38 protein-coding genes and 1 pseudogene are annotated in these 57,671 nt (G+C 62.0%); 10 read left to right on the top strand and 29 right to left on the bottom strand.

Going from position 1 to position 57,671, the window contains the following annotated elements; all coding sequences use genetic code 11:
• Nucleotides 1-89 precede the first annotated feature (89 nt).
• Both J6497_RS14765 and glk read right to left on the bottom strand, forming a co-directional pair.
• On the bottom strand, nucleotides 90-3,374 hold the full coding sequence (locus tag J6497_RS14765; protein ID WP_225704993.1) for a beta-phosphoglucomutase family hydrolase: 3,285 nt from the start codon (nucleotides 3,372-3,374) through the stop codon (nucleotides 90-92).
• A 543-nt stretch (nucleotides 3,375-3,917) separates the two neighbouring features.
• Nucleotides 3,918-4,862 (bottom strand): glucokinase, encoded by a 945-nt coding sequence (gene glk / locus J6497_RS14760; RefSeq protein WP_225704992.1) that lies wholly within the window; start codon nucleotides 4,860-4,862, stop codon nucleotides 3,918-3,920.
• A gap of 63 nt (nucleotides 4,863-4,925) precedes the next feature.
• On the opposite strand from glk, the gene J6497_RS14755 reads away from it, so the two are divergent.
• Entirely contained in the window at nucleotides 4,926-5,900 is a 975-nt protein-coding gene (locus tag J6497_RS14755) for a 1-phosphofructokinase family hexose kinase (RefSeq protein WP_225704991.1), read from the top strand.
• Between the two features lie 143 nt (nucleotides 5,901-6,043).
• Complete coding sequence (locus tag J6497_RS14750; protein WP_249793565.1) at nucleotides 6,044-8,764, top strand: HAD-IC family P-type ATPase; 2,721 nt, start codon at nucleotides 6,044-6,046, stop codon at nucleotides 8,762-8,764.
• A gap of 234 nt (nucleotides 8,765-8,998) precedes the next feature.
• Here the strand turns inward: J6497_RS14750 and J6497_RS14745 are convergent, their stop codons facing one another.
• Entirely contained in the window at nucleotides 8,999-9,841 is an 843-nt protein-coding gene (locus tag J6497_RS14745; protein ID WP_225704989.1) for a universal stress protein, read from the bottom strand.
• Between the two features lie 313 nt (nucleotides 9,842-10,154).
• On the opposite strand from J6497_RS14745, the gene J6497_RS14740 reads away from it, so the two are divergent.
• From J6497_RS14740 to J6497_RS14730, 3 genes are all read left to right on the top strand, one after another.
• Nucleotides 10,155-10,535 (top strand): SHOCT domain-containing protein, encoded by a 381-nt coding sequence (locus J6497_RS14740; RefSeq protein WP_225704988.1) that lies wholly within the window; start codon nucleotides 10,155-10,157, stop codon nucleotides 10,533-10,535.
• 102 nt (nucleotides 10,536-10,637) lie between these two features.
• Nucleotides 10,638-12,050, top strand: coding sequence for a pyruvate kinase (pyk, locus tag J6497_RS14735; protein WP_376708206.1), 1,413 nt, complete (start codon nucleotides 10,638-10,640; stop codon nucleotides 12,048-12,050).
• 190 nt (nucleotides 12,051-12,240) lie between these two features.
• Nucleotides 12,241-13,302, top strand: coding sequence for a Gfo/Idh/MocA family protein (locus J6497_RS14730; protein WP_225704986.1), 1,062 nt, complete (start codon nucleotides 12,241-12,243; stop codon nucleotides 13,300-13,302).
• A gap of 276 nt (nucleotides 13,303-13,578) precedes the next feature.
• Here the strand turns inward: J6497_RS14730 and J6497_RS14725 are convergent, their stop codons facing one another.
• The 11 genes from J6497_RS14725 to J6497_RS14675 form a co-directional block, all read right to left on the bottom strand.
• Nucleotides 13,579-25,341, bottom strand: a complete 11,763-nt coding sequence (locus J6497_RS14725) for a filamentous hemagglutinin family protein (protein ID WP_225704985.1) — start codon at nucleotides 25,339-25,341, stop codon at nucleotides 13,579-13,581.
• 205 nt (nucleotides 25,342-25,546) lie between these two features.
• On the bottom strand, nucleotides 25,547-26,542 hold the full coding sequence (locus J6497_RS14720; protein WP_225704984.1) for a FecR family protein: 996 nt from the start codon (nucleotides 26,540-26,542) through the stop codon (nucleotides 25,547-25,549).
• Nucleotides 26,535-27,128 carry an RNA polymerase sigma factor gene (locus J6497_RS14715; RefSeq protein WP_225704983.1) on the bottom strand — a complete coding sequence of 198 codons (594 nt, stop codon included), beginning with the start codon at nucleotides 27,126-27,128 and terminating at the stop codon, nucleotides 26,535-26,537. The genes J6497_RS14720 and J6497_RS14715 overlap by 8 nt, the downstream gene beginning before the upstream one ends.
• 40 nt (nucleotides 27,129-27,168) lie before the next feature.
• Nucleotides 27,169-27,873, bottom strand: coding sequence for an STN domain-containing protein (locus tag J6497_RS14710; RefSeq protein WP_225704982.1), 705 nt, complete (start codon nucleotides 27,871-27,873; stop codon nucleotides 27,169-27,171).
• 566 nt (nucleotides 27,874-28,439) lie between these two features.
• Nucleotides 28,440-28,886 carry a Zn-ribbon domain-containing OB-fold protein gene (locus J6497_RS14705; RefSeq protein WP_225704981.1) on the bottom strand — a complete coding sequence of 149 codons (447 nt, stop codon included), beginning with the start codon at nucleotides 28,884-28,886 and terminating at the stop codon, nucleotides 28,440-28,442.
• Nucleotides 28,883-30,070 carry a thiolase C-terminal domain-containing protein gene (locus tag J6497_RS14700; RefSeq protein WP_225704980.1) on the bottom strand — a complete coding sequence of 396 codons (1,188 nt, stop codon included), beginning with the start codon at nucleotides 30,068-30,070 and terminating at the stop codon, nucleotides 28,883-28,885. The genes J6497_RS14705 and J6497_RS14700 overlap by 4 nt, the downstream gene beginning before the upstream one ends.
• Nucleotides 30,070-31,359, bottom strand: a complete 1,290-nt coding sequence (locus J6497_RS14695; RefSeq protein WP_225704979.1) for a CaiB/BaiF CoA transferase family protein — start codon at nucleotides 31,357-31,359, stop codon at nucleotides 30,070-30,072. Before J6497_RS14695 ends, J6497_RS14700 begins: the two co-directional genes overlap by 1 nt.
• A gap of 80 nt (nucleotides 31,360-31,439) precedes the next feature.
• Complete coding sequence (locus tag J6497_RS14690) at nucleotides 31,440-32,663, bottom strand: ABC transporter substrate-binding protein (RefSeq protein ID WP_225704978.1); 1,224 nt, start codon at nucleotides 32,661-32,663, stop codon at nucleotides 31,440-31,442.
• 35 nt (nucleotides 32,664-32,698) lie between these two features.
• Entirely contained in the window at nucleotides 32,699-33,661 is a 963-nt protein-coding gene (locus J6497_RS14685) for a PDR/VanB family oxidoreductase (RefSeq protein ID WP_225704977.1), read from the bottom strand.
• 60 nt (nucleotides 33,662-33,721) lie between these two features.
• The gene (locus tag J6497_RS14680; protein WP_225704976.1) at nucleotides 33,722-35,041 is read right to left on the bottom strand and encodes a Rieske 2Fe-2S domain-containing protein; all 1,320 of its coding nucleotides are present in this window, start codon (nucleotides 35,039-35,041) and stop codon (nucleotides 33,722-33,724) included.
• Between the two features lie 39 nt (nucleotides 35,042-35,080).
• Nucleotides 35,081-35,398, bottom strand: a complete 318-nt coding sequence (locus J6497_RS14675) for a hypothetical protein (protein WP_225704975.1) — start codon at nucleotides 35,396-35,398, stop codon at nucleotides 35,081-35,083.
• A 236-nt stretch (nucleotides 35,399-35,634) separates the two neighbouring features.
• Here J6497_RS14675 and J6497_RS14670 point away from each other — a divergent pair, with 236 nt between their 5' ends.
• A complete protein-coding gene (locus tag J6497_RS14670) occupies nucleotides 35,635-36,117 on the top strand; it encodes a MarR family winged helix-turn-helix transcriptional regulator (RefSeq protein WP_225704974.1) in 483 nt (160 codons plus the stop codon).
• A gap of 12 nt (nucleotides 36,118-36,129) precedes the next feature.
• On the opposite strand, the gene J6497_RS14665 is transcribed toward J6497_RS14670, so the two are convergent.
• From J6497_RS14665 to J6497_RS14650, 4 genes are read right to left on the bottom strand one after another with little or no spacing between them, the layout of a single operon-like run.
• Nucleotides 36,130-37,317 carry a CaiB/BaiF CoA transferase family protein gene (locus J6497_RS14665; RefSeq protein WP_225704973.1) on the bottom strand — a complete coding sequence of 396 codons (1,188 nt, stop codon included), beginning with the start codon at nucleotides 37,315-37,317 and terminating at the stop codon, nucleotides 36,130-36,132.
• A gap of 15 nt (nucleotides 37,318-37,332) precedes the next feature.
• Nucleotides 37,333-39,573, bottom strand: coding sequence for an acyl-CoA dehydrogenase family protein (locus J6497_RS14660; RefSeq protein WP_225704972.1), 2,241 nt, complete (start codon nucleotides 39,571-39,573; stop codon nucleotides 37,333-37,335).
• A 7-nt stretch (nucleotides 39,574-39,580) separates the two neighbouring features.
• Nucleotides 39,581-40,390 carry an enoyl-CoA hydratase/isomerase family protein gene (locus J6497_RS14655; RefSeq protein ID WP_225704971.1) on the bottom strand — a complete coding sequence of 270 codons (810 nt, stop codon included), beginning with the start codon at nucleotides 40,388-40,390 and terminating at the stop codon, nucleotides 39,581-39,583.
• A gap of 60 nt (nucleotides 40,391-40,450) precedes the next feature.
• Entirely contained in the window at nucleotides 40,451-41,317 is an 867-nt protein-coding gene (locus J6497_RS14650) for a FadR/GntR family transcriptional regulator (RefSeq protein WP_225704970.1), read from the bottom strand.
• An 80-nt stretch (nucleotides 41,318-41,397) separates the two neighbouring features.
• On the opposite strand from J6497_RS14650, the gene J6497_RS14645 reads away from it, so the two are divergent.
• Together J6497_RS14645 and J6497_RS14640 are read left to right on the top strand one after the other, a co-directional pair.
• Complete coding sequence (locus J6497_RS14645; protein WP_225704969.1) at nucleotides 41,398-42,537, top strand: acyl-CoA dehydrogenase family protein; 1,140 nt, start codon at nucleotides 41,398-41,400, stop codon at nucleotides 42,535-42,537.
• Nucleotides 42,538-42,561: 24 nt separating this feature from the next.
• Nucleotides 42,562-43,791 carry an ABC transporter substrate-binding protein gene (locus J6497_RS14640; protein WP_376708205.1) on the top strand — a complete coding sequence of 410 codons (1,230 nt, stop codon included), beginning with the start codon at nucleotides 42,562-42,564 and terminating at the stop codon, nucleotides 43,789-43,791.
• Nucleotides 43,792-43,897: 106 nt separating this feature from the next.
• Here the strand turns inward: J6497_RS14640 and J6497_RS14635 are convergent, their stop codons facing one another.
• The 9 genes from J6497_RS14635 to J6497_RS14595 all read right to left on the bottom strand — a co-directional run bounded on the left by J6497_RS14635 (nucleotide 43,898) and on the right by J6497_RS14595 (nucleotide 53,361).
• The gene (locus J6497_RS14635; protein ID WP_249793564.1) at nucleotides 43,898-44,416 is read right to left on the bottom strand and encodes an ABC transporter substrate-binding protein; all 519 of its coding nucleotides are present in this window, start codon (nucleotides 44,414-44,416) and stop codon (nucleotides 43,898-43,900) included.
• A 34-nt stretch (nucleotides 44,417-44,450) separates the two neighbouring features.
• Nucleotides 44,451-45,167 (bottom strand): methyl-accepting chemotaxis protein, encoded by a 717-nt coding sequence (locus J6497_RS14630; RefSeq protein WP_225704967.1) that lies wholly within the window; start codon nucleotides 45,165-45,167, stop codon nucleotides 44,451-44,453.
• On the bottom strand, nucleotides 45,167-45,334 hold the full coding sequence (locus tag J6497_RS14625) for a hypothetical protein (protein WP_225704966.1): 168 nt from the start codon (nucleotides 45,332-45,334) through the stop codon (nucleotides 45,167-45,169). The genes J6497_RS14630 and J6497_RS14625 overlap by 1 nt, the downstream gene beginning before the upstream one ends.
• A gap of 401 nt (nucleotides 45,335-45,735) precedes the next feature.
• On the bottom strand, nucleotides 45,736-46,797 hold the full coding sequence (locus J6497_RS14620; RefSeq protein WP_225704965.1) for an NAD(P)-dependent oxidoreductase: 1,062 nt from the start codon (nucleotides 46,795-46,797) through the stop codon (nucleotides 45,736-45,738).
• 13 nt (nucleotides 46,798-46,810) lie between these two features.
• Entirely contained in the window at nucleotides 46,811-47,686 is an 876-nt protein-coding gene (locus J6497_RS14615) for an amidohydrolase family protein (protein ID WP_225704964.1), read from the bottom strand.
• Between the two features lie 52 nt (nucleotides 47,687-47,738).
• Nucleotides 47,739-49,658 (bottom strand): TRAP transporter large permease, encoded by a 1,920-nt coding sequence (locus J6497_RS14610; RefSeq protein ID WP_225704963.1) that lies wholly within the window; start codon nucleotides 49,656-49,658, stop codon nucleotides 47,739-47,741.
• 1 nt (nucleotide 49,659) lies between these two features.
• Complete coding sequence (locus J6497_RS14605) at nucleotides 49,660-50,667, bottom strand: TRAP transporter substrate-binding protein (protein ID WP_225704962.1); 1,008 nt, start codon at nucleotides 50,665-50,667, stop codon at nucleotides 49,660-49,662.
• Nucleotides 50,668-50,755: 88 nt separating this feature from the next.
• Entirely contained in the window at nucleotides 50,756-52,252 is a 1,497-nt protein-coding gene (locus J6497_RS14600) for an aldehyde dehydrogenase (protein ID WP_225704961.1), read from the bottom strand.
• A gap of 59 nt (nucleotides 52,253-52,311) precedes the next feature.
• Nucleotides 52,312-53,361, bottom strand: coding sequence for a thiamine pyrophosphate-binding protein (locus J6497_RS14595; RefSeq protein WP_225704960.1), 1,050 nt, complete (start codon nucleotides 53,359-53,361; stop codon nucleotides 52,312-52,314).
• A 17-nt stretch (nucleotides 53,362-53,378) separates the two neighbouring features.
• On the opposite strand from J6497_RS14595, the gene gspD reads away from it, so the two are divergent.
• Nucleotides 53,379-55,598 carry a type II secretion system secretin GspD gene (gene gspD, locus J6497_RS14590; protein WP_225704959.1) on the top strand — a complete coding sequence of 740 codons (2,220 nt, stop codon included), beginning with the start codon at nucleotides 53,379-53,381 and terminating at the stop codon, nucleotides 55,596-55,598.
• A gap of 20 nt (nucleotides 55,599-55,618) precedes the next feature.
• Nucleotides 55,619-56,350, top strand: a complete 732-nt coding sequence (locus J6497_RS14585; RefSeq protein WP_225704958.1) for a COG3904 family protein — start codon at nucleotides 55,619-55,621, stop codon at nucleotides 56,348-56,350.
• Between the two features lie 116 nt (nucleotides 56,351-56,466).
• Here J6497_RS14585 and gspG read toward each other — a convergent pair whose 3' ends face one another.
• Nucleotides 56,467-56,955 carry a type II secretion system major pseudopilin GspG gene (gspG, locus tag J6497_RS14580; protein WP_225704957.1) on the bottom strand — a complete coding sequence of 163 codons (489 nt, stop codon included), beginning with the start codon at nucleotides 56,953-56,955 and terminating at the stop codon, nucleotides 56,467-56,469.
• Nucleotides 56,956-57,221: 266 nt separating this feature from the next.
• Nucleotides 57,222-57,335, bottom strand: a pseudogene (locus tag J6497_RS14575) (transposase); the annotation flags it as partial.
• Between the last annotated feature and the right edge of the window lie 336 nt (nucleotides 57,336-57,671).

Genomic DNA, 57,671 nt, shown 5'->3' with positions numbered 1-57,671 from the left:
TCGCGCTGGAGGTGACTTCACCCTTCAACTTTCGAGACCATCGTTGCTTGCGGCGCGCAAGACCTGCTGCGCAGCGAGTCCTCGTGTGATTACGACGCACGGTCAAGCGGCACGCTGGTTCTGTCGCCCGGGTGTAGAACGATATGCCGTTCGTCGACCGCGATGGAGATTGCGTCCGCCCCACTTGGATCGCTTGCCAGCGTCAGCGCATCATGAGTTATGTCCACGCTAAGCGAGTGCCGGCGATAGCGGAGCCGAAATGCAAGGCGGCGCAGTTCGTTCGGCAGTGCCGGATGAAAATGTAGTTCTTCGCCGCGCAGCTCCAGCCCGGTGAAGCAGCGTTGCAACAGGTCGATCGTGCCGGCCATGGCGCCGAGATGGATGCCTTCGCGCGTGGTCCCCCCTTGAACATCGCTGATGTCGCTTTGCAGAGCCTCCGTGAAGAGCGACCAGGAGCGCTGCCGGCAGGAGCGCGCCAATACCCAGGCATGCGCGAGAGCGCTCAAGGTGGAGCCATGCGAGCTGCGCCGCAGATAGTAGTCGATGGTTTTTGGGATCGCGCCAGGATCGAAAGTGTAGCCAATGCGGTTGAAGAGTTCCGCCAGTTCTTCTGCGGAAAACAGATAGAACAGCATCAGGACGTCGGCCTGCTTGGAGAGTTTGTAGCGATTGGGGGTGTCGCCCTCCGCATCAAGAATGAGATCCAGGCGCATGATGTTTGGGTATTTGCGTCGATAGGCGCCCCAGTCAAACTCCTGCAGCGCCTCGTAACCCTCAAACTGGCTGAGAATGCCGTCGTCATGGAAGGGCAGGTAAAGCTTGCGGCTGACATGTTCCCAAACTGCGAGTTCCTCCTGCTCGATCCGCAAGTGCTGACACAGTTCGTGACAGCGCTCCTTCGGCAAGAGTTCAAAGAGGTTGAGCGCGCGAGCGATGCACCAGACGGCCATGACGTTGGTGTACGCGTTATTGTCCAGGCCTGGCGTTTCCCGATCCGGATAGCCGTCATGAAATTCGTCCGGACCCATCACCCCGCGAATGTCATAGCGGCCGCGTGCTTCGTTCCAATGCGCAATACTGGCCCAGAAGCGGGCAATCTCGAACATCAGCTCGGCGCCGAAGGAGTAAAGGAACTCGGCATCGCCGGTGGCTTGATAGTACTGCCAAACATTATAGGCGACGGCCGCGCCGATGTGGCGCTGAAGATGCGTGTCGTCCTTGATCCAGCTGCAGGAGCGCGGGTTGAAGTACATGACGTCGGTTTCTTCGCGCCCGTCGCTGCCGCTCTGCCACGGGTACATCGCGCCGCGGAAGCCGGCTTGCCGGGCCGCCCAGCGCGCCTCATCGAGACGCCGGTAGCGGTAGAGAAGCAAGGCGCGGGCGAGGATTGGCAGGTGCAGGTTCAGCAATGGGAAGATGAACAGTTCGTCCCAGAAGATGTGGCCGCGATACCCCTCGCCATGCCAGCCACGCGCCGGGATGCCGGCGTCCAGCTCCATGCTGTGGCTTGAAGCTGTCTGGAGCAGATGGAAGAGGTGCAGGCGCACCGCCAGATGCGTCTCATCCGCTTCGTCGCTCGCGATATCGAGCAGATCAAGGTCACAGCGCTCCCACAAGTATCCCCAGACACGTTCATGGGTTTGCAGAAGTGCATCAAAGCTGTCGGCCCGTGCGATGGCGGTGCGCGCGGCGGTTTCCGGATCGGCAATGGCGCGGTCCCTGGAGGCATAAAGCGCGACGATCTTCTCGATCTCGATGCTGGCGCCCGGCACGACATCAAGGACGATGTCATAGCCGACACGCGCCGCTTCCTCAATCGGGCGTTTGTCCACCGCGGCATCAAGTCCGCGCGCGCTTACGTCCAGCCGCGCAGCCTGTGCGATCCGCAGTTGCGACTGCGTCGTCTCCACTTGAAGCAGCATGGAGCAAGGTGCGATGGCGGCAGCTTCGCAGACGCGCAGATTCTTGCTTTCAAATGCTTTGTATCTCGGCACGCCGGTATTGGCGACGTCGCCGTCCAGCATGGCGCGTATCGTGAGCCGACCGGACCAATTCTGCGAGGTGACGGTGACATGTTGGCCTGCGAGGTGCTTGCTATCCATGTGCACGAAGCGGCGCTCGGCGAGGCTGGTTTCCCGCCCCCGCGGGTCGCGTATCCGCAAAGTCCGCAAGTACAGACCGCGGCGCATATCGAGCGTTTGCTGATACTCAAGGATTTCGACGCGGCGCAGGTCAAGCCATTCTCCGTCGTCGATCCGGAAGGTCAGTGGCAGCCAGTTGGGGAGGTTGACCAGGTCCTCGTTCTCGATCGGACGGCCATCGATCAGCGTCGTGAGCCGATTGTAGCCGCCGGCAAGATACGTGCCGGGATAATACAAGTCATCAGCGCGCGCCTCAGCGGCGGCTCCGCGAGTCACGAAGTACCCGTTGCCCACAGCGAACAGAGTTTCGCGACGGCCCTCCAGATCAGGATCGAAACCCTCATGGGCAAACAGCCAAGGGTCGGGCCTAACACGGGCCGCGGGATGGCGGGTCTCGGTCCCTGGTTGCGCGATGAATGGATCGAGCCGATGCACGTCGGGCTTGGCGGTGGCGGTGAATCGTCCCGGCGTCAGCCCATCCTCCAATTCCAAATCGATCTGGTTGAGGTCGGCGACGACGATATCGGCACCGGCGTTCTCCAACTCCGCCCCATGGCCGGTCCGGTCGATGCCGATGACGAGGCCGAAACCACCGGCTCGTCCCGCCGTCACACCGGCAATCGCGTCCTCAATCACGACGGTGCGCTCGGGCGACGTCCCGAGGCGCTGCGCCGCCGCAAGAAAGGTGTCCGGCGCCGGCTTACCTGGCAGCCCCAAGGTCGCGGCATCACGTCCATCGATGCGGGCGTCGAACAGATGATCGAGCCGCGCAGTTTGCAGGATCTCCTGGCAATTGCGGCTCGCCGAAACCACCGCTGTCTTCAGGCCGAGCGCGCGCAGACGCCGGATCAGGGCCACCGTGGACGGATAAACGTCTACCCCTTTGCCGCGCATCTTCTCTAGAAACAGTCCGTCCTTTCGCCCGGCGAGGCCCTGGATGGTTTCGACCTCTGGACCATCGCGCTCGTCACCTTCCGCTACGTCCACGCCGCGCGCGGCCATAAAGGCGCGAATAGCTTCTTCGCGCGGACGCCCGTCGATGTACCTGCGATAGTCCTCGAGCGTAAATGGCGCAAAGGCAAGGCCCGTGCGGCGGGTGCACCCTTCGAAAAAGACATCGAAGGTTTGCTTCCAAGCCTGGAAATGGATGCCCGCGGTATCTGTAACCACGCCATCGAGATCGAACGCAACGGCATCAAATTGGGACGGAACAAGACCGGCTTTGCGAGACATGGCTCGGCTCACGGAGCGGTCGTCATCACAGCTACGAAAGCACAATGCGACCCTCGAGCTGACCTACCCCTCTCTCCGCGAAGAACGACGGTCGCCTTCATTGTTCCTGCCATGACCGTTCTCCTGCTTCCGAACGAAACAAGGCACATCTGACGCACGGCCAGCCCACGGACGAGCGTGCGCGACCATGAAACAAGACGCGTCCGCGCCGCGAATAGATTCAAAGAAAGACCTCGCCTTCAAGGCACCCGGATGACGCGCCTGAGGGCGGCCTTCACCAACGGAGCGCAGCCGTGTCCGTTGCGTTCGGTTGGCGCAAGGTATCACACGCTCGCTCAAGTTGCGACTCGAACATCTTCCGACCATCACTTCCAGTCTGGCCGTTCTTCGCGAGTCCGTTTCCGAGGCACGCGGCATCAATTGCGTGACCAGATGGGCCACGACGGACTCCCCGAAGCTGAGCGAGCGGGAGTGGCCGGCATTTAGCCGTGGCGCGGGGGCCGAAGCGCGCGACGATCGCCGACCGGCGCTTTCGGGCTTTGCTCAAGAGGATCTGCCCGGTTCCACATACATCGCCGCGCCCAGGAGAGCTGCGTGAGGACGCAAAATCTGGTCGATCGGGATGTCCTCCAAATATGATTGGAGTCGTCCCTTTGCGACGAATGCCTGGATCAGATTCGTCACATCCAACAGCGGCCGCAGCCCGCGGCACAGTCCGCCGGTGATGAAGACCCCGCCGCCGGTCAGAAGTGTGAGAGCCAGATTGCCGGCCGTAGAGCCGAGGATGGATGAAAAGATCCCTATCGCCTCGCTGCAGATGGGGCAGGAGCCCGCCGCCGCGCGCGCTGATACGTCTCTTGGATCGTGCACGTCGATGGTCTGCCCGTTCAACTTGGCTAAAGTTGTCGCAATCGCCAACAGCCCTGGTCCGGACAGCAACCGTTCAACCGGCACGTGCCCATACTGGCTCTGCAGGTGCGTCAGGATCTCCGCTTGAACGCGATCAATCGGGGCAAATGCGGCATGTCCTGCCTCACTGGGGATTCCGACAAGCTTACCTGCATTGTTCAGAAGAAAGGCGACACCCAGGCCGGTTCCGGGGCCGATCACGAGGGCAGGTCGTCCTGCGTCGCGAGTTCCCGATTTCAGCGAGCCGATCTCAGCGGGCTGTAGTGCAGCAACAGATAATGCGTGCGCAACGAGATCATTGATGACGATCAGCCTGCTCAAGCCGAGCCGCTGGCGAACATCGTCAATCGAGAATCGCCAAGGGCTGTTACTAAATGCCACCTGATCGCCCAGGATGGGGCCCGCCACAGCGAGCACCGCCTCCTCCAGCGTCGGGACGCCAGACACATAGTCCTCCACTGCCTCGACAAGGCCGGGATAGTGGGCGACTGGCAGCTTGCGCGCATTGAATGGCTGCGCACCAGGCTCCGCAATCGCAAACCTTGCATTGGTGCCGCCAATGTCTCCGACCAGCCGCATGGCGTTCATCCTCTAAGGATGATAATATCCAAATTTCTATTTCCAGGCGAGAAGGCTTGCAACATGATACAGCAGCCGGAGATAGCTTCAAAGCCGATCGTTACACTGACGCTCAGCCCAACCATTGATCTCGCGTTCCAGTCGAACGAGATCAGACCGATCCGTAAGAACCGTGCAGTACAACAGCGCACCGACGCAGGGGGTGGCGGCATAAATGTCGCGCGCGTGCTGAAGGAACTGGGCGCTGAAGCCTACGCCATTTACCTGGCTGGCGGCGCGACTGGACGCGTCCTAAATGAACTTGTCGCGAAATTGGACGTGCCGGCAAAATGCATCGATATAGCTGGCGGCACACGCATCAGCTTCACGGTCTTCGAAGAGATTTCGGGACTGGAATATCGTTTCGTAAGCGAGGGCTGTGCACTTGTCGAAGCAGAATGGCAATCGGCCCTATCGCACCTTAAGGAATGCGACGCAGACTACATCGTCGCGAGCGGTAGCCTGCCGCCCGGCGTTCCCATCGATTTTTACGCCCGCCTGGCCGGCATTGTGCGGAGCAATGGCGCACGCTTGATTCTTGATACCTCCGGGCCTGCGCTCCAAGCGGCGATATCGGCAGGAGGCATTTATCTCGCCAAGCCCAGTGTTGGTGAGTTCGAGACGTTGACGCACCGAAAGTTCGAATCCGCCGGGGAACTTGTCGATGCCGCGACGTCTTTGGTTGCCGCTGGCTCCGTCGAAAACCTTGCTGTGACCATGGGACGTGACGGCGCATTGCTCGCAACGCGCTCAGGTACGTTGCGGCTACGAGGCCCTAAGGTGAAGCCTGTGAGCGCAGTGGGGGCGGGCGATAGTTTTGTAGCGGGCATGACCTTCGCGCTCGCACGCCGAGAAAGTGCCGAGGATGCATTCATGCTTGGCATGGCCGCCGGTGCCGCTGCCGTCCTGACTCATGGCAACCAATTGTGCCGTCGAGAAGATGTCGAGCGTCTCCATGCGGAAGTCATGGCCGAGCGTGCGTCCATACAGCCGACCTAGCGCGCTGGCGACGTAGCCTCGACCTCGCAGTCGCTCCGCACTGAGCTTCCCGGATATCCGGGATGAACACAGACCAATCGGAGACAACAATGGGCGCAGCGGTAGAACCGACTCGGACTAGTGGCGTCACAGCTTGGCATGCGATGTCCGCCAACGACGTTGTGAAGTCGCTTGCCACCGACTGCGAGAAAGGGCTTGATCCGGCCGAAGCAGCGAGGCGGCTGCAGGCGCATGGACCGAACCGGCTGCCGAAGGGCAAGAAGCGTGGGCCGCTCATGCGGTTCTTGTCCCAGTTCAATAACGTCTTGATCTACGTTCTGTTGGGTGCCGGCTTCACGAAGCTTATGCTCAATCTCTGGGTCGACGCGTCGATCATCTTCGGCGTCGTCATCCTCAATGCGCTGCTCGGGTTCATACAAGAGGGCAAAGCCGAAAAAGCGCTGGACGCTATCCGGAACATGTTGTCCGCCGAAGCGCGAACTTTGCGCGGCGGAGAGACGCGCATGATTCCCGCGGAACAGTTGGTTCCCGGAGATATGGTGCTGCTCGAATCTGGCGACAAGATCCCTGCGGACGTACGGCTTGCCGAGGCGAAGAATCTGCGGACCGAGGAGGCAGCCCTAACCGGCGAGTCCGTGCCAGCTGATAAGAGCACAGACGCGGCTCCCGCTAATTCCACAGTCGGCGATCGGGAATGCATGGCGTTCTCTGGAACTATGGTCGTGTCCGGGCGTGCGGCCGGCGTCGTCGTCGCGACGGGCAGCGAGACCGAGCTTGGGCGCATCAACGCCCTACTCACGAACGTCAGCGCGCTCGAGACGCCACTGCTGCGCCAGATCAAGAAGTTCGGCTATGTCATCACCGCGGTCGTCGGAGCCGTTGGCGTGGTGGTGTTCGCCTACGGCAAGTGGGTGACGCACATGGATTTCGTCGAGCTATTCCAGGCCGTGGTCGGCATCGCCGTCTCCGTGATTCCAGAGGGCCTGCCGGCAATCATCACAATCACGCTCGCGATCGGCGTTCAACGCATGGCCGAGCGCAATGCCATCATCCGGCGGCTGCCGGCGGTGGAGACACTGGGGTCGGTATCGCGCATCTGCTCGGACAAGACCGGCACCCTGACGCGCATGGAAATGATGGTGATGTCCGCCGTCACCGCTGACGCGATGTATCAGGTCACCGGTAACGGTTATGCCCCGGAGGGCGAAGTCAACAGGGACGGAAAGCCCGCGGGCAAAGAACCGGTGCTCACGCTCATGGGGCGTGCCTCCATGCTGTGCAACGATGCAGAGCTGCGTCAGAAGGAAGGCAGTTGGAAGGTGGAGGGTGACCCGACCGAGGGGGCGCTCTATCCGTTCGCAATCAAGCTCGGCTTGGACCGGCGGGCCGAGCAGACCGCGTCTCCGCGGATCGACGCCATCCCGTTCGAATCCGAGCATAAGTTCATGGCGACGCTTCACAGGTCTGCCGACGGAAGGGAGTGCCTGTTTGTCAAAGGCGCGCCCGAAGTCATCCTCGAGCACTGCGATCGACATCAGACCGTCAGCGGTCAGCCGGCGCCGCTCGATCCCGCGCCCTTCTTGAAGGCTGCCGACATGCTTGCGGGTCAGGGCGAGCGTGTGCTGGCGCTCGCTTGGCTGGAGAACCCAGGCCTGCGGACGGGAAGCCTCGTTCCCACCGACCTGCCGAAGGACCTTGTGCTGCTCGGCTTGATCGGTCTTCTGGATCCGCCACGCAAAGAGGCGATCGAGGCTGTCAAGGAATGCCACGGCGGTGGCGTTCGCGTCACCATGATCACGGGCGATCACAAGATCACCGCCGCTGCGATTGCCAAAATGCTCGGCATTGGCGACGGCAAGACCGCGATCAGCGGCGCGGAGATCGAGGAGATGAACGAGGCCGCATTGCGGGAAAAGGTGCGCAATGTCGACGTGTTCGCGCGCGCGAGCCCCGAACACAAGCTCCGCCTCGTGAAGGCAATACAGGCCAACAAACAGATCGTCGCCATGACAGGCGACGGTGTGAACGATGCACCCGCGCTGAAGAAGGCCGATATCGGCGTTGCGATGGGGATCAAGGGCACCGAAGTCACCAAAGAGGCGGCGGGAATGATCCTGGCCGACGACAACTTTGCCTCGATTACCGCGGCTGTAAAGGAGGGCCGTACTGTCTACAATAATATCGAAAAGGCCATCCTGTTCATGCTGCCGACCAACGTGGCCCAAGGACTTGTCATCATGGTCGCAATCTTTTTTCACTTCACAATGCCTATCACCGCCCCGCAGGTCCTCTGGGTCAACATGGTAACGTCGGTCGCGCTAGGATTGGTGATCTCGTTCGAGCCACACGAGCTCGACGTCATGAACCGGCCGCCACGCACGGTGGATCGTCCGATCTTGACCGGCTTTGGATTCTGGCGCGTGTTGTTCGTCGGCGTGGCATTGGTTGCGACGACCCTGTGGGCGTTTTTCTGGATGAAAGCGCAAGGGGCCTCGGACGAACTCGCCCGGACGGTCGCGGTCAACATGATCACGATCGGCCAGGTGTTCTATCTCCTGAACAGCCGCTACCTGCTGGACAGTTCGTTGTCCCTCACCGCGCATCTCGGCAATAAATACCTGCCGCTCGGAATTGCCGCAGTCGTGATCCTCCAGTTGATTTTCACCTATGCGCCGCCATTGCAAGCCATGTTCGGCAACGAAGCCATTCCGATCTCGGTTTGGCCCTGGCTCCTGGTGGCCGGACTAGCATTCTTTCTCGTTGTGGAGGCCGAGAAGCTCATCATCCGTTCGTCGGCCTGGTTGCGCAGGGCGGTGACTGCGGTGGAAGCTGGGGCACAGCTTCGCCAGGTGACTTCCGCGTGAGGAAAGCACCGCCACGCACGCACCGTCGCGTGGATCTGTTCGTCGGCTGACGTCTGTTGCCATGAAGGGTCATCGCGGCGACGGTGACTCAAGAATCTCGATCTGCCTTTCTCATCGTGGGAGTCAGCCAAAACTAGAGCATGATCCGGAAAAGTGGAGGCCGGTTTTCCGAAAAGATTATGCTCAAACAAAGAGGTGAGATCATGATCCGATTCTGTCCAATCGGATCATGATCTAGTGCGACAGGAGTACAGGAATTTCGATTCTCGCCTCAAAGATATCTCGTGTTGCACTACCGAGCATTAGCGCGCGCTCGAATCCATGTGCGAATGCGCCCATCACGATTAGATCCGCGCCAGCGTGCCGTGCGCAGGCCAGAAGGGTCGTTCCGATGTTCAGAGTCTCACGGCGGATCGCGCTGAATTTCGCATCAACCTCCCACCGTGTGAGATAGCGGCAGAGTGCGTGTCCAGAATGAGGTGTCGAAAACAGCTTGTCGTCAATTACCGATACGACGAGTACCTCACGCGACTTGACGAGAAGCGGCAAGGCATCATGCACCGCGCGAACCGCCGAGCGTGTTCCGTCCCACGCAACGACAATGCGGTTGTTTGCGACTAGAGCTGTGTTCGGCGGCACGAACACAATTGGCCGACCACCCCCAAACAGAGCTGCTTCGACGAGCTCTTTGCGAGGCGAATCGAGTGATCCGCGTACGTCGAGAATCAGCATGTCGTGCATCTGGGTGAAATGGATTATGCGTTCGCGAAGCGAGATGGACTGGTTTTCGCTCTGTAGAATGTCACAAGGTATGTTTGCATCTGTCGCCGCCGACTGAACGAGTTCCGCCGTTCGCGCCACCCGTTCACTTGATAATGTTGACTTGCTGGCAGTCGTCGTCCCGACCTGCCGGATATCGGGTTGAGGCGCCAAATCACCGAGGTCGGATTCAATATCTGCAATCAATGCAGATAGATGCGCACCGTACGTGCGAGCGAGATCGATGGCGTAATGCCCTCCGCGCGAAAGGTTATCTCTACATACCGCAGGAGAAAGAAAAACGAGTATGTCCTTCATGGTCCACCCCGTGCAGCTTAAAATGCCGAATAGTCGTCCTCAGGCCGGATCGCCGATCGGCGGAGAAGCTTATCATCCCCCATTCAGAGCGGTCGGCTCGCGGGCCAAGCGAATTAACTTGTGTGACGGCTAGACGTTCCAGACGGAAACCTGCACCACGCGCGGGACGTCCATCTGAGCGTGCCCCCGGGGCCGTAGCAAGGGCCTCGGGGGCGCCATACAACCCAACGGTGTACGATCCGGCATAATAATGCTAGTAGTAACCAACAAAATGCGGCGCAAAAGTCGGCGAACAAGTAGCAAGGAGGGTGTCATGCTCTTCGAGGGAGGCTTCACTTTTTCAAACTTTCTGATCGACGTGCTGACGATATTCGCGTTCGTCGTGTGGTTCTGGTTGGCCATCACAATCTTTTCGGACCTCTTTAGACGTTATGATATTTCAGGGTGGGCCAAGGCCATTTGGGTGATCGTCGTGATACTGACCCCGTATCTTGGTGTCATCATTTATCTGATCACTCAGGGGCGAGGCATGACCGAGCGCAATGCGCAACAAGCGCAGGCGGCTCGTGAAGAATTGCGGCGTGTGGTCGGATTCAGTGTCGCCGACGAGCTCGGAAAGCTTGATCAGCTCAAGACGGCGGGATCGATCACTGATGACGAATTCGCGCGCCTTCGCGCGAGGTTGGTTCAGTAGCGGAGGTCTGTCCTCGGCGCGTTCACCGCAAGAGGCAGCTCTTCTAGATGACGTCGCCTCCAAGGCGTGCGTGATCGCCTGAACGGAAGGGAGCACATGGTCATGCGTTCTCGACGGGCAAAAATCGTCGCTACCGTTGGCCCCGCCAGCGCTTCGCCAGAGATGCTTAAGGCGCTGTTTCTCGCAGGCGTAGACACATTCCGTCTCAACTTCAGCCACGGAACCCATAAGGATCATGCAAATGTCCATGCCGCGATCCGGGCACTCGAGCGGGATATGCACCGCCCGATCGGCGTTCTGATGGATCTGCAGGGGCCGAAAATTCGCGTTGGCGCCCTGCGCGACAAGAAGATCACGGTTCGGCCTGGTGAGATCGTTCGCTTTGTTCGCTCCGGATCGGAAGGAGACGGCAAGGCTATACCCTTGCCGCACCCGGAAATCTTTGCGGCCCTTGCGCCCGGCGACGATCTTTTGATCGATGATGGCAGGGTGCGCGTTCGCGCGACGGGACTGGGCAATGACTACATCGCGGCCGAAGTCATTGTCGGTGGTGCGATCTCGAACCACAAGGGCGTCAATTTGCCCGGAACGATTCTCGACCTGTCGCCGCTCACCGCAAAAGACCGCACCGATCTGGAATTCGGCTTGGGCCTTGGCGTGGACTGGGTGGCTCTCTCATTTGTGCAGAAGCCATCGGACATGATCGAAGCACGGGCTCTGATTGGCGGGCGCGCCGGGCTCATGGCGAAGATCGAGAAGCCCGCCGCACTCGAGCGGATCGATGATATTATCCAGATGTCGGATGCGATCATGGTTGCGCGCGGCGATCTCGGGGTCGAGATTCCGCATGAGGAGGTACCGGCTCGCCAAAAGGAGCTGGTACGCGCCTGCAGGCTGGCCGTCAAACCGGTGATCGTCGCCACTCAGATGCTCGATTCAATGGTGGCAGCACCAACACCCACGCGTGCCGAGGCGTCAGACGTCGCGACTGCAATCTATGACGGCGCGGATGCGGTGATGTTGTCGGCGGAATCTGCAACGGGCCAGTACCCGCGCGAAGCCGTCGAAATGATGGACCGCATCATCCGCAGCACGGAGCAGCACAAGATGTATCGCTCGATCATCGAAGCAACCCAGCCCGATGAGGAACAGACTCCGCCGCATGCGGTTGCCGCGGCGGCGGCCGACTTAGCCTCCGCGATCCGTGCGGCGGCCATCGTCGCCTATACCTCGAGCGGGACAACGGCCGCACGTGTTGCGCGGAAGCGACCCAGGGTGCCGATCCTGGCCACGACGACCAGCGTGGAAGTGTCCCGTCGTCTCTGCCTCTTGTGGGGCGCACACAGCGCGCCTTCCGAGCACGTGCAAAGTTACGAGGAGATGGTCAGCCGCGCGACCGAGCTTGCGAAACGGGAAGGCTTCGCCGGCGCCGGTGATACTTTGGTGGTGGTTGCCGGCATACCGTTAGGCCAGGGCGGAACGACCAACAACCTGCGCGTCGTTTCGGTCTCCTGATCCGCTGGAGCAGGAAATGATGAAACAGGAGAGAGATGGGTTCAGCCAAAAAAACGATTCCCGAACCATTCGAGCCGGGAACGTGCGGCGTCCCAATTGACTTGATCTACTGGAACCTTTGCTAATATGGAGCCGGGAGCGTCGTATCATTGTCGCCCCCGCGTAGTCTCCGCGCCGAAAAGGAGGCTCAATGATCAGGTTCGGCCTGCTAGGATGCGGGCGTATCGCCAGGCGCCATTCCGATCTGCTCGGCGACAATCGTATCGAGGGCGCAGCGCTCGCGGCTGTGTGCGACCTAGTGCGCACCCGCGCGGATGCGGTCGCAGCGAAGTTCGGCGTTGCCGCCCATTACGACATCGATGACTTTCTCGCCCGCAGGGACATCGATGCGGTCGCGTTGTTGACCCCGAGCGGCATGCGTCGCGAGCACGTCATCGCCTGCGCGAAGGCCGGCAAGCACGTCGTGGTGGAAAAGCCGATGGCGCTGCGGCTACAGGACGCTGACGACATGATCCGTGCCTGCGACGAGGCCGGCGTCAAGCTTTTCATCGTCAAGCAGAACCGCTTCAATGTTCCCGTGGTCAAAGCACGCGAGGCGCTGGAGGCCGGCCGCTTCGGTAAGCTCGTGCTCGGCACAGTGCGCGTGCGCTGGTGTCGCGATCAGGCCTACTATGACCAGGACAGCTGGCGTGGCACTTGGGCCTATGACGGGGGCGTGCTCACCAATCAGGCGAGCCACTACATCGACCTGCTGGAATGGTTTTTCGGCGATGTCATTAGCGTTCATGCCCGCGCGACCACCGCCTTGGTGCGAATCGAGGCCGAGGACACGGCGGTCGCGACGTTGAAGTTCAAAAACGGCGCGCTCGGCGTCATTGAGGCGACCACCGCCACGCGGCCGACAGACCTCGAAGGATCGCTCTCCATTCTCGGCGAAAAGGGGGTAGTCGAAGTTGCGGGCCTTGCAGTCAACCAGATTCGACATTGGCGTTTCGTTGACGAACTGCCGTCGGACAAGGACGTGATCGAGAAATTTTCAATCAACCCGCCGAACGTCTATGGGTTCGGCCATCAGGCCTATTACCAACACGTCGTCGATTGCCTGGTGAACCAGCGCGCCGCGCTGGTTGATGGACTCGAGGGCCGCAAGAGCCTGGAACTGATCTCGGCGCTCTATGAATCGATCGAGACCGGGCAGGAGGTAGCGCTTCGCTTCACGCCGCGTCTGGGCCGATTGGGTGTCGTATCGTAAACCAGCCGGAGCGGCTTCGGATCGGCATCCGCGATGCTCAATTTGACGGGCGATGATTTCGTGGAACGGCACCGGACGAGCTGAGTTGGACTTCTGTGACCGCTCATTGCGCGAGACTTGTCGACGGATGAGCAGCGACGACGGAACGTTGGACAGTCCATGCTCGCCGCAATGATCCCTGTAGGCCCGCCCATCGACCCTCCCCGTTGGCCGGTGATCGGCACGCCGTTAAGTGGCAGAGGCCGATGCCGCGTATAGCCCTCGTTTCGGTCGGTCTCAGCGTCCAATCCGTTTGCGCCTCTCGTCGGCTAATTCACGAAATTGCTCTTCCGTGAGATTGCCGGCACCGACGATCTGATAGCGACTTTTCGGATCCTGAATCTGGCTGCGGCGTTCTTCGTCCTGCGGGCGCCGTTGTTCTTCACGGTTGCTCCCACCACCGCCGCCGAAGCCGAGGAATTCGACCATGATGATCGACGGCTGCGCGTCGGCAGGTCCCTGCTGAGGTGTCTTTGCCTGTTGCGACGCGGCACCGGCGGTGTTGGACGCAGCCAACGCGCCGCTGACATTCGGCGCCTGCACTGTCGGAATGCCGGTCGCGGAGCCCTGCACCTGGATATTGCCGGCGTTGATGATCTGCAGCGCCGCAAGGTTGACATTGCCAGAGACGCGAATGCCCGCCTCGCCGGCATCAATCGTACCGAGCGGCGCGATCAAATCGATGTCGCCGGGCGGCACTTCCGGGATCGGACTAAGCGTGGCAATGCCTGCGCCCGAGCTCGGCGCCACCGGCGAGAGCGCCACACTGCCGTACTTGTCGTAGACGCGCCGGGGCGGGGTGTACAATACGGTGGTCTTGGCACCACGACCGGCGTTGATGTCGCCTTCGGCAGACCAGGCGAGGATGTCGCCCCCGAACGTGGTCATGATGCGCGAGAGGCCGAGCAGGATGCTTTCTTTCGCGTAGATCTGGATATCGCCAGACCCCTGTGTCATCACGCCGGCGGTTGCCGGCGGCGCCTTGCCCTCCACGCCGATGATGACCTGCCCGCCCGGTGCGATCAGCTGGATGTCGCCGCCGAAATTCGTGCGCACACCCGAGCCGTCGAACATGACGATATCGCCCGCCTGCTGGATGGGCTTGCCGTTCTCGTCCGTCTCCGGAAACAGGGTCGCGATCATCTGACGGCCGCGCAGGTAGGAGCCATAACGCGAGCTCGATTGATCGTTGTATTCACGTCCGCCTTCACGCAACTCGGCGAAGTAGACCTGGCGCAGGAAGATGTTTTGCTGCTCAGCGGCAAGCGTCGCGAAAAATGCCGGTGCCTCGTCGGCTATTCCCGCAAAGCCGTAATACTCCGAGAGCCACGCGGCGAGTTCGGCCGTGTAGACCTTGGCCACTTTGCCGGGCTGGTCGGCCAACGGTATTCCGTTTTGCGCCAAATTGGCCGGATTCAGATAGCGCGCAACAAGGGCGCTGTAGTCCGGCTCAGCAGCACCGACACCCCCCTGCACCACGATGCCGGCACCGGGCCGCAGATCCCCCGGCACAAGCGGACCAATACTGGTGAGCGATCCGTAGTCGGCCTGATAGACGTTGCGGCCGGCGGAGACGAGCAGCGTGCCGGGACCGGCGATCTCGAAGTGTGCGAAGATGATGTCGCGACCAGCCGACACGATCGACACGTCGGTGTCTCGGTTGTTGAGGATCACGCCGCTGGTGTTGAAGATGTCGCGCCCCGCGCGCAGCCATGCTTGCTTGCCGGCGACGTGATAAGTGATCTGACCTGGCCCCGCCAGCTCACTCTGGCCGACCTGGACATTGGCGATGTCGCCCGCGACGGCGTAGAAGCGTATTGGCTCGGGGTCGTCGATATGAAGATTGCCGAACGGTGTGCCGACCTGCATGCCGACATAACCTGGGATCCACGCGTATTTGTCACCCCGGCCATTGATGGAATTCGAAGCGAGGAATTCCAGTTGCCCAATCGGCGACGGCAACAAATCCATTGGTCCGGATAGAAGGATGTTGCCATGCGCCGCTGTCACCGAGAGCGAGGGAACGACCGGCTGCAAGAAAACGTTCAGACCGCCCGGGCTGATGTCGCCGCCTGCCGAGAACAGTGTTGCGCCTGTCGTGTCCGTCCACAGATCGCGGACAGCATAAGCGTCAGTGACGAGATCGGTCCTGCTGTCGGCGGTCACCGCCCCGTCGCCGACGTTGAAGGTCACCCGGCCGTACATAACCGACTTATAAGACGCGAGCGGATCGATGGGACGCGGATCGCCGGACCGCGGCAACGGGTAGCCACTTTCGGGGACACCATGGAGTGCGGCAAGGGCGGTGCCGACGGCGCCGGCGCGCACATCGATATTGCCACGAAGATTGGTGAGATCACCGTACAATCTCTCTTCGAGGTTCAGGTTCATTCCCGGATTGAGGCGGCCGGCGATATCGACCGTTAATGTACCGCCACCGCTACGAACGACCGCACCACTGGCGCCGATGCGCCCGCTGCTGCCGATCGCCGCCGACAACGCCGTCGTACTCATGACAGTCACGTCGCCGATGCTGCTCTCTCCGGCGTCTCCGCCGGCGCGCAAGATCACGTTGCCGCCGCCGAGCGCGCCGATGCCGGCAAAGCCGCGCATCACCAGCGTCTCGGTACCGACAGCGTAGGTTCCGAAATTGATGCCCCAGCTTCCTTGCTGGCTCCAGGACCAGTTTTCGATGTCGGAGGACAGCACGCCATCGTTCCAACTGAACTGGTTCATGACAATACGGCCGCGAATATCTCCCCTCGCCGCCAGCAGCACATCGCCGCCGTGCTCGGTGAAATAGACGCCGATGGGGTTTAACGCCGCCTCGTAGGCTGCATAGTCCGGGCCGAGCACGGTGCCGTCACTGCGAGTTTCGCGCGCGAGGCCCCCCACAGCGGTGCCGGCGGTGTAGACGCCGAACAGCGACTCCTGGCGGTAGTCGCCGGCAGCCAGCAGCTCGATATTGCCAGTGCCGGTGCGCAGTACGCTCGATGCCTCCTGACCGCCGTCGATCCCGGTGCCGTGAGGATCCTTCAACACGATGTTGCCGGCAGTGCGTTGCGTTTGGATCGCACGCGTGTCGGCAGCGCCGAGATCGGCACCGGCCACGTAGCGCGTCGACCAGGATAGCGAGCCCGGGGCCAGCATCGGCGCCACAGCCCACATCTTGCCTTGCCGCGTCGACGTGTAGCTGATGGTCGCCTGGCTCGGATCGCCGTCCACGGTCACAACCGTGCCGGCAGCGATGCGAATGGTGCCATACAGTTCACCTCCGAAAATGGTGTCCCCGGGCCCATACGTGGCGTAGTCATCGCTGATCATGCCCGAGACCACGACCGGATCGTTCGCGCCGGGCGCGGTGACCGGGAAGATGAAGACATTCATCCCATAGGGTTCATAAAACGGCGCCGTGAAGACGACCTCCTCGGCGATCGGCTGCCCGCCAATGAACGTGAGCGTCTCCCCAGGAAAGCGGCCGTCGTCGGGTGTGACCGGCGGCGGCGCGAAGCCGTCATTGATGCTGCCATTGATTTTGAGATTCCCGCCGGCGCGCATCACCACGACACCCGGTTCGCCGGAGCCTCGCCGTGCGGGATCGGCATTCGGACCGTAGCGATAGCCGGCGAGGTCGAGATCGCCGACGACAGTGATGTCGCCTGTGGCCGTGAGCTCGATCCCGGGCCGCAGATGGAAGGCATCGCCGTAGGCCCTGAGTCCGGACAACCTGTTCAGCAACGCACCATTGGCCCAAGCCGCGTCGATGAATGCGGTGCTGTCGCCGTGAATCGCATCGAGCAGGCTTTGGTTGACGATTCCATCGGCCAATTCGTAACGGTGGAAACCGTTGACCGCGATGCTGCCGGCGCCCCAAATGTTGAGCGGGCCGGCGGCCTCGACCGCGATGTCGTTGGCGCCGGCGCCTGTGCCGTTGGCTCCGCCGCGTCGTTGCGCGTTGATCTCGATCTGGCCGCGCGCCACCGCATCGGCGGATCGAAGATCGATGGTGGCGCCTGACGCAAGGCGTACCGTGCCTTGCGCGGACGTCAGCTCCACATGGCCGCGGTTCGACGCTTCGATCGGCTTCCCATAGCCGTCGACCTGCAGCACGGTGCCGTGCGCGTCGAGGACGGCTGTAGGCGCAAGCACGAGATCGTCGCGCGCGGCGAGGCGAATGATGCCGACTGTCTTGCCACTGGCGTCGATCCGGCCATTGACTGTCAGGCTGCCGCCGTCGACCGAAATGTTCACCTCGTTGGCGCGTACGTCGTCGCCGATCGCCAGATCGCCGGTCTTGATCACGAAGGTGCGCGAACCGAAGAAGCCGCCATCATTCAACGTCGCATTCAAGCCCGCGAAGTCTGCGAAAGAACGTGCGCGGCCATCGAAGCCGCCGGATCGGAAGTCACCCGTGCTCGATCCGCGAAGCGTGCCATTCAATACCAAGGTGCCGTTCGCGCCCAGAGCAATCGCCTCGACCGAGCCAGCCTGATTGCGGACCGCGGATACGTCGATGACAGATCCGGCATGCTGTGTGATTGCGCCGTCTGCGCTCGCCATCGCGAGGTCGCCGCCCCAACTATATTTGGTCACGTCGAAGAAGGTGACGGCGCGCCCCGACAGATCGATCCGTGAACGCTCGGTGAGCGTCACATCGCCCGTCGCATTCAGCTCCAGCCGGCCGCTCGGCAATGCAATCGCGGTGTCGATGTTGATGGCGCTGCCGTTGAAGTGAAGCTCCCCGCCGAGTGCATTGACAGCTGCAGTGTTTATAGCCCCGCCCCCCGGCGCGCGTGCCGTGATGGCGCCGCCGGCCGTGTAGGACATGAAGCCGCCGGCTTCTGCCGTCAGCAGCGGCGTCGTGATGTTGAGCTCGCCGCCCGCATAGGTCTGCGCATTGGTGCCCGTATGATAGACCGAGAGCGTACCACGGTCCTTGGCCGTGATCCGATCCGACGCCGTCAGATTGACGGTTGCAAAGCCGAGGGCAAGACGGTCGAGCGCGATCTCGTTCTGGTTGCGCGTGTACGGATCATAACCGAACATGATCTCGCGCGCGTCGATCGCCAATGTGCCATGACCGGTCCCCGGTCCGCCGGGCCGCACCGCGCCTGGCGATAGACTGACGAAAGGACTCGCAGATGTCCCCAGTCCGGAGGTTACGCCGTTCCAGATCAACGTATCGACGGCAAGTGTCACAACGTCGCCCTGCGTACCCCAGCCGTAAATGGCGGGCGTGTTGAGCACCATCATGGTGTTGCCGCCGTCCCTGCTGCGCGCATCGAGCGTGACGTCGCCAATGAAATTGAGCGAAGAGCCGACTGTCAGCGTCAGCCGCTCGACGCGCGCCAGCGCCGGATCAGCAGGCGCCAACAGCCGATCGAGCGTCGATTGGGTCAACAGCCAGCCGGAACCGAGCGCCCCGGCGGCATTGGCGGCCGCGAGCGACGCGTCCGTTCCGACGTTGATCTCCGGCAAGCTGAGTGTGAGATAGCGCGCATTGAGCGCGACATTGGCACCGAGATTGAGCCCGAGGCTCGACGAGACCACGATGGTGCCGAGTGTGCGAAGCGCTGCGCCATCTTCGATGGTGACCGTACCTGCCGTGCTCGTCACCGGCGGCAGAAAATTCAACCATCCATTGGCGACGGAGAGAATGGCGCCGGCCGTTGCAGAGTTTCCGTTGACCGAATTGCCGAAGATATAGCCATCTCTCGAATCGAGGACATCGGTGCTCCCGCGCGTGGTGTCGAGCACCGCTCCATCTTGAATCTGGATGGTGTTCTTCGCCAACAGCAGGATCTGGCCGGCTTTCAGAACCGCGCCGGCGCGGACATAGACATTATTTGTATTAGCGGCGAAAAAGGTACGCGCGCCATTGCTGTCCGTTTGGCCGGCACCGGAATAGTAGATATACTCACCGCCGATCAACAGCGTGCCACCATTGAAGCGCGAGAGATCCTCCGTGTCGATCGACGCCATGCCCGGCGTGGCGGCAGCGCCCACGGCTTTGAGTTCGATCGAGCCGGTCCCGTCAACCGCCAGAATGCCGGCACGGCCGCCTTTGGCAGGATCAAAAAGCGCGGTGCCCTCAAAAGACAGAATCTCACCGGTGGCGGCCCCGAGGTCGAGCTTGACGACTTGGCCATCGATCGGCAGGCGCGGCCGCGCCAGGCCGAACGTCGCCGCATTGGCGATGGCGAAGTCGCTGTAGCTCGTCTCGCTATAGCGAGAATAAGTCCGCACGCTGTTGGCTGGAGTCAAAATGATCTGGCGCATGAGAGCCGAGCGGAAACCGGTATTCGCGATGCCGAGTGTGCCGCTGGTCACGTATGAGCCATTGCCTAAGGCCACCGCTCCGAACATTGCGGTGCTACTGCCGCCGATCTCGATGCGGTATGCACCGGGATGCAGCGCATAGGTCGACGGCAACAGCGTATAGGTGCCTGCGGGCAACCCACCGGCCGGCCGTTGCAATGTAATCTGCTGGCCGACCAGCGGATCGCCAGCTCCATTATCGGGCGCTAGCGGTGCATAGCTGCTAACATAGCTGGGCAGGAGGGCATAAACGCGATTTGATGTCTTGCTGTATGTGTTCGCGGGATTGGCGTTGACGAGCGGCGTTTCACGCACATCCACCGAACCGCCTCGTCCGCTCACGAAAGCCGCGCCGGTGAGTTCGCTACCGCCGGACAAATCGAGCAGCGAGCCCGGGTCGGCAACGATACGATTGCCTTTCACCGTGACGCCAACAGCCTGCTCTCCTGCCGGGCTGAGCGAACCGAGATCCGCGAAAACCACATCGGCCCCATTATATTTATAAGACAGACCATCGGTGGTTCCGCCGTAGGGCACAATGAGGCCGGCAGCGGTGGTTGACGTGATGCTGCCGCTGCGCAGCGTGACGGTCATGGGAGGCTGGGGCGTGAATTCATTATCGGGAGCGAGAGCGAAACACCCTGGACAGACCGATGCGACATTGCCCAACACGACGCTACCCAACGGCGCGCGCACGATGCCGCCCTGGTCGATTGTCGTCGCGATAAAGCCCAATGCACCAAAAACAGATTGGGGAAGCGCCGGATTGGTGCCATTGCCGCGAATGGTCAAAGTGCCTTCCGCATTGCGCACGATGCTTTGGAAATTTTTGGTCATTCCGGCAGCGATGGTGGTGGCGGCGCCGGTCGTCGGATAGAGTTGCGCCGCCTCGATCGTGATGTCGCCACCGCTGGCAAAAACTCCGCTGCCGAAACGAACGTCGCCACGGCTGACGAGTTCGATCGAATCGAATCCAGGAGCATCGATCATGTGGTTGATGATCGGCGCCGGCTCTATACCCGTCTGATATATCCCGGAGACGCCCGAGAATACCCGATTGCGCATGTCGATCAGATCGGCGGTGACTGTCAGCACCCCGCGGTTGGTATCCGATGGCTGCCAGCCCAGGAGGCCCGGATAAGCCAGGCCGGGTGGGATATCGACGACCGTCGCGCCATCCAGGAGCACATAAGGAGCCGACAGCGAAACGCGCGCATCCAGAGTCGAGGGCGCCACGGACAGCGCACCGCGATAAAGCGCGAGGCTCTGGCGTGTGGACAGGCTGACATTGCCTTCGAAGCGGAAGACGTCGCGGCTCCAAAGTGCAAGATTGTCGAAGCCGCCCTCGGCGACCTGCGACGCACTCACATAGGCTCTGCCGTCGACGAGCGATGCATCGTTCGCGCGCGGCCGGAGATCGGACGGCAATGGACTCCGAGCGCGGTCCTGGGTGATCGTGAAGATGCGCGGGCCGGTCGCGGTCCAAGGATTGTAGTACGGCGTTTCCAGAGCGAGAGTCAGAGTACCGCCAGCGGCACCGGCACCGCCAGGCACCGCACGCATCGTGCCATCGATATAAAGTCCGTTCTGCGAGGCAATCAGGATGGAGCCGCCGTTGCTCGCCGCATCGATCGGCTGCCAACCCGCAATCGCGCCGGCCCCGACCAAGAGATCGATCGCCGCATGCGTGCCGGACGCATCGAGCACGGCACCTGGCCGGATGACGACAAGCGACTGGGTCGCCGGCAGCATGCCCTTGCTGTCAGGAGTGAGCGACGCGATACCGATCTTGATCGAGCCGCCATCACGAACGATGCCATAGCGGTGTCCCTTCATATCGACACCGCTGAGCGGGCGCGCGGCAACATCGAGCACCGCATGATCGCCGATCCAGATCGACTCACCGGGGAAGCCGGTCTGTTGATAGTCCGCCGAACCGAGATCGCTGCCGATGGTGATCGTGCCGCCCGCCGCCGTGACGGCGCCCTCGATGGTCGTTTGCCACAACGCGTTCAACGTGACCGAATGGCCATCATCCACCCTGATCGCCGAACCCGCGGCGAGCACCATGCCTTGCGCCGACGTCAGGGACAGGTCGGCACCACCGCGCTGCGTGAAACTGCCTGCCGAGCGGTCATCAAGGTAGAGCGGCGGCGTCCAAACTTCCATCGCCGCCGATGGATCTGCGCCGGTCGGCGCACTGAAGCCGGCCGACGACAATCGATAGACCGGCATCGTGACATCGAGCTGCATGCCGGGCGCGACGAGCAGACCGGTATTGCCTCTGATGTCGTATTTGGAAAACCCGCTCTGCAGCAGGTTCTGCTTGAGGTACTGAAGCGGCGCCACGGCCACCGATCTGCCCATGACCGCGCCGGCGCGAATGATCGTCCCGGCAGCAAAGACCACGTCCACAGGCGACGGATTGCCGGCACTCACGATCACCGTCGTCGGGACGATGGGTATCCCGCTGGGAAAGACGTTGGCGGGCACGACGTAGTCTAACGGAAAGACCTCTGTGCCACTGATAAAAGTTATGACTGATCCAGCCGGGATGATGGGCTGGTTTTGGGCGCCAACATACACATTGCCCCTGCCCTGAACAACCATATAGTAGCTGGTCACTGTCGATAGCGAAGGTGGAGGGGTCCAATCCGCTGCAAGGATCATAGGCGTCGTGATGTGCGGAGCCGCACCGATCGGTTGTCCTGGAGGCGCCACCGTGAAAGTGCGGATATAGTCGGCCGGCAAGATTTCGCCGGCGCGGACGCGGAATTCCTCCAAGGCTTTGAGATCGACGGGCGCTGTCTCGCCGGCGCTCAACACGCCGTTAGTCGCCAACACTTCGCCGCCGAGCACGACAGATGCGCCCGATCCCAACGTGAGTGTCCCGCCTCCCGCGGCACCGAGGCCGCTGATGTCGCCGTCGAGCGTGAGCCTTCCGACACCGGGCGCAACGCCGATCGGGACGGCGTCTGCCCGAAGAGTGACGTTTCCGCCGCGGCCGCCCGTGAAGTCATCCTTGTGCGAAATCAGGCCGCCTGATGACACATCGATCATGCTGCCTGTGGCGACGATTACGTCGCCGGAAGACACCAGGTGAACGTCGCCGCCATCGATGAAAGCCCGCTTGCTTTCGTCGGCGGGGTCATTGATTGCGTTCGCCCATAGTCCACGGGTGTCGAGCTTTGCTCCCTGCGATACCGTGATGGTCGAGACGCCGCCGGACGTCAGCACCTGCGTCATCGTCCCACCCACGGGCGTGCCCAATGTGAAATGGTTGGTCGCCGTAATCTCGCCGCTGCGAGCCGTGATGTCGGCCTTGATGTCAACGATCGGCGCAGTCAACGTAACCGAACCGCCGTCGGCAACTGACAACGGCGCATCAACCGTGATCTTGCCGCCGGTCGCGAAATCGATAGCGCCAAGCCCCTGCTGACTCAGATGTTGAGCATCAAACCACGCGGTGTTGGTGCGGTCAGCCGGCGGCGATACAGTCGTCAGATCGATAAACACTACATCCGTGTTGTAGACACCAGTGCGGCCAAGCGCGGTGTACTGACCGAGTGCGAGCGTTCCGGCGAGCGGCGCGGTGTTCTGCGAGAACTTGTAGCCATCGGTGACGCCGTCGGGACGCGCCTCGACTTGGCGTTGGCCTTGGATCACATCGGCCACGATCGTACCCGCGAAGACCGAGGTCGGCGTCGACAGATTGAGGCTGCCGGCATCGCGTCCCACCGTGTAGCCGTCCTCCCAGCGGACGCTGACCGCGCCTTTGTCAAGCGGGTTTGTCCAGGTTTCGGTGACGTTCCAGCGCTCGTGCTTGCGCGTAAAACCGCCGGCGACGCCATCGAGCAGCACATCCGCGCGCGCGTTGCCGATGTTGTAGATCCCGCCGTCGGCACCACGGAAATTTGTCGTACGGATATAGCCGCCCTGATACGTGACGGCGCCGCCGGAGATGTTGAAGATGGAGCCTGGCTGCGCCACCACTTCCGGGCCGGAAAGTGTGATAGTGCCGCCAAGCGCGGTCCACTCCCCGATCGTGTGCGCGGTGTTGTTGAGGTAACCCGAAACTTCGAGCAGCCCGCCCGGCGTATAGTACCGATCCGAGGCGTAGCCGCCGGTTCCCGCCGGGACCAGCACGAGATCGCGCACGTCGATCCACACATTGGCGTTCATCAGATTGCCGCTGTCGCGATTGACGGGCGCGTCACGGAGCTCGTTGCCCTGGACGTTCACCTTGATGTTGTTCACCGACATCGGCAGCAGCACGCTCCGCACGCCGGAAACGTCGATGGTGGCGCCAGTTTCGGTGACGATGCGCTGGCCCGCCGAAACGGTGACCTGCCCGCCCTGCGCCATCGTGGTCGAGCCGTTCTTGAACAGGACGTTGCCGCCGGTGACGATCTCGATACGCGACTGATCCTGTTGGTCCGCCAGCTTGGCAAGATTATCGAACTGTCCGAAATTCGCCTGCGCGCGGATGCGGTCCTGCGTCATCGACGCCGCGATCAACGCGTCGCGCTGCCTGTTGAGCGCGGTCTCGTCGCTGTCGAGCTCCGGCAGGATGGTGGTGACACTGGCACCGCCGAAGACAATGCTGCCATTTCTGTCGGCCGCTGAATTCAGGAGATGAATAGTGCCCCGCGTATTGACTGACGTGGTCGAGACCAGGGTTCCGTCTTGTGCGATGACCCTCCCGGCCAGCGTGATGTCGCCCTGCTGGCTGAAGATCAGGCCTGCGTTGGTGACACTGCCGCTCGTGCCGCTGCTGGAAATCACCGGCGCGATCTCACTGCCGCGGGTTGTCGAGAATTGATTGGCATCGGTGCCGTAGCCGGGCCGCAGGATGAAGTCGTTGCCGGCCGCGAGCAACGCCTGGCCCTTCGGCGTGGAGATCGATCCCGCGTTTTCAACGTTGCTGCCGAGCAGCATGACGAAGCGGCCGCCCTCTTTCACCGATTTCGGCGAGCGCGTGGTGAGCTCAGCGCCGGCCTCCACTGTCACCGATCCGGCCGCGCCAGTGAAGCTCGGGAGATAGGCGCCTGAGAGCTGCTGCGAGTAGATGCCGCGATCCAAGAACTGGTCATCGGTGATGTTGGCGGTCGCGGCGATCAGCGCGCCCACATTCACCTGCGACGCGCCGCCGAAGATGATGCCGTTGCGGTTGATGATGTAGACTTGTCCGTCGGCCCTGATCTGGCCGGCAATCTGCGAAGGACGCGCGCTCGGGTCGACCACGCGATTGAGCGCGGTCCACGAACTGTTGCCCTGCTGATCGAAATTGACCGTGGTCTCCTTGCCGACGTTGAACGTGGTCCAGTTGAGAATCGCCTTCTGCTGGGTCTGCTTGATGTCGACCTGCGTGCGGCCGTTAACCTGTGCCTGCGCCGGCAATTGCGCGCCGGTCCACACGCCGGATGACGTCCCCGCACCCGGCGCGACGACCAGGCCACCGGGAACAAGCCCGTTCGGGATCGCACTTTGCGTCTGCGATGCGAGATTGCGCGCGGCACTCTGGGCGGCCTGGATGGCCTGGATCGCCTGGGAGGCGCGCTTCAGGGCATCGCCCGCCTGCTGCGCCGCCCTTGCCGCGTCCTGCGACGCGGCTTGCGCGGCTGCAGCCGCGGCCGCGGACGGCGACGAGCCGCCGAGCGGGCGGGCTTCGGCTCCGGTCATGGCTCCGAGAAGGGCAACAGCGCTGACGCCGGCAAGCAGTGCTGAATGAGCGCGGGTTCGGCGGGGATGAAGTCGAAGGGCCGTGGTCTCGACAGGCATGGATACGCTTTCTCAGGCAATCGTTCTCGGCGGGGCAGCACGCGGATGCCCCCTCTCGATTCCTGGATCCCCGGACGGGCTCAGATCTGCAAAAAAAGTTGAGAGGTCATCCAAGCAGCAGGATGCCCCCCGGCAGCGCGGTCGCGTGGGCGCCGAATACCTCCTCGATCAGCGAAACGACGCGGCCGATGTTCTCGATCCTGAGCCTCGCGTTGAACAGGCGGCGCCCTAGGTCCTTGTTCGTCAAGATGATTCGCCCCGGTCGATATCGATTGACCTCCGCAATCACCTCGCCGATCGGTGTGGACTGGAAGACGACGATCCCGTCTCGCCAGGCCGAAACCGTGACAGGATCAACTGTGACGATTTGGCCCATCCGTTCGCTGGAATAAGCGATCTGCTGTCCAGGCGAGAGCGACAGCGCGGACATGCCCCGCTCGAGGCGCACATCGCCTGTCACACAGGTGACACAAGCGACCCGATCGTCGACCCGCACATTGAAACGCGCCGCTGCCGCGGCGATGCGGCCGCCGGCTGCGACGACTGTGAAAGGATCGGCGGTGTCGGATTTGGTGGAGATCATCGCCTCGCCGGCAATGATCTCGGCCTCCGTGCCACTCGCGCGCAGCGAAAGGCTGGTCCGCGTGTTCAGATCGATAGTGGCGCGATCCGCCAGCGTGATCTCGCGCTGCTCGCCGATTGCGGTCCTGTAGTCAGCAGCAAACTCCGACCACGACGGCCACAATCCGAGCGGAGGCCGGACAACGAGAATGGCGGCGCCCGCCGCGGAGGCTGCAAGCGCGCCGCCCAGAAAGGCACGGCGCCCGACGCCGGATTTGATGCTCGCGGCTGCATCGTGGGCACGCAAAGTCGGGCCTGCAAGAGCGTCGGCCGCCAAATCCTTGCCGACCGGCCCCAGGGATTTCCATGTCCGGCTCATCCGGCCGAAGGCCTCACGGTGGGCGGGGCTGCGAGCAACCCATTGTTTGAGCGCGGCAAGATCCGCCCGGTTCGCCCGCCCTTCTGCGAACCGCATCACCCACTCATAGGCCTCCTCGTCGATCGACGGGGCGCCGGACTGCGGAGCGCGAGAGCTATCCATGGCCATCCGTCGGTTCATCTGTTCGTTGGGCTTCCTCCTTATGAGATCCCTCGAGCAGCCTTGAACTGAATCGCGAAACGACATTCCGCTTGAGGCGCTCGGCGCAATGCAGCACGGCCTCTTTTAGCTCCAAGGCGACAAGACGTTCGGAGATATCGTGCTGTATCGCCACTTCGCGGATCGACAGACCTTCAAGTCGTACCGCAAACAAGATGTCCCGCCGGCGTGGCGTGAGCTCCTTGGTCGCCTGTGCCAGCAAGGCCCATTCGGCGCGGCCTTCCGTCACCTCTGCAGGCCCGGGCGCCTCATCAGCAAGGTCGAGCTCCTCGATCGCCTCGTCAAGCGTGACGACATCGCGCTCACGATGCAGGCGCTTGAGAGCGATATTGTATGCGATACGAAAAATATAGGATTGCGGGCGGAGCACCGGTCCAATGGGCGCGGCGCGTTCGAGCCTGAGCCAGGCCTCCTGCAGAGAATCGCCCGCGAGCTCGATCGATCCGAGGCGCTTCGTCAGCCGCAATTTCAAATCGTCGTAGCCCAAGAGAAATGCGCGGCGCAAAAGGGCGCGGCTCAGCTCAGTCATGCCCTTGAGCCCTTCGCATTGCGCCGCGCACGCCTCGACACTAATTGGTGGCCTGCCGCCGGCTGGTCGGACGGCATCCAGCCTGCTCGCGGCTTGACGGAGGAAAGATCACCATGGCAAGCGGCTGAGGCAATCCGGCCGGCACCGCGTGCCCGACTTCCAAACCCTGCAACCCTGGCAAAAGAACGCGCTGGCGATTGGCTGAGAGCCCGGGGCTCCACAGCTGCGCGCGCAAAACGCGGCCCGACGGATCCAGCCAGAAGCTGATCATGATCTCTCCATCGTCCGGCTTCGCGTCATCGGCTTTGCACAGAGCTTCCGTGACGCGGGCCTGAATGATGGCGAGATAAGGCTCGAAGCGGCCGAGCGCTGCAGTCTGTGAGACGGCAAGGGCGCGCGGTGTCTTGATGATGCTGATTGCGTCGCCGTATTGCGAGGTCTTGGGACCATAGCCGGTGCCACGCAATAACGCTTCCAGGGCGTCGATCGGAGCGAACGCGCCTTTGATCCCTGTCGAGCGCTGACCGAGCGCGAGCGAGCCGTCGTAAAATACCTCGAGACCGGTAGCTGCGCCGTAGGCCACCAGGGCTTCGGCCAGCGGCTGGGCTGGAATGTCAAATTGAACCTTCGCATGCGAAGACAACGACTCGGCGTACAGCGCCGAGCTAGCCGTCCCCCAGGCCAACGCCACAAACAATAAATATTGAGCACCCCGCCCACGCAAGATATCGACAGCTGGTGTCATGGAAACTGTCCAAGCCATAGTCTGCCTGGGCCACCAGCACAAATGCCGGTTCGCCAGACAGGCAGCCTCTCGCTTATCAAGCCAAGTTTTGCGAAGGTACTATGACAGCCGCGCCGTATCGGCCTTGCGTCGGCCGCCGAGCCGCGGCGCTCTTAAGATGCGTCTATGGTACGCCAAGGTTAGACGCGCAGCTCGATCGCGTCAGGAAACGGACCGCACCAGTTTCACACCAGAAACGACCTCGCCCGAATGCAACGAACGCGATCAAAATCGAACGAAAACGCCGCAAAATCAACGAAGCTAGTCTATATCCTCCCGCTCATAACGGTCTGGTTGCAGATTCGAGTCCTGCCCGGCCCACCAAGGAAATCGGCCGCTCATTCGCCCAAGCGAACCAAGCTTTTGGGCTCCTGAAGCCAAATGCTGAAAGCATTGGAAATCGGGATTTTAGCCAACAATGTCGCATAGCATCGACGAGCGCGCCCTCGGCAGCTGCAAAACCCGACCAGCCCTAAGCGCAAACAGGAGTAATTTCCGACAGAGCCGCTGATTTTGACCTAACTGCATTAGACCACTCGCCACTGCAGCAGGGAGTATGGCGGATCGGGATGATGCTCGAACACACCTTCGACATCCGCCCCGATCACGACTTCCTGCGTGGGATCGCCCAGCAGGTTGCCGACCATGCGCACGCCGCCGACATGCGGCAGTTCCACTAGCACTGCGATATAGGGACCATGCTGCGTCAGCGCGATATGCGAGGGGTGCCAAACGCGTTCCCAACTGTAGATACGGCCGCGCGGTTCGACCTCGGTCCAGTCCGGATCGAAGGCGTGACAGCGATGACAGATCCATTCCGGTCCGAACTGCCAAGTCTGGCAATAGCGGCAGCGCTGCACCAGAAGCCGGCTTTGCCGCAACCCGGCCCAGTACGGCGCTGACAGGCCATCGGGCTCGGCCACTGGAATCGGCAGGCCGTTCGGAAGATAGGTCGCGCTCGCCTTGCCGCTCATAACGTCCCTCCCGAGCCGAGGAGAAGATTGCTGACGGGGGTTACCATGGGACCGCCAATAACCATCGCCACATCGCTCCGTGCGGCCTGGTTTGACGACGCGCCGCGTACCTGGCGCACGGCCTCGAGCACAAGTTCGAAGCCGTGCATGTAGCATTCGGCGAGATTGCCCCCGCTGGTATTGAGCGGCAGCCGCCCGGAGGGAGCGATCAGGTTCTCAAGGGTGAGGAAGTCGTTCGCCTCCTCCGGCTTGAAAAAGCCATGCTCCGCCAACGCCATCACGACCCCGCCGGTGAAGTTCTCATAGCTCTGGACCACGCCGACATCGGATGGTCCGAGGCTGGCCATCCGGTAAAGGTCTGATGCGACCGTCTCGAAGCTGGCGCTGGCATAGAGCGGCGAATTGTGAGGAGCTGCGCCCGTACGATATCCCGATCCAACGGCCGCGCCGAGCACGTAGACCGGCTTGTGCCGGAATTCGTTCGCGCGTTCCTCGGGCACCAGCACGAGCGCCGCCGCACCGTCATTCTCCATGCAGCAATCGTAGAGATGAAAGGGTTCGGCGATCCAGCGCGATGCATCGTATTTTGCCGGATCGAGCGGCTTGCCGTGCATGACGGCACGAAGGTTCGCCTGCGCATGGTGATAGGACGCGAGCGCGATCGCGCGCAGGGCTTCCTGCCGCACGCCGTGCTCATACATGAAGCGGCGCACCCGCATGGCAAAGCGTTGTGGCGGCGCCAGCACGCCGTAAGGCATCAGGTACGCCTTCTCGCCCGAGATGGTATCGATGCCTGTGGTCTGCCCGAAGCGGCCATATTGACCCTGCGCCAGCGATCGAAACACGACCACGCAATCGGCAAGACCGGCCACGATCGACGCCGCCGCATTCGCCACCGCCGCGCAGCAACCCCCGCCGCCTCCGCCCCACTGCATCGTGGCGGCACGCAGCCTGCGTGTCCCGAGCGCGGCGGCAAGCCGCGAAGCATCGCTGCGATCGTCGCTATAGGACGCGAAGCCGTCGATGTCGCGCGGATCGAGCCCGGCGTCATTGCATGCCGCCAGGATCGCCTTCAGCGCGAGCTTGAATTCGGCATCCGGCGAAGCCCCGTGCCGATAATACGCCGTCTCGCCAATCCCGACGACGGCCACGCGGCCCCTGAGCGTCCGATCGGTTGGTCCCATTATGTCTGCTTTTCCGCCGACTGAAGCCGGCGATGGTCGCCCAGAGCCCCTGCTTCCGCAAGACCTGCAAGGCGGGCTTCGTCATAGCCGAGTACTTCGCGCAGCACTTCTTCCGTGTGCTGCCCTACGGCCGGTGCGGCGACGGGATCCGCGATCGGGGTGTGCGAATATCGGATCGGCAGTCTTACATTCGGGACCCATCCAACCGTGGGATGCGGGATGCGCGTCACGATCGCACGCTCTCTCGCTTCTGGAGAGCGAATGGCCTCGCCGACGCTGCGCACCTGCCCGCAGGGCACGCCCGCCACGCGCATCCGCGATTGCCAGTACGACCAAGGCTGTTGCGCGAAAGACTCGCCAAGGATCGCGAACAATTCGTCGCGCCGCCGAATGCGATCGGGTCCGGTGGCATAGGCTTCAGCCGAGGCCAGGTCGGGGCGACCGATCACCTGCGACATCAGCCGTTGAAAGATCTTGTCGTTGCCGCAGTTGATATAGAAGGAGCGGTCCTGTGCCTGAAACACGCCCGACGGGCAGGTGTCGGGAGACGTGTTGCCATGGCGCTGAGGATCCGCACCGCTGAACAAATGTTGCAGCGTCGCATAGCCGGTCATCAACACGGCATTGTCGAACAACGACACCTCAATGGCTTGCCCGAGCCCACTGCGTTCGCGTGCAACCACCGCACCGAGTATCGCGTTGGACGCCATCATCGCCGTGCTGATATCCATGACCGGCGACAATGCGCGTACGCCCTCGCGATCGGCGTAGCCGTTCATGGACACAAAACCACTCTCGACCTGCACGATCGGGTCGAAACCGAGCCTGTCAGCGGATGCGCCGTCACGGCCATAGGCCGACACCGAACAGTAGATGATCTCCGGTTTGATCTTGCGGCAACTCTCGTAGTCGAGACCAAGCCGTTTCATGACTCCAGTCGAGAAATTCTCGACCACCACATCCGCCTTGGCTATCAGCTCGCGCACGATCTTGAGGCCTTCTGCCGACTTCAGATCGACGGCCACGCTGCGCTTGTTGCGATTGGTCCAGAGAAACGGGGCGCCGTGCATGAGGTCGGGGTGCACGGGGGGATAGCGGCGAAGATCGTCGCCCTTCCCGGGCGTCTCGATCTTGATGACCTCTGCGCCCATGTCGGCGAGGATCATCGTGGCAAGGGGCCCAGCGATGAAGTGCGAGAAATCGATGACCCGGATCCCGTCCAGGGCTTTCGGCGCATTGGACGGACGCGACGTATGTTCCGGAAATTCCGCTTCAAGCTGATCCAGCATTGTTCCTACCCCATAGGTTTGTCGTTCAGATCTCCGAGAGAGACGCCGCGTTTGCGAACGCGCCTCCGCCAAATGCGCTGTCAGTTGTTCTTTGCCTGTTCGAGCAGCGCACATCCGCCGTCGTCGAGCGGCCGAAAGGCTTCAGGCCCGGTCAACACGCCTACCTGCTCCAGGAGATCCCATTTGCTCTTCGACGCTGCCGGTGATTTGACGCGGAATATGTACATGTTGTGGATGGCGCGCCCATCCGGACGGACGACCACCGGTCCGAACAGATCGTCGTCGATGGGCTCGCGCTTCATCTCGCGGATGATCGCCTGGGCGTCATTTGTTCCTGCAGCCAGTGCCGCATTCAAATAGGCCCGCACGGACGAATAGACGCCGGCGTGGAATGCGGTGGGCGAATGCCCGTGTCGCAGTTCGCCGAACCGCGCCGACCAGGCACGGCTGGCGTCGTTCAGGTCCCAGTAGAAGGGCTGGGTGATGATGAGTCCCTGCGCCACGGAGAGGCCGCTCGAATCCACGTCATTCGTCGTGGTGAGCAGCGCCGCGAAAGTGCGCCCGTTCTGCTTGAGCCCGAACTCCGAGGATTGCTTGATCAAATTGATCGTGTCGCCGCCGGCGGTGGCGAAGGCGATCACGTCGGCGCCCGAACCGTCTGCCTGCAGAATGAAGGATGCATAGTCGGCGTTGTCGATAGGAACATTGACGGATCCGACGACGGTGCCACCGCCCGATTTGATCACGGACGTTCCATCGCGAACCATGGATTTGCCCAGGGCATTGTCGGTTGCGATGAAATACCATTTCTTGCCGCCGTGATGCACGAGGTAGTCACCAATGGTGTGCGACGCGGCCCAACTGTCGAAGGTCCACTGGATGGTGTTGGGAGAACAGTACTTTCCGGTAAGATCGGACGAGGCCGCGCTTGAGGCGATCAGCCCTGCCTTGGTCCCGCGCACCACCTCATTTACGGCCAGGCCGACCGCCGAGTTCGGCACATCGGCGACCGCGTCCACCTTCTCCTGATCGATCCATCTCCGCGCGATGGCTGCGCCGATGTCCGCCTTGTTCTGATGATCCGCGGCAATGATCTCGACCTTGAAATCGGGATGCTGCCGCATGAAATCCCCGGCAGCCATTTTTGCAGATGTCACCGATCCCGCGCCGGCATTGTCCGAATAAGGGCCGGAGGCGTCGTTGAGGACGCCGATTTTAATCGATCGGGACGTCTGGGCTGAAGCGCCGCAGGAGACGCAGAGCGCGAGGAGGGATATTCCCAGTGAATACGACAGCGTTTTCATATGATGCACCAATTGTTGATTGTCGTAACTGACGTTTAGAGATCCAGGACGAGCGTCGGCGATTTCGAACCCGAGCAGCAGATCATCAATGTTCTGTTTGCCGCTCGTTCTTCCTTGCTGAGAAACTGATCGCGGTGATCCGGGATCCCTTCGATGACTCGGGTTTCGCAGGTGCCACAGACACCTTCAGCACAGGCGTAGTTCGCGGTTATTCCTGCATCCAGCAGCGCACTCAGGATCGTCTTGCCCGGCTGAACCGTTAGCGTTCGACCGCTCCGCGCAAGCCTCACTTCAAACCCACCCTCGGCGGCCGGCTTTTCCTTTGCCTTGAAATATTCCACGTGCACCTGGTCAGCCGGCCGATCGGTTGTCGCCGCTTCGAATGCCTCGAGCATCGACGCGGGACCGCAGCAATACAGATGCGCGTCCGCAGCGGCGCCTTCGACGATCGCCGCAAGGTCGAGCTTGCGGCCCAGCGGCGCGTGATCGAAGGTCATGTGCAGGTTTTGATGAACGCCGGGTCGAAGCGCATGCAGTTCATCGAGGAACGCCGCAGCGAAACGTGTCCTCGCGGCGTAAAAGAGCTGCCAGGAACGACCGAGCCCCTCAAGGCGGCGGATCATCGCAAGCAGCGGCGTGATGCCGATTCCGCCCGCGATCAGCACCGAATGCGCCGCATTCTCCTGAAGGACAAAGTTGTTCCTGGGATGCGAGATCGTCATGATATCGCCGACCCGCACCGTGTCATGAATGAGCCTGGAGCCGCCGCGACCTGCGTCATCTCGGTTGACCGCAACGACATAGCGCTTCCGTTCGCTCTGCTCGTTGACGAGCGAGTAGCTGCGGATCATTCCGTTCGGCAGATGGAGATCGATGTGACAGCCGGCCGTGAAAGGAACGAGATCGCCGCCTCCGGGGGCAACCAATTCGTATGAATTGATGCTCTCGGCCTCGTAGCCGATCCGTTTGACGCGGACCTGCATGGTGCTCTCAGCCATGGAGCTGGACCTTGGCGTCTCGGCATGCACGACGATTGCGTTTGATGCGAGCGGTCGGGCTCACAGCTTGTATCCGAAATCAGCGCCGAGCTGCGCGCGCATGAAGCGGGCGCCGACGTCAACCCAGGAGTCCTCCGGCGGCAGTTGCAGCGACACGGCGCGCACCATGAACACATCGGGGTCGGTCACGCCCTTTGGCCTGGTGCCATGATCGCGATAGGCACCCAAGGTCTCGAGCAATAACCGCCGGGTCATCGCAATGCCGGTGTCGCTGGAGCAGAGATTCTCCTTGGTGCGGTCAAAGATCGGCGAAACACCGCTCTGGCATGCGCCGTCCTGCACCCACAGGCCGGGCAGCCCCGAGAACCAGGTAGTCTGCTGCGCCCCGTAGTCGAACTGGAATCCGTTCTGCGGATTGTATTTCGTCCAGTACCCCGCATAAGGAACGGTCACGGGATGTTGGACCAGCGCATGGCGACTGGCGTGCCCGCTCTCCCGGCCATTGTGCCCCTCCTCGAAAATCTGACGGGTCTTCGGCAACAATGGCTGCGAGGGGTGATACGAGAACATGATGCAGAGCGTGTTCTCGTCATCGATCGGCACCCAGGCGTGCCCGCTCAAATCCGGAAACGGCGACAATGGCGGGACAAGCGTATAGAAGGGCAGGATGAACTGATTGACGCGCCAATACAGCGTATTCTCGTCATAGTTCCGCCGGGCAGCGATGCTCATCCCGAAATCCTGCTTGACGCACTCAAACGTCGGGCGGAGGTCGCGCTTCTGAATCCACACGCTCGTGGTGCCCTGTGAGTCGAGCCGGCCGTGGAGCAACGGCGCGTGAGCGGAATCGATCTCGCCTTCGACCGCCTGCAGCCAGTTGCATTCCTGGACCCGCACCGAGATGTGCACCTGCTCTGCTGGCACCAGATTCCATTCCAGGTTCGGAAGCGGCGGAGGATTCGCGGCATCCGGACCCATGTAGGTCCAAAGCATCCCGTTGCGCTCCTGGCAGGGGTAAGCCTTGATTCGGACGCGCTCTTTCAGGCGGCTGCGGGCCGGCTCGGCCGGCATATCCGTTGCCGCGCCCGTCACATCGAACTTCCAGCCGTGATAGACGCAACGCAATCCGCAATCTTCGTTGCGACCAAAGATCAGCGCCGCGCCGCGATGCGGGCATGCATGATCGACCAATCCGACGCGGCCCTCGCTATCCCGGAAGGCGACCAGATCTTCTCCCAACAGCCGGATGCGCTTCGGCTGCCCGTCCTTGACGAGGTCGGCTGACGGCAGAAACGGAATCCAATACAACCGGAACAGTTCGCCAAGGGGCGTGCCCTTTCCGACCCTCACCAGCCTTTCATTGTCTTCGTACGACAGCATGAGCTTCCTCCATCCAATTGAACAATTCGTCCCGAGGCGCTATTTGGCCGCGCGTTCGAGGAGAGCAGCGATACGGGGCGATACGCCCACATCACGCGCGATCCAGAGCGGATCGGATGCGGCAAGCGGCTTTCGGGGAACGGGAGGTTGTTCGCCTGCCTCCACCAGGCTCACGATCTGTTCGATCCGTCGTCGTTCGAGCTCTTTGAGCGTGTCCTCGACGACAAAGCCTTCCGCGATGCAGCCCGGAAGCTCCGGATAAGCGAGGCGCAAGAGCCACTTGCCTGGCTCGGTTTCGACAGCTTCAGCCTCAAGGAGATACGGGACCGACAAGAACTCGCGTAGATCCAAAGCCATCCTCCCTGCACGAACCTTGATCCGCTCGCGTCGCTATTTGTTACGTATACGTACTATATCGATTCTTACGTTGCAAGGGCCGATGCGGTTTTTCGGGCTCTCGTTTCGGATCCGGTCCGTTCGCGGCCGCCTAGCCCAAGGGTTGAGGACGGATGATCAAGCTGCTAACGGCTATGGCAACTTCCTCAGATGGAACTACAGCTCAGGTCGACAACGGCATGTCAGCCGACAAGGCAATGAAGACGGATTCAGCTGCGCAGCTCGCGAGCAACTGGCAGCTGGAAGGCGGCATCGGCTTTCTCCTGCGGCTGCTCGAAGCTCGCTACGACGTCCTCTACCAGAAGGTGACGCACCAGAGCGACATCACCCCCCGGCAGTTCGGTGTGCTGATGGCGCTCTATCAGCGAGGGCCGCTCACCCCGTCCGTTCTCGCGGAACACATCAGTTGCGACCGGAACACGCTGAGCGAGATGCTCAAGAGAATGGCGGCACGAAAGCTGATCTCGAAGAAGAGCAATGCGGAAGACCGCCGATCCGTGCAGGTTCAGATCACGGCCAAGGGAGAGGCTGCCCTTTTGAGCGTCGTTCCCGCCGCTGCGGAACTGCAAGATTTGATGCTGGCGCCCTTACGCAAGGAGGATCGCGCGCATTTTCTCAGATGCATGCTGGCGATTGCAAAGGCGACGCCGTCGGACTCTTCCGCATCGTCAGACGATTGAATTCGGGTCGATCTACTTTCCGAACGCTCCTGATTCCGCCAGGCCAGTGATTTCCTCATCAGACAAGCCCAGCGCCCGTGACAGCACCTCGTCGCGGTGCGCGCCGATCGCCGGCACTGCGCGCCGCATGGAGGAGTCTGCTCCCGACATCTTCCAGGGTGGATTGACGCCGAAAAACTCGCCTGCTCCGTCCGCAATAGTCGCAAACGCGCCGCGCTGCAGGAGATGCGGGTCGGTCAGGGCCGCACCGGGATCGCGATATTCGGCGCAGGGAACGCCGGCCCGATCGAGCTCCGCGATGCATTGGCGCACGGTATGGCGCTCCGTCCACTTCTCGATGCGCTGCATCATGGCGCCCCAGTTCGCGCCACGCGCCGGCACCGTGTTGAAGCGGGCATCCGCGGCCAATGCATGGTCTCCCGTCACCTCGCAAAGGGCGGCGAAGTTACGGGACGTCACCGGCGCGATCAGGATATCGCCGTCGCTGGCGCGCACCGGACCATAGGTCGGGCGCGGCGCACGGACCGGAAACTGCGCCTCCTGGAGTTCATAGACAAGCAGGTTGAGCATGCAATCCATCAGCGCGACGTCGATCCGCTGACCCTGCCCGGTGCGCGATCGCTGCACGAGCGCGGTCTGGATCGCCGAATAGCCGAAGATGCCTCCGAGCAGGTCGGCAACAAACACTGCGCCTGCCGCAGGACGGTCGCGATCGCCCGCATAACGCATGAGTGCGCGATCGAAACCGCTTTCGGCGTGAACGATCATCGCGTAGGCGGCACGCTCCGCCGCCGGACCGGACTGGCCATAGCCGGAGATCGAGCAATAGATCAGGCGCGGATTGATTGCGCGCAGCGCCTCATAGCCGAGCCCCAGTCGATCCATCACACCGGGACGAAAATTCTCCACGACGATATCGGCTTGCGCGACCAGCCTGTGTACGAGGCCGATCGCTTCGCTGTTCTTCAGATCGAGCGCCAGGCTCCGCTTGCCGGCATTGAGCTGGCCGAAATAGGCGCTGTGGCCGTCGCGGAGCGGTGCGCGCAGCCGCATATCGTCGCCCTCCGGCGGCTCGATCTTGATCACGTCGGCGCCGACGTCGGCAAGCAGCCGCGCACAATAGGGGCCGGCCAGCATGATCGAGAAATCGAGCACCCTGACGCCATCGAGGGGGGCCATTGCGACGTCTGGCTGCGGCATGTGATCACTCCCTATCTATCTCGACAACCCAAGCGCCCGCTGCGCGATCAGGCTGCGCTGGATTTCATTGGTTCCGATGCTGATCACCCACATCAGCGAATGACGCAGGTTCTGTTCGAACCGTCCATTATCGATTGCACCTGGCATCTGCTCAGAAAGCGCGGCGCGCGTGCCGAGAATATCGAGCGCCGCTTCGCCGAAGCGCTCCATCAGCTCGCTGGAGAACACCTTGCTGATCGCGCCATATTCCGGCGGGGTGATGCCATCAGCCGCCAGTTCCGCGCAATGCATCATCAACTGACGGCCGACCTCGATTTCAGACGCCAGCACCGCCATTTTGTCGCGCACGATCGGGTCATTGGCGAGCGCCGGCCTGTCGCCCTCCGTCGCCATGATGTGCCCGCGCAACTGCTCGAAGGCGTGGGCGACTTTCAGGACGATGCCGCCGCCGACCAGGCCGCGCTCGAAGGCGAGCGCGCCGGTCAGCACCTTCCAGCCGCCATTGACCTCGCCGACGAGGTTGTCCAGGGGAATGCGGACGTCGTCGTAGAAGATATTGGCAAAGGAGCCGTCGTACATCGTTGTCGCCGGGTGGATGGAGATACCCGGCGTATTCATCGGCACGATGAACATGCTGATGCCGGCATGCGGCGGCTTGACGTCCTTGTCCGTGCGCGCAGCCAGGAACATGTATTTGCCCCACCACGTCGTGGTCCAGATCTTCTGGCCGTTGATGACCCACTGATCGCCATCCCGCTCCGCGCTGGTGCGAAGCGCGGCGAGATCGGAGCCCGCCTGGGGTTCGCTGTAGCCCATGCCATGCATGGCTTCGCCGCGGAGAATCTCCGGCAGATATTTCTGCTGCTGCTCCGCCGTGCCGAACATCATCAGCGCGTTGGCCTGGATGGCGGCCCCGATGCGCGGCGCTTCGCCTCGCTCCATGGTTTCGATGAAGGCGATCTGCTCCAGCGGCGAGCGCCCCTGTCCGCCGAATTCCGTCGGCCACCCCAACCCGATCCAGCCCGTCTTGCCGATGTCACGCGCGAACTCGGCATCGAACTCGCGCTCGGCAAACGGCCTTGCATCGAAGGCGGCCTTCCGCTCGCCCGACCAGTTTTCCTCCAGCCATTGCCGAACCTGCTCGCGCAGTTCATTGCCGGCCGGACCGAGATCGTATTGCGGCAGTTCCGCGCCGCCATCATCCAGCAGGAACGAGGCCATGCCGAGCCGCGCATACGCCGCGCCGCCGAGCGCGATCGTATCCAGATGCACGCGCTTGAAGTGCAGCGGCGCCTCGTGCTCCTCGGCATAGCCGATCGCGCCGAATGTATGCTGGGTCTCGAGCGAAATGCGCCGCAGCGCTTCTCCCGAGAAAGACGCGGCGCAATCAGCGAAGTACTGCCAATGACGATCGTCGCGATCGTGCAGCTCCGCCGCATGGTCGATGATCAGACACACGCCTTCGAGCAGGATGAAGCAATTGGCCAACTTGTGCTGGATCGCCTGGAATTTTCCGATCGGCTGCCCGAATTGCCGGCGCTCCTTTGCGTAGTCGACCGCCAGTTCGAAGGCGTGCTGGGCCGCGCCGTGAGCACGCGCCATCAGCGCCAGCTTGCCTTTGCGCAAGAGGTCATGGACGGCAAGAGCTTCGACTTCGATGATGTCGATCGGCGCGGCGTTCAGCCGAACCTGGTAAAACCCCCACGCGCCCATCGCGCGGGTTGGCTCGACGCCGACACCCGGGGCCTCCATCGCAACGAGCGCGAGCGCCGAGGGGGCAACCGGCACGAGCAGATGCGTGCAGCTTCCCGCGGCTTCGACGAACCGAAGCAGGCCACTTGCTTTGCCGTTTGTAATCTGGATGGCGCCAGCCCCGCGGTCCGGATCGAACGCCCCAAACGAAAACGCAATGCGCGCGGAGCCCGCATGCGCGCGCTTTAGCAGATCGACCGAAACCTCGGCCTGCGATCCCGCAAGCGCGAGGTTGGCGAGAGCGGCCGACCACATCTGCGCCGGACACGCGGCGCGGCCCAGCTCCGTCATCACGACCAGAATTTCGCGCAAGCCTCCCATGTCCGGATCGCTGCCGAGCGACGCAACGCCTTGGCCCATGAGCTTGTCCCAGATGGCCGCGATTTCCTCCAGACGCGGGCCATGCTTCATCGTGTCCGCGCGCCAATGCTGGCCGAGAAACCCGCGCAGGGAATCCCGCAGCATCTCCCTCGTGTCTTCGGTCGGGAGTTCGGTCGCGCTCATGGCCGCGCTAGGCCTGGCCGAATTTCGGCTTGCGCTTTTCCTTGAACGACGTCGTCGCCTCCTTGTGGTCGGCAGTCTCGAACGCCACCTGCTCGAGCGCCATCGAGGCTTCGAGCAGCATGTTGACGCGATCCTTGACGATCTGGTTGATCGACAGCTTGGTCCAGCGGATGGCCCAGGTCGGACCGTTGGCGAGCTCGATCGCGATCTCACGGGCCTTGGCCAGCACCTCCGCGCGCGGCACGACGTGGTTGACCAGCCCGATCCGCTCGGCCTCCTTACCGCTCAAGAGCGTGCCGCGGATCAGGAACTCCTTGGCCTTGTTGATCCCGACCAGCAGCGGCCAGATCACGGTGCCGCCGTCGCCCGCGACCAGGCCGACCCGCGAGACGTGGGTGTCGCCGATCCGCGCGTCTTCGGCCATCACCGTTATGTCGCACAGCAGCGCGTGGGTCGCCGCGAGGCCGATGGCGTCGCCGTTGATGGCGGCGATGATCGGCTTGTCGAGCTCGAGCTGGCGGGTGACGCCGCGCCGGCTGATCATGGGATCATGAACCTCGCCTTCTTCGAGGACGTCGCCGCCCGACCGTTCCGACATCGCCTTCACGTCGCCGCCGACGCTGAAGAAGTCGCCGGCCCCGGTCAGCACCACGACATTGACGGCGTGATCGTCGGCAAGATCGTCCCAGATCGTCCGCAACTCCCGGATCAGCTTTTGATTGATCGCATTGCGCGCCTGCGGGCGGTTCAAGGTCACGGTCGCCACCTTGTCCGCAACCTCCACTTTCAAGCATTCATATTTGGCGTAGCTCGACACGTTTTCCTCCGTTTATGTTCTTGTTCAGGCGAGGCCGGCTTTGTCGTTACATCCTGCGGTTCAACGGCGGATGCCGGGCTGGATATCCGCCAGAGCGACATGAAGCGACATCGCGCCGGGATCCTGCTCCAGCATCCGCTGCACGGATTCCAGATGCGTCCGCATCAGACGGGTGGCAGATGAGACATTTCGCTCGCGCAGCGCGGCCAGGAACTGCCGGCGCTTCTCCGCGAGCCGCGCCATCGCGACGCCGCTCGACGCCACCTTGGCATAGACAAAGCGCATGTGGATCTCGGTGACCGAATCCATGATCATGGCGATCACCTTGTTTCCGGTCGCCGCCGCGAGCAGCTTGTAGAACTCCCGCGAGCACTCGACCCGGTCGAGCAGCCGGCCTTCGCGCGTGGCAAGCTCGGTGCGATCGACATTCGCCTCCAGTGCCTCGAGATCGGCTGCCCGCGCATTCGCACACGCCAGCCGCACGACGAGATCAAGCACATGGACTCGCGCTTCTGACAATTCGCGCACTGAAATCGTGCCAAGGCTCAGCATGTCCCGCATGACATCGTTCATGCGGCTGGTATCGCCTTCCCGGATGAAGGCTCCGCCCTTGACGCCTTTCTGCAGCCGCAGCACGCCGGCCATCTCGAGGCTGCGCAGCGCCTCGCGCAGGACATTGCGGCTCACGCCGAGCTGCCGCGCCAGATCGCGTTCGGCGGGAAGCTTGTCCCCGGGCTTGAGCACGCCGAGCACGAGCTGCTCGCGAATGCGCTCGCAGATCTCCTCAAACGCGCGACGGGTATGGATCGGCCGGAATTGCAGTGCAGCCGGCGACCCGGCTGCACGGTGATCGGGGGCCCGTTCCCGCCGGTTGAGCGACGACAACCGCGGTCGGGCGGAGGTACGAGGGCTTGACTTGGTGCTCATCGGGTGAATTATTAAATGGATCACCCATTCAATGGAAGCCCCTTTCTGGCGCTTCCTCACAAAAAACAGGCGGGAAACCCATGAGCTTCACCGAGGAGCAGACCGCGTTTCGCGACAACATCCGGAAAATGGTCGCCAGGCACGTGGCGCCGGTCGCCGCCGAGATCGACGAGACCGATCGCTTCCCACTCGAGATCGTGAAGCTGTTCGGCGAGATGGGCCTGATGCAGCTTTGGGTGCCCGAACAATATGGCGGGCCGAACGGCAACCTGACGATGGCCTGCATCGCGCGCGAGGAGATCTCGAAAGTCTCGCCCGCCTGCGCCTCGATCGCCGCCCTCAATACCATGTTCATCATGCCGCTGCTTCACTTCGGCTCCGAGGAGCAGCGCAGGAAATATCTGCCGATCATCGCCAAGGGCGGCGTCGTGACCGCGATCGCGATCTCCGAACCGCAGGCCGGCTCGGACGTCTCTGCGCTGAACACCCGCGCCAGGAAGGACGGCGACTGCTACGTGCTCAATGGCCGCAAGCAATGGTGCAGCTACGGCGTCGTCGCCGACTATATCGTGGTGATGGCGAGGACGAGCGACAGCTCCGGTGCGGACGGCATCAGCGCTTTCATCGTCGAGCCGAAGCAGATGCCGGGCATCACGTTCGGACGGCACGAGCGAAAGCTGGGCTTCCACGGCGCTCCGAACACGCCGATCTTCTTCGACAATGTGCGGGTTCCAGCCGAGAATCTCGTCGGTGAAGAAGGCAAGGGCTTTCGCGCCTCAATGCGCGCGCTCGATCTCAACCGGCCGACCATCGGCGCCCAATCGGTGGGATTGGCGCAGGGCGCGCTCGAGGCCAGCATCGCCTATGCCAAGGAACGCAAGCAATTCAAGCGATCGATCGCGGAATTCCAGGGCGTGCAGTTCATGCTCGCGGACATGGCCATGCGGATCGAGGCCGCTCGCGCGCTGGTCTACGAATGCGCGCGCGCCGGCGACGAGGGTGACTGGAAGCGATTGAACCTGCTCGCCAGCATGGCGAAGTGCATCGGCAGCGACACCGCCATGAAGGTCACAACCGACGCCGTCCAGATCTTCGGCGGCTACGGCTACACCATGGATTACCCGGTCGAACGCATGATGCGCGACGCCAAGCTGACCCAGATCTTTGAAGGCACCAACCAGATCCAGCGCGTGGTGATCGCCCGCGAGCTGCTGCGATAACAACAATGAACAATCAAATACAACATGGAGGAAACGATCTTGACCTGCACCATCCACCGGACTTGGCGCGCCGCGGCCATATCCGCACTTCTTGCCGCGACGCCCGCTTACGCACAGAAGGCCTATAGCCCGGGAGCCAGCGATACCGAGATCAAGCTTGGTCAATCCACGCCGCTCAGCGGTCCCGCCTCCGCCTTCGGCGCCGGCGCAGGACGGGCTGTCGTCGGCTATTTTGACATGCTGAACGCGCAAGGAGGAATCAACGGACGCAAGATCAGCTTCACGCAACTGGACAATGCCTACAGTGCGCCGAAGGCGGTCGAGCAGTCGCGCAAGCTCATAGAAGATGTCGGCGTGCTCGCCGAGGTCGGCACCATCGGAACGGCGCCGAATGTCGCAATCCAGAAATATCTGAACTCCAAGCAGGTGCCGCAGCTCTTCATTACCGCCGGCGGACGCCGCTTCAACGATCCCAAGACCTTCCCGTGGACTGTGCCGCTCTACCCTGATTTCGAGACGGAAGGCCGCGTGATCGCCAAATATATCGCGAAGACAAAACCCGACGCCAAGATCGGCGTCTTGTATCAGAATGACGACTACGGAAAGGATTACCTCAAGGGATTGAAGGCTGGGCTCGGCCCAAAGGCAGCGCAGATCATTGCGGCAGTTTCCTACGAACTGGCCGACCCGACGATCGATTCGCAGATCGTGCAGCTGAAAGCGGCGGGCATCGACACGCTGATTGAACAATCGTCCTCAAAGGCGGCCGCTCAATCGATCCGAAAGGTCTATGAGCTCAAGTGGAACCCGCTCCACGTGATCGGCGGCTCGACGGCGTCGGTGGAGACTATCCTGAAGCCGGCGGGCCTCGAGGCCTCGAAGGGACTGGTCACAACGCAGTTTCTCAAGCAGCCCGGCGATCCGGCATGGGCCGATGACGACGAGGTAAAGGCCTACAAGAACTTCCTGAAGAAGTACGCACCGTCGGCCAACCCGGACGACTATTCAGTCCTGGTCGCCTACATGAACGTGCATGCCGTAACGCTCGCCCTGAAGAAATGCGGCGATCAGCTGACACGGGACAATCTCATTCGCCAGGCGACATCGCTTTACGGCGAACGGCTGCCGATGATGCTTCCGGGCATCTCGATCAGCATGCATCCTGAGGATTATACGCCATTCAAGGCGCTGCGGATCGCGATCTTCGACGGGAAGAGTTGGACACTGGCGGGCGATCCACTGTCGGCTGAGTAATCCAACGAGCGTTTGCAGCGTTGCTCCGCAAATACAATCTTCTCCATCAGAAAGAAGACGAGAGCAGCATTTCCACCCTCGCCTAGCCGTCGTGGAGATTCTGAGCTCAAGACGCAATTCCATCGAGATCGACCATGTCCCCGACGGGAATCCAGTTCGCACGGTCGAAACGGCAAATCTGGAGATTGTGGATGGCGCGATAGTCGGTCGGAGAATTGCTCACATTGACGCCGTCGAGGAAAAGCGGCGGCTGCTCGTCCTTGAGTGATGTCGCATGCTTCAAGAGGTTTTCCCGCGTGAGATCGTTGCCGCAACGCTTGAGAACCTGCTCGATCATGTAGGCGTTGTTGTAACCCGGGGTCGCCGTATTGTCGTCGATGCCGACCGAGGGCATGTATTTCTTCATGAACTCGATGTAGGCCTTCACCCTCGGCTTATCCTGGTGTTTTGGGTCGGTCACCACGATCTCCCACCAGGCCGAGATGAGGCCCTTGGCGTTGTCCAGGCCAGCCGGTGCTAGCGTGCCTCCGATCGAGCTGCAATTCGAATTGACGACGTGGCGCGGCTTCCAGTCCATCGCCGCGACCTTCCGGATGCCTTGGGCCGCAAATTTCGAGTAGGTCAACTGGACGAAGACGTCGGCGCCGGCCGCTTTGCAGTCAACGACCTGATTGTCGTTCGGCCATTTGACTAATGCGCGCCTGCATGACGTTGAGGGAATCTCGGAGACTGCGCACCTCCAGGGCTCCGTCCGCCTTGAAAAGCTCGCGAGAGTCCTGATTTTCGCTAATTCGCTGAGCGTCAGCTGCGAATTCGATCAGGGGCCGGGTGAGACGATAGCTAAGGCAGTACGACAACAGAAGGATCGGCAATACGACCAATGCGCTCAACCCCAAATTATGCCGCACCAGACTTTGGGGCGATGGAAACGCCGGGACGGCCGGACGAAAGACAACGGAACGTGCATCACTGATCCGGACCGCCAACTGGGGCGCTTGTCGAGTCGCTTCCGCGCGGGGCGCGTCGATAAGGGCCATCAGCTTCTCGACGAGACAACGGAACGTATCGTCTTCCACATCGAACCGACGCAGGTCCACCTCGTCTGGGAGACGTCGGTCCACGAGTTCCGCGGATAAGCCAGCCCTATCAGCTGCATCAAGCACGGATTGTGCCTCCAAAAGAAAAGTAGAAGCATGGAGTTGCGCGACCACAATGGGAATCTTGGCGGCAAGAGCGCTGACCCATTCCATGCGAGCATGGCGGCTCTCGCGCAGGGTTGCCCGGACCGTGGCATAGCAGGCAAACAGGAAAATCGGCACGGCCGCGAGCAGATAAATCTGCGTCCGCATCGATGCAAGACCGAGGCGGGTGAGCATCAGTCCAACTCGACCGACGGCGTGAACAAATATCCGACAAGGCAGACCAATGAGCACTCCTTCACTTTTCCGTCCACCGATGTCAGTATGATGGCTTCAGCCCCCGCTCCCGCCTGCGTGAGAGTGAGCAGATGCTGATCGATCATGATCGATCGCTGACGCTGCACTCACGGTCTCCATCGTCCGACCAATCTCCGGCAAGCGGGGGTATCTGGGCGCGCGCCACAGGGTGTTATTAGTCGCACAAATCCGTACATTGGTTTGTTAAGTTTTGTTTCGTTCGGATTCGCGAGCTTTATGAACCCGTCAATTGATTTCATCTCTTTGTCAGCTGCACCAGAGGCGCCAGCGACCAGCGCGAACCGGTGCATGTTCGACCGGCCTTCGCGTGTTGCAGAGGTGAAGATCCCGGGGAAGCGACCTATATCGCGGAAAGTCGAAACGGGGCGCCTCTTTGGCCGCATTGCAGGTGTCATTGATTCCGACGCGGCGCAATTGCCTCGGACACGGAGATCAGAACGGTCCCCAGGGATGGCGCCAGAAAGCAGAACCGCTCGGAAAGACGTGATCAGGCGGCCTGAAGAGCAGCCGGCGCAAAGCCCATGTTTTTCTGGAAACGCTCGCTGTATTTCGGCCACGCTTCCGGATTGACGAGACGCGGCGGAATACCTCCGTTCATGATCGTGATCCACTGATCCGCCGCGGCGCTTGCCATGTTGTACATGGCGCCATCCGTCATGCCTGCAATATGCGGCGTGGCAATCACATTCTCAAAGGACAACAGACGATGGTCTGCCTGTGCTGGCTCGGACAGAAATACGTCAACGCCGGCCCCGGCAATCAGGCCGGCGGCCAGCGCATCCGCCAGATCATCTTCGACATGAATGCCGCCCCTCGCTGTGTTGATGAAGTAAGAGGACTGCTTCATCTTCCTGAAAAGCTCGACCGTGAACATCCCGAAGGTCTCATCGGTCCGGGGACAGTGCACGGTGACGAAATCCGATCTTGCCAGCAACTCGTCGAGCTCGACTTTGGCGGCGCCTCTGCGCCTGATCTCCTCGGCGCTGAGATAGGGGTCAAAGGCGAGGACGTTCATTCCGATGACGTCCTTGCACAATTTGGCGGTGCGGGTCCCGATATTGCCTATGCCAATAATACCGACGGTCTTTCGTTCGAGGTCGGAGGCGCGCATCCGGAATCGATCGAGGTCGCCGCCCCGCCGCATCACCCTGTCCGACACCGCAATCTTCTTGGCGAGTGAGAGCATCAGGCCGAGCGCATGTTCAGCGACCGCATTGGCATTCGTTCCGGATTGGTTGCAGACCAGAACGCCGGCCGCCGTGCACGCGGCAACATCGACCATGTCGTACCCCGCTCCGGTCGAACTGATCGCGAGCAGGCTCCTGCACTTCTCGAGCAGCGCCGCGTCGCCGAAATACGGCCCGAGCAATTCGGTTCTCGGCGAGATCTGATAGGCGTGTATGGACTTCATCCGCTCATCGGTCTCGGGCACGGGATCGGCATAAGACATTCGCAGCAGTTCAATCCGCGGCTCCCGGGCGAGAATCTCTTCCGCGACCGGATCGATCCAGCGTTCGAAATACGCGAGCCGCATGATTTTGTCTTGCATCTGTCCTTTCCCGTCAGGTGAACTCGTAAAGCTTCGCCGGGTTCTCGACCAGGATCCGCTTGATCGTGTCAGCATCGCGAGCCCAGCCCGCAAAGCTGTTCAAGGCCACGCCATCGTCGATATCATGCAGCGGCGCCGGCGCATCGGCCGGGCGCCCCGACGCGAACGCGCCGGGATGCGGCCAATCCGATCCCCACAGCAAGGCACGCGGGCGCTCCGCAATAAGACGGCTCGCTAGCCCGGCGATCGCGGGATCGTCAAAACCGGTGTGCGACAGCCTGTAGGCAGCAGATAACTTGACGTAGACATTGCCGCTTTCGGCGAGCGCGCACAGTCCGTTCAGTTCGTCTGCTCCGGTCTCCGGCTGTCGCCAACCAAAGTGGTCGAGCACCACCTTGACCTGGAGGGACGAAAGGGTCCGATGCATCCGCACAAGCAGCCCCATCGGCGCGAACAACTGGACGTGCCAGCCGAACGGCCTGATCTTCCGGGCTTGCCTTTCCAGAAGTGCCGTCGCGACCTCTGGCGACGGCTGGTCCGACATCATGAGATTGATGCGGATGCCGCGAACGCCGGCCTTATGCATTCCTTCGAGTTCTTTGTCATCGATGCCAGGATCGATTACCGCGACGCCGCGACCGCGATCTCCGAGTTGTCTCACTGCGTCGAGCGTGGCCGAATTGTCGGTTCCGTACACGCTGGGTTGAACGATGACGACCCGCTCGAGCTGCAACCTGTCGAGGAAGCCGACCAGCATTTCCAAAGGCGCTTCCGGCGGGCTGTAAGTCCGTCCCGCATGAAGCGGAAACCGCGAATAGGGTCCGAATACATGGGTATGGCAGTCGCACGACAGCCGCGGCACCGTAAACGCCGGCTTTGTCTTTGGCATCGACGGTACATCGACCATGGGTCCGATCGGCGGGTGTGACATCGCAGTTCCCCTATTGACCGAGCAGCCGAGGCGCGATCAAGGTGATCTGCGGCACGAAGGCGACGAGGACGACGGCGGCGACGAGCACGACCAGGTATGGCAGCATGGCGCGCGCGGAGCCTTCGAGGCTGCCTCCTGCCACCGCCACCGCTACATAGAAGCCGATTCCGATCGGCGGCATGAAGGCCCCGATCCCCATCGCCAGAATGAGCACGATCGCATATTGCACGGCGTCGAATCCTTCTCTGACAGCGATCGGAAGCAGCAACGGCGCCAGGATGATGATCGCCGGCAGCCCCTCCAGCAGGGCGCCCACGACGATCAGCAAGGCAATAGAGCCCAGCATGAAGACCACCGGGCTGCTCCCGTGGAGGAGGGTGACAAGCCCCTGAGGCAGGTTTGCCGCGCTCAGAACCCAGGCGAACGAGGACGCCGAGGAGATCACGAACAGTACTACGCCGGCCATCGCCGCAGACGAAGCGACATGCCGCAACAGATCGGCAAAGCCCATCTCCCGATAGACAAGCGTGGCCAGCACGATGCCATACAGGACAGCAAAGGACGAGACCTCCGTTGGCGTTGCGATCCCGAAACGAATGCCAATGACCATTGCGACAGGCATCGCCAGCGGCAACAGCGCACCGAAGAGTACCGGTCCCCAGCTCTCCCGTTTCGGTCGCTGATCGCCGGCGTCAGCACGGCGCCACGACAGGAAGGCGATCAGGACCATCAGGCAGAGCGCGATGACGGCCGCCGGAAGCAGGCCTGCCACGAACAGGGTCCCGATCGAGACCGACGTGACCGAACCGAGCACCAGCATGGCTATGCTTGGCGGGATGGTCTCCGCCATCGCGGCCGACGCTGCGAGAACGGCAGCCCCCTCTTCAAGAGTGTATCGTTGCTTGCGCAATTCGTCACGAACGATCGAACCGACTGCGGCCACATCGGCGACCTTGGAACCGGAGATTCCGCTGACCAGATAGATCGTGACGACAATGACCTGCAGCAGGCCTCCCTTCAGGTGTCCGACCAGCGCCAGCGCGAACCGGACAAGCCGCAGACCGATGCCGCCACGTTCCAGGATCACGCCCGCAAAGAGAAAGAATGGCAGCGCCAGAAGTATGAAATTGGAAGTGCCATCGACCATGTTCTGAGGCGCGGCAACAGGCGGCGCCGTGTCAGTGGCCAGAAGATAGATCAACGTCGCCAGCAGCATGGCGAAGCTGACCGGCAATCCCATCAGGACCGTCGTAAAGAAGAGAACGATCATCCCGGTCAGCGACAGGACGGGGTGCTGCATCAAATAAGAGATCGGAGCCGCGTAGGAGAAAACGATGCCAATCGCGACCGAAATCGCGCCGATCAATATTACAACGGCAAGGCTATGGCGCAGGATCAGCCGCTCGAGCCCGTATAGCGCGATCAGCGCCATACCTACCGTAAGGGGAACGAAGTACCAGGACGTGCTGATCTGCAGCATCGGCGTGAAATCACCCCAATGCGTCTCCAGCAATTCCAGCGATAGCCAGGCCGTCACGCTGCAAACGATGGCCACGATCCACTCGACTGCGACGAGCACGACCTGTTGCCATCTGGCCGGGAGCAAACCGATCAGAAGCGTGATCGCGGCATGGCGATCTTCGCGGTATGCGACCGCTCCTCCCATGAAGGCAATGATGGATAGCGCCAGCTTGGCGGCCTCGTCGGACCATAGAAACGAATGGGAGAACAACGTGCGTCCGCTGACGTCCAATATGACGATAACCAACTCACTGACGAGCGCGACGACAATCGAGGTCTTCGCGATCGCATGACAGGCGTTGACACCGTGGCAGATCCAGGCGCGACCTGGATCCAGAGCGGCAGAAGTCCCTGTGCAGCCCGGAGCTCCAGCGAAGCCTTCGACGGCGGGATTGTGGATGGCGGTCATATCAGGCTCGGCCGGCCTGCTTCAGGACGGTATCGAGCAGTTCTGCGCCGATAGTCCCGCGGAATTCGTCATATACTGGCCGGGTCGCAGCCCGGTATGCTTCATCATCGACGGTGATGACCTTGTTGCCCTTGTCCTTGACGACCTTGATGCTCTCCTCCGTCAGCTCGACATTCTTGTCGCGCCACTTCGGCGACAGCGCGCGAGCGGCTTCGCGGATGACACGCTGGTGCCCGGGTTCCAGCGCGCCAAACCGCCTCTTGCTCGCCATCAGCATTCCCGCATTGTAGACGGCGCCCGTCAGATTGAGCACCTTGGCAACTTCGTAGTACTTGCCGGCAACCAGCGAGATCACCGGCACTTCGACGGCATCGACCGCATGCTGAGACAGCGCGATATAGATCTCCGATACGTCGATCGAGACGGGGATAGCGCCGAGCGACCTATAGATCGCGGCATAGATCGCCCCGGGCTGCAGACGGATTTTCATGCCGCGCATGTCGGCAGGCTTCGGTACCTCTCTGTCGACCGTGGAGATGGGACGCCAGCCCCAGTGAATCCAAGACAGACCATAGATGCCCTTGGCCGGCATGTCCGCGAACAGTTGTTCGCCGATGCCGCCGTCGAGCACCCGCTCGGCGACGGCGCGATCGGCGAACAGGTAGGGAAAGTCGAGAACAGCTATCCTCGGAAACAGCGTCTGGACATAGCCGGTCGTATGGGCGGCAAAATCAACGACGCCGACCTGCATGCTCGTGAGAATGTTGTTTTGGCTGCCTAGCTCGCCGGATGCATAGACCTTGATATCGACCGCGCCATTGGTCTTGCTGCGCACGGTATCGGCGAATTCGGCGAGCAGCTGCCGATAGGGGCTGCTTGCAACGTCGGCATATCCCAGTTTCATGCTGTGAACCGGAGTATCGCCGCGGGCACTCCGCATGAAAGCCGGTGCAGCGATGACGCCGCCCAACGCACCCTGCAAGAACGTCCTGCGCTTCATATCTTTCATCGTCTCCCCCTTAAATTGCCGAGCTTGAGATAGTCTTGGCTGTTTTCTCCGAACCGGCTCAGCCGTTACGTCGACGTTCCCAATTGGTTCATGCCTTGAGCACGAAGGGATCCTGGACATCGCGACTGAGCTCACACCAGACGCTTTTGGTCTGCAGAAAGTGCTGAATGGCCTCGGCTCCGTTCAAACGCCCCTGCCCGCTGCTCTTGAAGCCACCGAATGGGGAATTGAACCCCATGGCGCGATAGCAGTTGAGCCAGATCGTCCCCGCCTGGAGGCGCCTCGCCATTGTGTGTGCGCGCCGAACGTCCGAAGTCCAAACGCCTGCGGCGAGTCCGTATTGCGTCCCGTTCGCAAGCGCGCTGACCTCCTCTTCCGTCTTGAAAGGGGTTACGCACAGGACCGGCCCGAACACCTCGTTCTGCATGATGAACGCGTCGGGCTTTGCACCTTCCAGGATCGTCGGCGCATAGAAGAAGCCATTCTCCAGACCCTGCGGGCTCCGGCGCGAGCCGCCCGTCAGAACCCTGGCTCCCTCGCTCACGGCCTGGGCCACCATGCGCTCGTCTTTGGCCAGTTGCGCTGCGGTCGCAACCGGGCCCATCTGCGTGTCGGCCTTGAGAGGGTCACCGAGCTTGATCCTCTCGGCCCTCGCGACGAGACGGGCGACGAGCCGGTCGTAGATGCCGACCTGAAAGAAGGCGCGTGATCCCGCGATACAGGTCTGCCCGGCGGCAGCGAAAATGCCCGCAAGGACGCCGGCTTCGACTTGATCGAGATCCGCATCATCGAAAACGATATTGGCGCTCTTCCCGCCGAGCTCCAGCATGCAGGATTTCAAATGAGAGCCGGCTTTCGCCGCGATCGCGCGGCCGGCCGGCTCGCTTCCCGTGAACGAAATCTTCGCCACGCCGGGATGATCAACCAGCGCCTCGCCTGCCGCGCGTCCGCCTGTCACGACGTTGATCACCCCGTTCGGAATGCCAGCGTTCTCCGCGAGCTTGGCGAGCTCGATGGCAGATGCCGAGGTGACCTCGGATGGTTTGATGACCACCGTGTTTCCTGCGGCGAGCGCCGGCGCGACCGTCATGATCGTCAGGAATGTCGGCGAATTCCATGGCACGATCACGGCCACCACGCCGAAGGGTTCGCTGACAGTATAGTTCAACACGCTGGTGCGATCGAGCGGGATCACCCGTCCCTCGATCTTGTCGGCGATTCCTCCGAAATAATAGAGCCAATCCTGCACGATCTTGGCCTGCAGCCGCATTTCGGCGATGAGCTTGCCGTTCTGCTGCGTTTCCAAGGTGGCGATATGCTCCGCATTCTCGGCGATGAGATCTCCCCAACGCATCATCAGCCTCCCGCGCCGGGTCGGCGAGAGAGCGCGCCAAGGGCCTTCGAACGCAACTTGTGCGGCCTTGACGGCTCCGTCGACATCGGCAGCGCCTGACTCCGCAAAGAAACCGAATAGCCCGCCGGTGGTGGGGTTGATGGATTGGAAGGTTGCTCCGTCCTTCCCCTGTTGCTCTCGTCCATTGACGAAGTTGGCATAGCGCGGAGCGGTTTCGGGCGCGGTTGGCATGGATGTCGTTTCCTCGGGTTTATCTCGTTTCAGATCTATCGGAACGCCCGACCCGCAAGCTATCCGCGCAATGCCATGGATTGGGCGAGATAGCCGCTTGGATCCACCTTCACGTCAATGAGGCTTGGCTCCCTGCTTTCCAGCGCATCCCTTAGGGCGCCGCGATATTGATGCACATTTGCAGCAGTGTGACTGGCAATGCCAAAGCCACGCGCGACCGCGGCAAAATCCACGCTGGGCCATTCGACGCCGTTTCGAGCAAGTTGTCGCTGCTCCTGCTTGATCGCGATAAGAGACAATCCGCTGTCGTTGAATACGACGATGCACAACCTTGCCGCATATTGCGCGGCGGTAGACAGCTCCCCCGCACACATCATCAATCCCCCGTCGCCAGTAAACGCGATCACGGGGCGATCCGGCGTCTCCAGCGACATCGCGATCGCCGCCGGCAGCGAGAAAGCCATGGTCGACAAGCCATTCGAGATCAGAACGTCGGCTTGCCGCGTGGCCTGCCAGAACGCCATGCAGGAGAACATGTGAGCGCCGGCATCGACTGTCACCCGCGCATCTGTGCCCTCGGTGAATTCCGCCGCGATGCGTACCACCGCTTCGGGGGAAAGCCCCTTGTCTTGTCCCTGATAGGATAGACGCGAGGCAACGGCGGCACGCATACGGCCGAAAGCATCCGACCCCCAACTCCCTCCTCCCGATGCCTGCGAGAGCGCCCTCAGCGTCAGCTGCAGATCGCCATCGACCCGTATGGCGGGCTGCACGTAGTGAACGGGATGATCGACCGGTCCGAGATCGAGTACCGGGGCGCGATATCCCCACGGCCTGCCAATCAGCTCGACCGGGTCGAGCCCACAAAGCACGATCAGATCAGCTTGACCGATGCACTCGCGCTCGACCGCACCGCCCGTGAACAGACCGACCAGTCTCGGATGCTTGTCCGATACGACGCCCTTGGCCTTGTAGGTGGTGAGCACCGCAGCGCCAATTCGCTCGGCGACCGTACATATCAATTCGCCAATTCCTTGCGCTCGCGCTTCGAGCCCCACCAGAATAACGGGCTTCTTGCTTGCTGCCAGCAATTCGAGCGCCTTCTCCAACTGCGGGTCGCGATCCTGTGACCGATCCGATCCGCGATGCGGATCTGCGCGCGCGCTGGACCGGCCCGGTCGGCGGGCCGTCGTCGGGCGGTAGCGCGCCCGGCCGCTCGATGCAGCCGATAGTGTTTCCCGGCGCTGAGCAGGATCTCACGCCGCCGCCGTCCTCTCGCGAAGCGAATGCGACGGCGCGCGTTGCCTCGGCCACGGACGGCGATATCGCAGCCGAAGGCGGCGGCGTCGAAATGAACTTCGACAACGCCGACCTTCCGACGGTGGTGAAATCCGTGCTCGGCGACGGCCTCGGACTGAACTACGTGCTCGATCCGCGCGTGCAGGGCGTGATCACTCTGGCATCATCGCAAAGGATCCCGCGCAATGATGTGCTGCCAGTGTTCGAGAGCGCGCTGCGCATGTTGAATGCGGCAGTGCTGCGCGAGGACAACATGATCAAGATCGTGCCGTTGCCGGAAGCGGCCGGCGCCGGCGCGGCGAGCTTCGGCGGCGGACAACCCGGTTACGGCGTCTCGATCGTGCCGCTGCGGTACGTCTCGGCTGCGGCGATCGCCAAGACCGCGGAAAATTTCCTGTCGCGGCCGGGCGCCGTGCGCGCCGATCAGACGCGCAATCTCCTCCTGGTCCAGGGTACGACGTTCGAGCGCCAGGCCGCGCTCGCCGTCATCGGCACGCTCGACGTGGAGTGGCTGCGCAATCAGTCGGTCGGGCTCTATCCGCTGAAATCGACCGCGCCCGAAACCATGATCCGCGAGCTCGAAAAGGTGTTCGACACCGCCGAAGGCGGCAATGGCCAGGGCGTGATCAAGTTCCAGCCGGTGTCGCGCATGAACGCGGTGCTGGCGGTGAGCAAGAACAGCAAGGTGCTCGAGCGCGCAACACAATGGGTCCGCCGGCTTGACCGTTCCGACCCGACCGGCACCACCGTGCGGGTCTACAGCCTGCGCTACGGCAACGCGCGCAGCATCGCCCGCATCCTCAACGAGATGTTCGTCGGCCGCTCCTCGCAATCGGCCAGTCTTGACAGCCAGACCAGCCCGACCGCACCCGGACAGAGCGGAACGACATCGCGGCTCGACTCGCTCGGTACCGGCACGCTCAGCAACAGCAACAATCAGGGCACGACCACCCAGGGCGGCACCGACAATTCGAACAACGCCAGCCGCGGCGGCGCGACGCAAGCAGGCTTCTCGGATCGCAAGGACGACGACCAGGATGCGGCGGGGCTCGGCGGGTCGGGGCCCGGCGCCATGCCGCGCGGCGTATTTCAGAATGTCCGCATCACCGCCGATAAGTCGACCAACGCGATCATGGTCTACTCCAACCAGGAAGATTATCTCGTGATCCAGCGGGCACTGGAATCGCTCGACCGACCGCGGCTGCAGGTCGCTGTCGACGCCATGGTCGCCGAGGTCACGCTCACCGACCAGTTGCAGTATGGCGTGCAGGCCTATCTGACCAGCGGCAACGCAAACCTCGGCCAGGACAGAGGATCGGTCGGCCTGTTCAGCGCTGCGCAATCAGCGACGCAGTCTGCCCTGCTCGCGCGCGTGCTGCCCGGCTTCAACCTGCTGCTCGGCGCCGAATCCAACCCCAAGCTGATCCTGAACGCGCTCTCCACCCTGACCACCATCAAGGTGCTGTCGGCGCCATCGCTCGTGGTTGCCGACAACGAGCCGGCGATCCTCGAGGTCGGCGACCAGGTGCCGATCTCGACCGGCAGCACCATCACCGGACTGAACGTGACGAACAGCATCAGCCGGCAGAACACCGGCATCATCCTGAAAGTGCTGCCGCACGTGCATCCGAACGGATCGATCGAGCTCGAGATCGAGCAGGAAGTCTCCAACGTCGTCAATCCGGGCGGCTTCAGCGCTCAGAACCTGACACCGACCATCTCGCAGCGGCGCATCCGCTCGACCGTCGGCACCAGCAACGGCCAGACCGTGCTGCTTGGCGGCCTGATCAAGGAAGATGACGAGCGCACGGTGACCGGACTGCCCGGCCTCAACCAGATCAAGTATCTCGGCGACCTGCTCAGCCAGAAGAGCAACATCAGGAATCGCTCGGAGATCATCGTATTCGTCACCACCAAGCTCGTGCGCAACAGCCACGACGCCCAGGTGGTCGCGGAGGAGTTCCGCGAGCGGCTCGATACCATGCGGCGCGCACCGACGACCTTCGACGCGCCCGCGGCAGCGCCGACGCCGATCGCGCGCAAGTGAGACGAAGGTTGAGGCTGTCGATGGCGATGCGGACATCCATGCTGGGGCTCCTGGGAGCGGCCGTCGTCAGCACGGCCGCGACTGCCGCCGAGCTGAACAGCGTGACACTGAAGGATGACGTCACCATCGTCGCGCTCAGCGGCGACGTGGCGGGGGGCGACACGGAGGCTGCCGAAGCGCTGATCAAGACCGCCAACGACAACAACCGACTGATCTCGGCCGTGCGGCTCGATTCACCGGGCGGCAGCCTCGCCGAGGCGGTCAAGCTCGCGGAACTGATCCGGCGGGCAAAACTGCCGACCATCGTCGCGGCCGGGTCGCGCTGCACCTCGGCCTGTTTCATCGTGTTCGCGGCGGGAATAGAGAAATTCGCGAGCTACGACGCCGCGATCGGCGTCCACGGCGTGTCCGACAAATTCGGCCACGAAACCGCGCAGACCAAAGAGGCGACCATGGCCATGGCCCGCATCACGAGCGAGTTCGGCGTGCCACCACGCATCATCGGGCAGATGGTGACGACGCACGCCCACGACATCGCGTGGCTGACGCCCGACGACCTGCGTGCCATGGGCACGATCATGACCGATCGACCGGGGCGTCGCACCCCGCCGGCATCGCCCGACGATCAGTGGCTTGCCGGGCTCGACATTCCGTCGGGAGAGAGAACGACAAGGCTGCAGCAGACCGATCAGCGCTCGACCGAGGCCGCCGGCAAGCTCGGCCGGAACTCGATGCCTTTGCAAAGGAGGTAGGAGGCTCCCTGGAGAAGACTGGCCGCCGGAGAGCGTTGCCGGCCCCGATCAAGGCCAGCCGTGCGACCAGCGCGACGACACAAACTATGTCTCGGTCAGCGTGACTTCACGCTGCTTCATTCGTTGCTGGCGCTCGTCAGTTTGTCCAGGGAGATATCTCCAGCGGTCCCGCTGCCCCCCTCCTGACCGTCCGAACCGTAGGAGATAATATCGTATGCGTTGCGCTCGCCGGGCGCACGATAGATATAGGGATGACTCCACGGGTCATTCGGAACGACACCGCTCTTGAGGTAAGGACCATTCCAGCTGGTCACGCCCGGCGTCCGCTGCACGAGGGCTGTGAGCCCCTCCGCAGTCGATGGGTAACGGCTGGTATCGAGATTGAAGAGGTCGAGCGCGCTCGAGAAGCTCTGCATCTGGATCTTCGCCGCTTTGACCTTCGACTCACTCAGATAACTCAACACGCGCGGGCCGATCAGTCCCATGATCAAGCCGATAATGGCGATGACGATGAGCATTTCGATTAGAGTGAACCCCTGCTCGCTCTGCCGCGTTCTGTCCAGGCCGATACGCCTGGAAATAGCGATGGTGTCTTGCTTCGACATCACTGTCACCCATCTGGCAAATGCCCGATCTGATCGAAGTCGGCGGCCGCCATGGCCCTTAGCGGCTTCAAACAGGCCGAGTTCCTCGGAACGCCATCACATCCCTTGGTTGAAGAATAATGGTCGGCGCTCGGACGACAATCGAATTATTTCTACTTTTTATTTCGGGTTTGGCGTTCGTCAGTCGTCTGTGTCAGATGAGGTCATCCCACGCACAAATCTGATCGAACCCAACGTATCAAAGGAACGGCCGCTCGTCAGCACGGCCACATCACCTCGACATTGCGGCACACCACTCGTTCTAGGTGCTGACTGGATTGCACCCGATTGAGATAGCCGTAGATGTAAAGCTTCAGGAGGACTGCCGGATGGTAGGAGGGCAGACGGGGGTCTTGTGTATACCGAAAGCCTTATCCGGGTTGATGACGTATTGGAATCGCCTAAGCTGGGCGGAATGATCGCGCTGTTCTGTTTCGCTCTGGCCGTCCTCGCCTCGCCCTTCAGGTCGAGGTTGCAGCTTGAAGCGGAGAACGCGGTGCTGCGACATCAGTAGATTGTCTTGCGGCGCAGGCTGCATGGTCGCGCCCGATTCACGAACCAGGATCGCTGGTTTCTGATCCAGCTGTATCGCTGGTTTCCGTCAATCCTGTCGGTCCTCACCATCATCCAGCCCGAGACGCTCGTGCGTTGGCACAAAGCCGGCTTTCGCGGCTACT

Origin of the sequence: Bradyrhizobium cenepequi (genome assembly GCF_020329485.1) — a bacterium.
Taxonomy (GTDB): Bacteria; Pseudomonadota; Alphaproteobacteria; order Rhizobiales; family Xanthobacteraceae; genus Bradyrhizobium; species Bradyrhizobium cenepequi.
Note: the sequence above shows the minus strand (reverse complement) of the source record. Positions and strands in the feature narration are given on the sequence as shown.

Coding starts and splice junctions, on each gene's coding strand:
- J6497_RS14765 (WP_225704993.1), bottom strand. CDS start 3,374: ATGTCTCGCAAAGCCGGTCTTGTTCCGTCCCAATTTGATGCCGTTGCG.
- glk (WP_225704992.1), bottom strand. CDS start 4,862: ATGCGGCTGGTCGGAGACATTGGCGGCACCAATGCAAGGTTTGCGATT.
- J6497_RS14755 (WP_225704991.1), top strand. CDS start 4,926: ATGATACAGCAGCCGGAGATAGCTTCAAAGCCGATCGTTACACTGACG.
- J6497_RS14750 (WP_249793565.1), top strand. CDS start 6,044: ATGTCCGCCAACGACGTTGTGAAGTCGCTTGCCACCGACTGCGAGAAA.
- J6497_RS14745 (WP_225704989.1), bottom strand. CDS start 9,841: ATGAAGGACATACTCGTTTTTCTTTCTCCTGCGGTATGTAGAGATAAC.
- J6497_RS14740 (WP_225704988.1), top strand. CDS start 10,155: ATGCTCTTCGAGGGAGGCTTCACTTTTTCAAACTTTCTGATCGACGTG.
- pyk (WP_376708206.1), top strand. CDS start 10,638: ATGCGTTCTCGACGGGCAAAAATCGTCGCTACCGTTGGCCCCGCCAGC.
- J6497_RS14730 (WP_225704986.1), top strand. CDS start 12,241: ATGATCAGGTTCGGCCTGCTAGGATGCGGGCGTATCGCCAGGCGCCAT.
- J6497_RS14725 (WP_225704985.1), bottom strand. CDS start 25,341: ATGACCGGAGCCGAAGCCCGCCCGCTCGGCGGCTCGTCGCCGTCCGCG.
- J6497_RS14720 (WP_225704984.1), bottom strand. CDS start 26,542: ATGGATAGCTCTCGCGCTCCGCAGTCCGGCGCCCCGTCGATCGACGAG.
- J6497_RS14715 (WP_225704983.1), bottom strand. CDS start 27,128: ATGACTGAGCTGAGCCGCGCCCTTTTGCGCCGCGCATTTCTCTTGGGC.
- J6497_RS14710 (WP_225704982.1), bottom strand. CDS start 27,873: ATGACACCAGCTGTCGATATCTTGCGTGGGCGGGGTGCTCAATATTTA.
- J6497_RS14705 (WP_225704981.1), bottom strand. CDS start 28,886: ATGAGCGGCAAGGCGAGCGCGACCTATCTTCCGAACGGCCTGCCGATT.
- J6497_RS14700 (WP_225704980.1), bottom strand. CDS start 30,070: ATGGGACCAACCGATCGGACGCTCAGGGGCCGCGTGGCCGTCGTCGGG.
- J6497_RS14695 (WP_225704979.1), bottom strand. CDS start 31,359: ATGCTGGATCAGCTTGAAGCGGAATTTCCGGAACATACGTCGCGTCCG.
- J6497_RS14690 (WP_225704978.1), bottom strand. CDS start 32,663: ATGAAAACGCTGTCGTATTCACTGGGAATATCCCTCCTCGCGCTCTGC.
- J6497_RS14685 (WP_225704977.1), bottom strand. CDS start 33,661: ATGGCTGAGAGCACCATGCAGGTCCGCGTCAAACGGATCGGCTACGAG.
- J6497_RS14680 (WP_225704976.1), bottom strand. CDS start 35,041: ATGCTGTCGTACGAAGACAATGAAAGGCTGGTGAGGGTCGGAAAGGGC.
- J6497_RS14675 (WP_225704975.1), bottom strand. CDS start 35,398: ATGGCTTTGGATCTACGCGAGTTCTTGTCGGTCCCGTATCTCCTTGAG.
- J6497_RS14670 (WP_225704974.1), top strand. CDS start 35,635: ATGAAGACGGATTCAGCTGCGCAGCTCGCGAGCAACTGGCAGCTGGAA.
- J6497_RS14665 (WP_225704973.1), bottom strand. CDS start 37,317: ATGCCGCAGCCAGACGTCGCAATGGCCCCCCTCGATGGCGTCAGGGTG.
- J6497_RS14660 (WP_225704972.1), bottom strand. CDS start 39,573: ATGAGCGCGACCGAACTCCCGACCGAAGACACGAGGGAGATGCTGCGG.
- J6497_RS14650 (WP_225704970.1), bottom strand. CDS start 41,317: ATGAGCACCAAGTCAAGCCCTCGTACCTCCGCCCGACCGCGGTTGTCG.
- J6497_RS14645 (WP_225704969.1), top strand. CDS start 41,398: ATGAGCTTCACCGAGGAGCAGACCGCGTTTCGCGACAACATCCGGAAA.
- J6497_RS14640 (WP_376708205.1), top strand. CDS start 42,562: ATGGAGGAAACGATCTTGACCTGCACCATCCACCGGACTTGGCGCGCC.
- J6497_RS14630 (WP_225704967.1), bottom strand. CDS start 45,167: ATGCTCACCCGCCTCGGTCTTGCATCGATGCGGACGCAGATTTATCTG.
- J6497_RS14620 (WP_225704965.1), bottom strand. CDS start 46,797: ATGCAAGACAAAATCATGCGGCTCGCGTATTTCGAACGCTGGATCGAT.
- J6497_RS14615 (WP_225704964.1), bottom strand. CDS start 47,686: ATGCCAAAGACAAAGCCGGCGTTTACGGTGCCGCGGCTGTCGTGCGAC.
- J6497_RS14610 (WP_225704963.1), bottom strand. CDS start 49,658: ATGACCGCCATCCACAATCCCGCCGTCGAAGGCTTCGCTGGAGCTCCG.
- J6497_RS14605 (WP_225704962.1), bottom strand. CDS start 50,667: ATGAAAGATATGAAGCGCAGGACGTTCTTGCAGGGTGCGTTGGGCGGC.
- J6497_RS14600 (WP_225704961.1), bottom strand. CDS start 52,252: ATGCCAACCGCGCCCGAAACCGCTCCGCGCTATGCCAACTTCGTCAAT.
- J6497_RS14585 (WP_225704958.1), top strand. CDS start 55,619: ATGGCGATGCGGACATCCATGCTGGGGCTCCTGGGAGCGGCCGTCGTC.
- gspG (WP_225704957.1), bottom strand. CDS start 56,955: ATGTCGAAGCAAGACACCATCGCTATTTCCAGGCGTATCGGCCTGGAC.